This is a genomic window from Vibrio sp. Y10_XG_PY6 (genome assembly GCF_024181795.1).
GTDB lineage: Bacteria > Pseudomonadota > Gammaproteobacteria > Enterobacterales > Vibrionaceae > Vibrio > Vibrio diabolicus.
On record NZ_JAMZAQ010000004.1, the window covers coordinates 346,030 to 403,700 of the forward strand.

Genomic DNA, 57,671 nt, shown 5'->3' on the forward strand with positions numbered 1-57,671 from the left:
GTGTTCGAAACCGATGCGGGCAAAGTCGGCATACTGATTTGTTATGACAGCGAATTCCCTGAATTGGGAAGAATGTTAGCAGAACAAGGCGCACAAATTGTATTCGTTCCTTTCTGGACGGACACAAAAAATGGCTATCAACGAGTACGAATTTGTTCCCAATCTCGTGCCATTGAAAACGAATGCTATGTTGCAATTGGTGGCAGTGTTGGTAACTTACCTCGTGTTGATAACGTGGACATCCAGTACGCGCAATCTGCCGTATTCTCACCGTCGGATATCTACTTCCCTCACGATGCAACCTTGACAGAAGCAAGCGCCAACACCGAAATGATGATCTTCGCCGATGTTGATTTGACTAAGTTGAAGCAACTTAATACCGAGGGTTCAGTAACCAACTTACGTCACCGACGTCTTGATTTGTATGGCGCATTTACTCAAGCTAAAGAGTCATAATGGTGTGCCTTATTCGCCGCCACACGGGAGCGTGGCGGCGAATAAAACAAGCAGCAGATTGATTCCGCACAATAATCAGAGGCATGTCAGTTTTTCTCAGCGGTGAGAAACAAGAATTGACCCAGTAGGACATTCGGAGTATCACTCCAACTTCGTTCCGCTTTTATTAGGGGAAAGCTTTTGGAACACATTAACGAACTTCTCATGTCAATGAAGCCTTTGCTCGAGCAATACGGCTACTTGGCGCTGATTGTCAGTATATTTCTAGAAGGGATAGGTGTACCGATGCCTGGTCAATCGCTGATGATCGCGGCATCTTTGCTCTCTTCAGAACAAGTCATGAACCTAAGTATGGTTATGATGGTATCGTGGCTAAGCTGCTTTTTTGGGAATACCTGTGGTTACCTAATCGGTTATTACTTTGAAGGCTGGTTGGATAAAAAAGGCTATATCTCTGGCCCGAAGATGCAAACACTTCAACTGACTATCCAGAAATACGGCCCTACGTGCTTGGTCGTCAGTCGCTTTATTGAAGGGATGAAGCAATTTATGCCTCTGGCGTGTGGGATAGCAAAAATGCCACGCAGAGAGTTTTTACTCGGCAACGCACTCGCGGCGACGGTTTGGGTATTGGTATTCAGCTTGTTAACTCACTTTGCATTTGAACATTTAAGCGTGTTGAGCAACCTGTACACCGAATACAAATACCTGGTATGGGCATTTGCTGCTGTCTTATTTACGTGGATGGTTTTAGGTATTGTTAAACGCAAAAAAGCCAAATCAATGCAATAACGACAGTCCCTTCATTAGTGCATAACTAAAGCTCGTGGTATCAGTGAGATACGTAATACGAGCTTTTATCTTTTTCTTTACGTGCAAAATTTAAACAGCCATTTAGACGTCTAGACGTTGACAATGCGTAAATGTGATATTAGTCTGCTCTTCTCTCTTATTATTAACATTGTCGTTTACATGTCCGGTTCCCAACAAACAACTAAAACAGTTGCACCTTCTGCGGTCGCACTGATCCCATTGATTGTATTCCTTGCGCTGTTTATTGGCGTAGGCACTTACTTATCTTTGCAAGGCGTTGAATTTGCCTTCTACCAGCTGCCTGCACCCATCGCGGTATTACCAGCCATCATCATTGCGTTTCTTTTAAGTAAAGAGAAACTTAACCGCTCAATCGAACACTTCATGCGTGGTGTTGGCCACCCAGACATCATCGCAATGTGTATGATCTATCTGCTTGCTGGTGCCTTTGCTGCGGTAGCAAAAGCCTCTGGCGGTGTTGATGCAACGGTGAACCTTGGTTTATCCGCAATTCCAACCAGCATGATTTTGCCGGGCATTTTTCTGATTTCTGCTTTTATCGCAACAGCGATGGGCACTTCGATGGGTACCATCGCAGCCGTTGCCCCCGTAGCGTTGGGGATTGCTGAATCAGCAGGAATGAGCTTACCGTTAACCGCAGGCGTTGTGCTGAGCGGCGCTATGTTTGGTGATAACCTTTCTATCATCTCTGACACCACCATCGCGGCGACACGCTCTCAAGGTTGTGAGATGAAAGACAAGTTTAAAGAGAACATTCGTATTGCTTTGCCTGCGGCGTTGATCGCGATTGCAGTGTTCGCTTTCAACAGTACAGCGACTCAAGTGCCTGCAACTGGCGACATCGAATGGCTAAAAGTCCTGCCGTACATCACTATTTTGATCCTAGCGGTATCAGGTGTGAATGTGTTTGTGGTTCTGTCGATTGGTATCCTTTTGGCTGGCGGCGTGAGCTTGGCATCGATTGACAATTACGGACTGACTAATCTAGCCCAAGACGTTTATAAAGGCTTTGGTAACATGCAAGAGATCTTCTTGTTATCCATGCTAATTGGAGGTTTGAGTGAACTGATGCGTCGTCAAGGCGGTCTTGCGTTCCTAACCAATTTCGTTAGCAGCCTTATCCACGCGTTTGGCTCTAGCCACTCTAAGCATGCCAACAGCCGCGCGAGCGAGCTAGGTATCGCTGGCTTGGTGTCGATGGTCAATGGCTGTACGGCGAACAACACCGTAGCCATCATTGTATCGGGCAGCGTTGCGCGCCAGTTGGCGGAAGAGAACAATGTCTCTCCTCGCCGCTCAGCAAGCTTGTTAGACATTTTCTCATGCGTGGTGCAAGGCGTGTTGCCTTACGGCGCTCAAGTGTTGCTGCTAGGTTCCGTATTCAACCTATCGCCACTTGAAGTAGTTGCTAATTCTTACTACTGCTTTGCATTAGCGATAGCGGCTGTTGTCGCAGTATTTATCAAACATCCCGCGCGTCAACCTGTAGTGCAAACCGAAAACTAACGACAAATACCGAAAAGGCTCCGATGGAGCCTTTTTACTTTCTTCTTTATTTTCCTTGCTGCGAACAGATTTACTTCAAAACTGAACGCAAACTTTGCGCACTGTGTAAAGGAATCGCGAAGCAATGCGCCACATCGCGTAGAGCTTCCACCTGAGCCGCGTTACTGATTGCTAATTCGCCTGCCACATCGAAGTGGTTATTCTCAAACCCCACTCTCACATCGAATCCAAGTAACATCGCACTCGCTAAACAGTCTTGCTCTCGCGCGCCAAAAGCACAAATGGCACATCGAATTTCTTCCTCGACAAAACGCGCCAAATTCAAACCTCGTAAATCCCATGGTGAAGACTGCTGAGCTTGGTGATAACGCCCTAACACCACTAATGCATGCTGATGCGTTTTAGGTAACACGCCCGCATCACGCAGTTGGAAATAACGTTCAATGTCGGTTGCATCGTAGAGAATAATTTGGCTCACGATGTTGTTTTCAGCCACCCAATGGAAAAAGGCATGCCCTTCTTTCTCACTTGCGCGATCGGAGATTAACTCCCTCAATGCGAAAGAAGCCGCTTCAGGTTTCACAGCTTTGACTAACGCCCTCTGTTGTGGCGGAGAATATAAACCCACCGCTTCTGTGGTGAGCTGAACCATCATGGTTTCTCCCACCGCTTCTTTCACGGCATGGTAAATTTCCATGTTGTCGTCGATGTCTAATGAATGACGTCCCTTGGCGTCCCTAGCATGCAAATGGATCATGGCAGCCCCTGCTGTTTGACAAGCGATAGCCTCTGCAACCAGTTCGTCTGTTGTCATGGGTAAGTTGACGTGATCGTGCTTGGTTTTTCTTGCGCCGTTTGGAGCCACGATAATAGCGATAGGTTCTCGCAAATATTGGTTTGCTACTTCCATGTCTCCGCCACCTCTTTTAACGTCAGTGAGAGTTTACCGACTAGTTCATCAATATGATGAGACTGAATAATGAATGGCGGTGCGAGCAAAATATGGTGCCCATTAACGCCATCAATCGTTCCGCCCATTGGATAGCACATTAAGCCATTTTCCATTGCTCGCTGTTTGATGCGTTTGTCTGCCAATGTGGCTTTACTCAGAGGCGCCTTGCTTTCTTTATCCGCCACCAACTCAATGCCCAAAAACAAACCTTTACCACGAATGTCGCCAATGTATGGTAAATGGGCCAATGCAGAAGTAAGCTCTTTACGCAGCAAAACACTTTGCTGATTCACCGCTGTTAATAAATCATCTTGGAAGATGGTTTCAATGGTTGCCACGGCGGCAGCGCACGCCACAGGGTGCGCCATAAAAGTATGACCGTGTTGGAAAAAACCGCTTCCATCAGCAATAGCTTGATAGACTCGATCATTCGCAACCACCGCGCCAATAGGTTGATAACCCGCACCAAGCCCTTTAGCCATGCAAACCAGATCGGGCTCTGCCTCTTCTTGCTCAAACGCAAAAAAACTGCCACTGCGCCCAACGCCACACATGACTTCATCCAAGATCAATAACACATCGTATTGGTCGCATATTTCGCGAATACGTTTAAAGTAACCTTGAGTCGCAGGTACAGCTCCAGCGGTGGCTCCCACAATAGGCTCGGCGACAAAAGCCATGACATTCTCAGCCCCCAACTCAAGAATTTTTGCCTCAAGTTCATTCGCCGTTCGTAATGAGTAATCCAATTCCGACTCATGAGTCTGCTGATACCGATAAGCATAGCAAGGGGCAATGTGATGGCTCGGATGCAAGATGGGTTTGAACGGTTCACGTCGCCATTCATTACCACCGACCGCCAGAGCTCCCAACGTATTGCCGTGATAACTTTGCTGACGCGCGATGAATTGCTTCTTCTCTGGCTTACCTGATTCCACAAAATGCTGCCGCGCCATTTTTAGTGCCGACTCCACCGCTTCTGACCCGCCACTGACTAAATACACATGGTTGAACTGCTCAGGCATGTACTGACAAATCAATTCCGCTAGTCGCTCACCGCTGTCACTAGTAAAAAATCCAGTATGAGCAAACGGCACTCGCTCGAGCTGTTCCAACATGGCTTTTTTAACGGCTTGATGACTGTGGCCAAGGTTTGATACCGCAGCGCCGCCACAAGCATCGAGATACTGTTTCCCTTGTTTATCGAATAGATAAACACCCTCACCTTTATCGATGATTGGCAGCGTGGCATGGCAATGACGGTGAAATACGTAAGACATTTGAGTCCCTTCCAATGTATAAGATTTGCACACATCATCAGGAACAAACCCAAACGTGACAAGGGAATAAATTTCACCCTCTATGAGCTTTTGGAATACCACAAACCAAAAGAACCAAAGCCTTTGATATTTAAATAATAAAATAAAAACAGGCCAGCTTTTTTAAAGGCTGGCCTATGGGTAACCAAAAGCTAAAAACAGAATCGTTTACGCGTTTAGTGCCTGTTCTAAATCGGCTAGAATATCGTCAATATGCTCAATACCTACAGATAAACGAATCATCTCTGGTGACACACCTGCTTGTTTTTGTTCTGCTTCGCTCAACTGACGATGAGTCGTCGATGCTGGATGGCAAGCCAATGATTTTGCATCGCCAATGTTCACCAAACGCTTAAAGATTTTCAGAGCGTCATAAAAGCGCACACCTGCGTCATAGCCGTCTTTTAAACCAAACGACAAAATCGCAGAAGGCTTACCTTTCATGTATTTTTCGGCGAGATGGAAGTGTTCAGAACTTGGCAATCCGGCATAACTCACCCAACTGACTTTGTCATTCTGTTCCAAGAACTCAGCCACTTTGAGAGTGTTCTCGGTATGGCGCTCCATACGCAGCGGTAACGTTTCTAGCCCTTGCATAAGCATAAATGCATTCATCGGTGATAATGCCGATCCGGTATTACGCAATGGTACGGTACGCGCGCGCCCGATAAATGCCGCCTCACCAAACGCTTCGGTATACACCACGCCGTGGTAAGAAGGTTCTGGTTGGTTGAAAACGGGAAAGCGGTCTTTGTGCTGCGCCCAAGGGAATTTACCGGAATCCACAATCACGCCACCCAATGTGGTGCCATGCCCACCAACGTATTTAGTGAGAGAGTGAACGACGATATCCGCACCGAACTCGATGGGTTTGCACAGCACTGGCGTCGCGACGGTGTTATCCACAATCACAGGTACGCCTTGTGCGTGAGCAAGCTCCGCTACGCGTTCTAAATCAATGATATTACCGGCTGGGTTACCAATGCTCTCGCAGTACACCGCTTTGGTATTTTCATCAATTAACTCAGCCAAACTTTCTGGTTTGTCATCTTTGGCAAACTTCACCTGAATCCCCTGATTTGGCAACATGTGCGCAAACAAGGTGTAAGTACCGCCATAAAGTTGCGGCGTAGAGACGATGTTATCGCCCGCTTGTGCTAACGTCAGAATCGCATAGTTAATCGCTGCACTCCCCGCACTCACGACCAACCCGGCAATGCCACCTTCTAACGCCGCCATGCGCTTTTCCAGAACGTCGTTAGTCGGATTCATGATGCGAGTGTAGATATTCCCCGGTACTTCCAAGTTAAACAGATCAGCGCCGTGCTGCGCGTTATCAAACTCGTACGCGACCGTTTGATAAATCGGTGTCGCGACAGATTTAGTGGTAGGGTCAGTTTCGTAACCAAAATGGATGGATAGCGTTTCGTCTTTCATGTTCTTCCTTGAGCGTCATCGAGATAAATCGTGGACTTATCATGCCGACTTTTTAACCACAGAACCTCGTTATGGGTCACATTGCCCAAGTCCTGAAACGTTTATGAAATGGGAAAAGGTAACATTTTTGATATTCATCGATAGGTATAACTTGCGCTTGATTGAAAGTCTTTAATCTTGTTGATAATCCTCCTTCAATATGAACTAAAGTGAATGTGACCTATTGAGTTCTCAAACTCATTGAGATGGGGGCAATAGGCAAAAACCTTACTCTGTATGGAGATGACCGATGAACAAAAACTGGATCCCTATTGCCCTCTCTGGGCTTGCTTTAACGGGGTGTTTTTCTGAAGAAGCGAAAGAAGTAGAAGCCGTCGCCGAGCCGCTAAAAGTAACCGCCGCAGACAAAATTTATTATGGTGGCGACATCCTAACCATGGCAGGCGATAAGCCAGAGTACGCCGAAGCCGTCGCCACATTAGGCGAGAAAATCATTTATGTCGGCAGCAAAGATGGAGCGATGGAACACAAGTTCGGTAAAACACAGTTGATCGACTTAAAAGGCAGAACTATGTTGCCTGGCTTTGTTGATCCGCACAGTCATGTGTATGGTGTTGGTCTGCAAGCCATGGTCGCAAACGTGCTGCCATCTCCTGATGGCGAAGCCGATACCGTGGCGAGAATCATCGAAACTCTGAAAAATGCCGCGAACAATGATACGCAACGCCTATTCATTGAGAAAACGGGTTGGATTTTAGGTTTTGGTTACGACGACGCCCAACTGGATTACTACCCTACCAAAGCGGATCTCGATAAAGTCAGCACAGATAAGCCTGTATTAATCATCCATACTTCGGGGCATTTGAGTGTCGCGAACAGTAAAGCGTTAGAGCTAGCAGGTATCACATCAGAATCGGAAGATCCAAAAGGTGGCATTATCCGCCGAATGGAAAACAGCCAAGAACCAAATGGTGTTCTAGAAGAAAACGCGCACTTTGCAATGCTGTTCAACCTCAATAAGTTGATTGATTCTGAACTTCAAGATCGCATGTTAGAAGCCTCGCAAGGTATGTACGCGAAATATGGCTATACCACGGCTCAAGAAGGACGAGCAACATCAGAAGGTTATGAAGCGATGAAACGCGCGTCGAAAAACGACAAACTGATGATCGACTTGGTTGCGTACGCCGATATGGTATCGAGCAGTGATTTTATGGACTCGGAATACAACACGCCAGAGTACACCAACCATTTCCGCATCGGTGGCGTAAAGCTGAACTTTGATGGCTCTCCACAAGGTAAAACGGCATGGCTAAGTCAGCCTTACTTCCACCCACCACATGGACAAGATAAAGACTACGCTGGCTACCCAACTTTCGAAGATCAACAAGCTTACGATTACGTAGAAACAGCCTTTAAAAATGAATGGCAAGTGCTGACGCATGCCAATGGTGACGCGGCGATCGAGCAATTTATCAACGCAGTGACCAAAGCAAATGAAAAGCTAGGAAAGCAAGACCGCCGACCTGTACTCATTCACGGCCAAACCATGCGCCAAGACCAAGTGGATCGCTTAGCGGCGCAAGGCATCTTCCCTTCCTTGTTCCCAATGCATACTTTCTATTGGGGTGACTGGCATGTGGACTCGGTACTCGGCCATCCTCGTGCCGATTTCATTTCACCAACCCAAGCGGTGAGAAAGGCGGGGTTAAAATTCAGTACACACCATGACGCACCTGTGGCGCTGCCAAGTTCATTCCGAGTATTGGATGCGACCGTCAATCGCACCACCAGAACCGATAAAGTACTGGGGCCAGATCAGCGCGTTGACACGTACACCGCGCTGCAAGCCATGACCATTTGGCCGGCTTACCAACACTTTGAGGAGTCGTATAAAGGTTCTATCGAGGTGGGTAAGAATGCGGATTTAATCATCCTCGATAACAACCCGATGAAGATTGAACCTAAGGCGCTAAAAGACCTAAACGTGGAAGAAACTATCAGCCGAGGCGAGTCGGTTTATCAACGACAGTAATCCAAAATAAAACACCGCCGTCATCGAGGCGGTGTTTTCTATCTGACTCACCAAGCACTATATCTATTTACTCTCCACCTGCTGTAATAACCAAGTACGAAACTTGTTTGTGGACTGGCTTCGTGTGTTCATGATCAAGTAGTACCCTGCATTGGCTGGAACCGGCTGAAAGGGAGAAACTAAACGCTCTGTCGTCAATTCATCCTCAATCAGTGCCATTCGTGCCATCGCAATCCCAACTCCTGCTTCCGCCGCAGACATCGCCATATCCGTTCTATTGAAAAAGTGTCCAACATCGGTTTTAAAGTCTAATCCCATTGCTGACGCCCAATATAGCCACTCATAGTCACGCGTCGCTTTTTCCCATGGCATCGCATCGTGTAGTAGCGTCGCCTCCTGCCATTTCTTCACTGACATTGAGGATTCTTGTTCATCAAAAGGCACTTTTAGCCAACCATGATCCTCAAGGTACTTCGGACTCATTACGGGCAGCAGTTGCTCATCCAAAATCAACTCCGCGTTAGCATTTCGGTAAGGATGAAGACCATAGTCTATCGCGACGTCATAATCTTTTATCTCACTATTCACTAACGCCCCTTCCGCGAAGATTTGCACTTGGATATCCGGGTTCTCGTGATGAAAACTTTCCAGCTTTGGGACTAACCATTTAAAAGCAAAAGAAGGCGTTAATTTTAAGCGAATCTCATTGGTGTGCTTTTCTACTTTGAGCTCATCAAGCAGTTTGCTCAGCTCAGAAAAGTGAAACTGCGTCGCTTGGTGTAACTGAGTGCCTTTAGCGGTTAAACGAATACCGCGGGAATGGCGTTCAAATAAAGTAAAACCTAATAACGCTTCCAAATGAATAATTTGTTGGCTCACGGCTCCCGTAGTGAGGTGCAAAAACTTAGCCGCGCCAGTAAAGCTGCTGTGCTCCGCGACTTGGCTAAACAGACACAAGCCACTTATTAAATTACTTCTCATCCTTGAGCCTATAGTTTTTCTAAACGCTGTATGTAATTTATATCGATTGTTAACAAAAGGTAAAGAAAAGAAACTAACCACTCAGATAAATGTGTGGAGTACATCAATGGAAGTCATCGTATTAGGCAGCGGCGTCATCGGCTTAACCTCTGCTTGGTATTTATCTCAAGCAGGCTATCAAGTTACTGTTATTGACCGTCAACCAAGCAGTGCAATGGAAACAAGTTTCGCCAATGCTGGGCAGATCTCGTACGGCTATTCTTCGCCTTGGGCTGCGCCTGGTGTTCCTGTTAAAGCCATAAAGTGGTTAATGGAAGAGCATGCTCCACTCAAAATCAAACCAACCCTCAATGCCGATATGATCAGTTGGGCAAGTAAGATGGTGGCCAACTGCACCCTGTCTCGCTACCAAGTCAACAAAGCTCGCATGCTTTCGATAGCTAACCACAGCCGCATGTGTCTGGAACAATTACGTCAAGAACATGCCATTGAATATCAAGGTCGCCAGTTCGGCACCTTGCAAGTATTTCGAACGCCTCAACAGCTGCAAGCCATTGAAAAGGATATGCAGCTTCTAGAGCAAAGCGGGACTCGGTTTGAGTTGATGGACGTAGAACGCTGCATTGAACAAGAACCTGGACTGGATCTGGTTAAAGATAAACTGGTTGGTGGCTTGCACCTGCCAGATGACGAAACAGGCGATTGCTATCAGTTTTGCCAACAACTAACAGAACTCGCTAAGGCCCATGGCGTGAGGTTCGAGTTCGACACCGAAGTAAGCAATTGGGTTACAGTAGGCAAAAAGATCATGGGTGTCCAAACGAATCGAGGACAGTTTAAAGCGGACCAATATGTGGTTGCCTCTGGCAGCTATTCTACAGCGCTACTCAAGCAAATCGACATTGAGATTCCTGTCTATCCAGTAAAAGGCTATTCGCTCACCATCCCAATGGAAGATGAGCACTTCTCTCCTCGCTCTACTGTGATGGATGAAACCTATAAAGTCGCCATGACTCGGTTTGATGACAGAATTCGCGTAGCGGGCACCGCAGAATTAGCAGGGTTTGATGCCTCCCTTCCGCAAAAACGAAAAAACACCATCGAAATGGTCATCCGTGATCTTTTCCCTCGCTGCGGCGACTTTAGCCAAGCCGAGTTTTGGAGTGGCTTTAGACCAATGACGCCTGATGGCACACCGATTATTGGCGCAACTAAATACGATAACCTTTTTACTAACACCGGACACGGCACTCTGGGTTGGACTATGGCTTGTGGTTCTGGCCACTTGCTAGCGAGCATTATGGTTGGTGAAAAAGCGAAAGTGATGGATGACACAGAGCTTAACCTTTGCCGTTATGCATAAGGGCATATCTGCATAAAAAACAAACAGGCCTTTACTCCACAAAATGCATAATATTTGGCATTTTCAACTCATCAAATATGCAGCACATTTTAATGACAATGTGCTGCATATTTAATCATCAGACAAATCTTCTACCTCAAAGGAGTAAATAAGTAACAAGAACTAAATTTTAACAATCACTCTCCATTCTGTGTTCACCATCACGCTACAAAGGATTTATAGCCAAAAAAGTTAACATTTGCATTACATAAAGGGTAATGTATTGTGTGAAAAACAACCACAAACACAACTAACAGGGAAAATACTCATGCAGTCATTAGTTGATTTTCTGAATGGAATTATTTGGAGCCCGGTACTGATCTATTTGTGCCTTGGTGCAGGTTTGTTCTATTCAATCATGACGCGTTTTGTACAAATTCGTCACTTCTTTGAGATGTGGCGCTTATTACTTTCAGGGAAGAGTTCAACAAAAGGGATATCATCATTTCAGGCACTTGCCGTTTCACTATCTGGCCGTGTAGGTACAGGTAACATTGCTGGTGTTGCTGCCGCTATCGGTTTCGGTGGCCCAGGCGCCGTATTCTGGATGTGGGTCGTTGCCTTCTTTGGCGCTGCAACCGCATACGCAGAGTCGACACTTGCACAAATCTATAAAGAAGAAGACGAAGGTGAATTCCGTGGTGGTCCTGCTTACTACATTGAAAAAGCAATGGGACAAAAATGGTACGCTTGGATCTTCGCTATCGCAACCATCTTTGCATGTGGTGTTCTACTTCCAGGCGTTCAATCGAACAGCATCGGTAACGCAGTAGAAGCAGCATTTGGCTCAGGTGACATGATTGAAACCGCTATTGGTACCTTCAGTTTTGCTAAAATTTTCACTGGTACGGTTGTCTGTGTCATTCTGGCCTTCATCATCTTCGGTGGCGTAAAACGTATTGCGAACTTTACCCAAATCGTTGTGCCATTTATGGCGCTGGCTTACATCATCACTGCATTTGTCATCATCCTTCTAAACATTGGTGAGGTTCCACGCATTTTCGGCATGATCATTGGTGACGCGTTCACACCAATGGCAGGTGTTGGTGCGGCAATCGGTTGGGGTGTAAAACGTGGCGTTTACTCCAACGAAGCAGGTCAAGGTACTGGTCCTCACGCTGCAGCTGCAGCGAGTGTTGATCACCCAGCTCAGCAAGGTCTTGTTCAATCTTTCTCTATTTACATCGATACACTACTTGTGTGTTCAGCAACCGCGTTTATGATTCTTATCACTGGCGCGTACAACGTAAATGGTGCAGTTGAAGGCACGTTCCTAATTCAAAACCTCCCAGCTGATATTGGTGCTAATGGTCCTGTATTTACGCAAATGGCGATCGAAAGTGCACTACCTGGCGTGGGTAAACCATTCATCGCAATCGCACTTTTCTTCTTTGCGTTTACAACCATTCTGGCTTACTACTACATTGCAGAAACGAACATTGCTTACATTCGTCGTACATTCAAAGTAAATGGGCTGATGTTTATTCTGAAAGTCATCATTATTTCATCCGTGTTCTACGGAACCGTGAAAACCGCCAACTTAGCCTGGGCGATGGGTGATGTAGGTGTAGGTCTAATGGCATGGCTTAACATCGTCGGTATTTTGATCATCTTCTTTATGTCAAAACCTGCTCTCAAAGCATTGAACGATTACGAAGAGCAACAAAAACGTGGTGTGACCGACTTTACATTCAACCCTGTAGCGCTAGGTATTAAAGGCGCAGATTACTGGGAAGATAAGTACAAGCGTAAAACGGGTAAGGCACCAACGGCAGACAACAGTACTACAGAAACTGTTGAACAACCATCAACATAGCCTTAACGCATAAACAAGAAAAAGCAGTGGTCCATTTAAGGGCATAAAAAAGGGGATTAACCATTGGTTAATCCCCTTTTCTGCATTATGTGTAAAGGATTAAGCAGCGACAGCTTCAACTTTACGAGCGATTTTTGCTTTACCTACAGGTAGAACTTCACGACCAAATTCGTTGTTTAGTACTTGCGCCATTGCGAAGTAAATTGCACTTGCGCCACAGAAGATACCTTCGAAGCCAGCGATAGCACCGATCACTTCGCTACCAGTGAAATCACGAGCAGCAAGCAAGAAGAACAAGATAGTTAGAGAACCAAATACCACTTGCTTCGCTGTTGGGTAGCATAGAGAACCAATGAACATGAAACCAGTGAAGATACCCCATAACGCTAGGTACCAACCCATAAAGCTTGCTGGGCTTGCAGGAAGACCCATGTGAGGCATTACGATCAAGCCTACTAGTGTTAGCCAAAATAGACCGTAAGAAGTAAACGCAGTTGTGCCGAACGTGTCGCCGCGTTTAAAGCACATGATGCCAACGATTACTTGGCTAAGGCCACCGTAAAAGATGCCCATCGCTAGAATCATAGAGTCAATTGGGAAAAATCCTGCGTTATGAATATTAAGCAGAATAGTGGTCATACCGAAACCCATTAGACCTAGCGGTGCTGGGTTAGCCAGTTTTGTCGACATGTACAAATACCTTTTTTCAAAAATGTTGATAAAAAATGCGCGCGAATTTTAATGGGCCCCAGAACAAAAGAGAAAAGCTGTTATTGAAAACTTAGATTCCATAAATAAACCACTACATATATAAAAAAAGACCCTGCGAAAAAGCAGAGTCTTTATATATGGTTAGGTTATTTTTCACTCGATTACTGGCAAGAAATCTCGTCCCAGAACCAGTTGCTCTGCGTTGGGCTTTCCCACACTCCAGGGCCGTTTTTTGCGACAAAGCATTTGTTTTGGTACGTCACTTTATCGCCGTTAGCGACTTGCGTTACACCCGGCTCCCACTGAATAAAATTGCCTGTCACTGGTGGTTCTGGCTCGGTTACTGGCGGCTCAGGTTCTGTGACGGGCGGCTCTGGCTCAGTCACCGGTGGTTCAGGTTCTGTTGTAGGCGGCTCAGTAGGTGTGCCTGAAACCAGCTTCCACGGGTCGCCTTTCGTTGGCTCATTACCTTGTGACCACCATTTCGCTTCATAAACAGCACCTTGGTAAGAGACTTGATCACCAGTGTTGTACACTTTGCCTGCATCCCAAGCTGCCACGCCTCCTACAGGCGGATCGACCGGATCAACAGGGTCTAGTTTTTCAACCACACGAACTTCAGGCCACCCCGCATGAGATTGGTAGAAGTTAGTTACGCACTTCTCGTAATCACCCGCAACTAGCGCAGAGTAAGCCGTTTGGAAACCAACCAACTCACATTCAAACGAATGGCCTCCAGGGCGATCTGAGTAGTATTTCCAGTTACCATCCCAGTTGGTGTAAAGCACGTCTGTCGCACCATTTAGGTTCAGACTGCCGTAAGGCGTCTGCTGCCAACAAGTGTTTGTTTCATCAGCTTCAATTGGAATTTGATAATGGGCGGCAAGACCTTCCCAATAACGAATACGGTTAACAGGTTGACCTTTATCCTTGTTTTGCTCACCACACTCAATACCACCATTGATCACGTTGATGGTGGTACCAAAGCCGTAACCAATACCAGCATCAAGCTCACGCTGTGAAGGCACCCAAGTACGGTCAATCACATGTAGCATTGCAGGTTTCGGTGCTTGTGGAGTTAGGAAGAACCAGATAGCCGATGCTAAGTTCAACCATGAATCCGCAACCAAGCCTGGATTTTTTAGCAATACAGATGCATCACCATCAAACATCACTTCAGAGAACGCGCCATAGTTAAAATGGTAAGAAAGCTGTTTAGCACCACGTCCAAAGTAACCTTGTCCTAGTTCACATGGCCAACGCTTGTTTTGCCAGTCATTCTGACCACAACCTGTCGTGTAACCTTCTTGACCTTCTGACCAGCCCATTTCACGCACATGAACCAAAGCTTGCTGCCACTCTTCCAATCCAAGAGGGTTATCCGATACGTTATCAATCGAAATATGACCACCAGTTTCCTGCGCAAAGTGAGCAAAGGCTGTCACGATCGATTTTTTACAAATCGCATCCGAATCTCGACCATCCGTGTACTCACCACAGAATGCAGGGAACTTACCAATTGCACGTAGGAAACGCGTGTAAGTGTATTCAGGTGCAGCCATTTGAGTCAGGAAGTCCCACTCACTTTCAGGGAACACACGCTCTACACGCTTCACGTTTTCTGGATTGGTTGCCGCTCCTGGAACAATCGCCTCCACCACTGAGTTCGGGCGCGTCTCTAATGCTTGTGACCAAATGGCATACATAGGGTCAGAGGTTTTGCTTTGCTCTACGGCTTGAACGTCACCACGAGCAATGACATAACCGTTTGGATTCTGCGGATCGGGCTGGATATTCATACTCGCATTCGCTTGTGCAGCTAGGACACAACTCAATGCAAGAGGAAGATGTTTGAGTGCAAACATGTCTAGTCTCCGGATTTTAACAATACAATATACAAGGAATAACTAGACATATAGTGGATCATATATACAAAACGCCGAGCTAAGTGCGTTGATTCTGCGAGACAAAATGAATAAATAAGTCCTCGCACACATTTTGTCACAAGAAAAATGTTACCTTGACTCAAAAGAAAAGCGGAGACCCAATGAGCCTCCGCTTTATGATATTTCTATCTTTATTGTTCTGCCGAAACCACGTCTAGCTGCGCGGTTGATTTTTGTTTAGACAACACAAAATAAACCACACACTGGGCAACAATGGCGGCAAGCACAATCACTGGCGAGGCGTTGATTCCAGCTAAAAGGAAACACCCTAATGCAATCATTCCATTGAGTAATGCGTAAGGTAACTGAGTTCGGAAGTGCTCATACTGCTCACACCCAGCTCCTGTTGACGACAAAATCGTAGTTTCAGAGATTGGCGAGCAGTGATCGCCAAACAGGCCACCAGATAACACTGCACCAATACAAACTAACAAAGGAGCATCAATCGCGACGGCCGTTGGGATCACCAATGGCATCATGATGGCAAATGTCCCCCAAGATGATCCCGTAGCGAACGAAATAATACCAGCAAGCAAAAAGGCGACTGCTGGCAATAGCCAATACGGGAAACCGGCTTGAGCTTGTTCAGCAATGTATGCAGCTGCACCTAATTCTTTCCCAACCGAGCTAAGTGCCCAAGCCAATACCAAAATCACGGCTACAGACATCATGTTCGACATCCCTTTTAGGTAAACCTGAATGCCATCAGAGAGTTTTCTTACGCCATAAAACGCCATCAGCGCAATCAAAGTAAAAGCTGCGAAGAAATATGCCGAAGAAAGTGCAGCCCTGAACGTTGAGCCTGCTACTTTTTGAAATGGAAAACCGTGTGGTACGAGGATGGTACATAAAACCACCAGCATAACGAGCAAAGGTGCCCATACAAAACTAGATTTTGCATTTTTATGCGTAAACACATTCATGGACTCCTGCACTTTCCCAAAGTCGGAACCCTGCTCTGCTAGTTGTTCAGCCTTCGCCATCGGTCCGAAATCTAATTTGAAGAAAGAGACAATCGGCACAATCGCGATCGCAAGAAAGGCGTAAAACTGATACGGAATCGCACCAATGAAAGCATCCCAGTCACTCATAGTGACATTCAGGGCAGTAAACTCTTTTTGAATCACCCCCATGATGTAAACGCCCCATCCGATAAAAGGAATCAAGATTGCGACCGGAGAGGAAGTCGAATCGATAATAAAAGCTAATTTTTGGCGTGATACTTTTAACTTATCAAATAAAGGGCGAAAAACAGGACCAACAATCAACGGTGTACCAAGGTCTGAGAAGAAAATAACCACACCACCAAACCATGCGGACAGTTGAGCTTGGCATTTACTCGCCACCCATTGAGTAACCTTTTTAGCAAAAGCAACACCACCACCAGACTTTTCCATCAGCGCAACGAAACCACCAATGAACACTAATAACAAAATCACACCAGCGTTGTAGCTATCGGTAAGTTGCGGCAGTAGATAGCTTTTCATCAACGCACTAAACGAGTCTAGTGGTCCTTTTTCGACAAATGTCCCTTCAAGCATAGCGACGCCACTGACCACACCAGCGAATAAACCAACGACGACATTTCTCATCGTCAGAGCGAGGAAAAGAGTAATAAGGATGGGAATGAGAGAGGTAACTTCAGCCTGTTCCATAGCAATACCATTTATAATATTTAAACAATCAAAATGAATATATATTTAATTTTATCGCATGTATATATCTCCTATAAAAAAGTTGAGTCCCCTCTTCACAAATTTGAAGCACAAAAAAACCAGCCCGGAGGCTGGTTCTTATAAACTCAACAGTCTAGAGGAAAATTATTCCCACTCGATAGTCGCTGGTGGCTTACCTGAAATGTCATAAACAACACGAGAAATGCCATCAACTTCGTTGATAATACGGTTAGATACCTTACCTAGGAAGTCGTATGGTAGATGCGCCCAGTGTGCCGTCATAAAGTCGATGGTTTCTACTGCACGCAGTGATACAACCCAGTCGTATTTACGGCCATCGCCCATTACACCTACAGAGCGAACAGGTAGGAATACCGTGAACGCTTGAGATACTTTGTCATAAAGGTCTGCAGCGTGAAGCTCTTCAATGAATATAGCATCAGCACGACGTAGCAAGTCACAGTATTCTTTCTTGATTTCACCAAGAACACGAACACCTAGACCTGGACCTGGGAATGGGTGGCGGTAAAGCATGTTATAAGGCAGGCCTAGCTCTAGACCAATCTTACGTACTTCATCTTTGAACAGCTCACGTAGTGGCTCAACAAGACCCATTTCCATTTCATCTGGTAGACCGCCCACATTGTGGTGTGATTTGATCACGTGCGCTTTACCAGTCTTAGATGCCGCAGACTCGATTACGTCTGGGTAGATGGTACCTTGCGCTAGCCATTTTGCATTTTTTAGCTTTTTCGACTCTTCATCGAATACATCTACGAATACGTGGCCGATTGTCTTACGCTTCTCTTCTGGGTCAGACTTGCCTTTCAGTGCTTCAAGGAAACGATCTTCTGCATCAACTTTGATGATGTTTAGGCCGAACTTATCGCCAAACATATCCATCACTTGTTGGCCTTCGTTTAAACGAAGTAGACCGTTATCGACAAATACACACGTTAGCTTGTCGCCAATTGCGCGGTGCACCAGCATCGCAACAACAGATGAATCCACACCACCAGATAAGCCTAGGATAACTTCGTCGTCACCCACTTGCTCTTTAATGCGAGCAACCGCGTCTTCGATGATAGATTCCGATGTCCATAGACGCTCACAGCCACATACGCCAAGAACAAAGTTCTCAAGCATTTGTAGGCCACCTTTTGTGTGTGTCACTTCTGGGTGGAACTGAACGCCGTAGTATTTCTTCTCTTCGTTCGCCATCGCAGCGTAAGGACAAGTGTCTGTCTCACCAACTTTTACGAAATCGGCTGGGATCTCTACTACTTTGTCGCCGTGGCTCATCCAAACGTCTTGAGTTGCTTCAAGATCTTTAAATAAGGCACATTCACCAGAAACTTTAACCTGAGCGTAGCCAAACTCACGTTCGTTAGAGCCTGCTACTTTGCCACCTAGTTGTTCCGCCATAGTTTGCATGCCGTAACATACACCAAGTAAAGGAACACCAGAATCAAACACATATTGAGGCGCGCGTGGAGAGTTCTCTTCCGTTACGCTTTCTGGACCACCAGATAGGATAATGCCATCTGGGTTGAATTCGCGAATATCCGCTTCTTCTACATCCCAGCTCCATAGTTCACAGTAAACGCCGATTTCACGTACGCGGCGTGCTACTAATTGAGTGTACTGAGAACCGAAGTCCAAGATCAGAATACGTTGGTCATGGATATTTTTAGTCATTTTGAGCAGTCTTTTTAAGGCTAAGTGATTAAAACCGAGGCGAGTGTACTCGCCTCTTCTTAATGCTTCAAGGAAAAAGCAAACGTTTCCGTTAGGTAATTAGTTCCCTAGACGGTAGTTCGGTGCTTCCTTAGTAATTTGAACATCGTGTACATGAGACTCTTGCATACCAGCACCAGAGATACGTACAAATTCAGCTTTCGTACGCATATCTTCGATAGTTGCAGAGCCAGTTAGACCCATGCTTGAACGTAGACCACCCATTTGTTGGTGTACGATCTCTTTTAGACGGCCTTTGTATGCGATACGACCTTCGATACCTTCTGGTACTAGCTTGTCCGCTGCGTTGTCAGACTGGAAGTAACGGTCAGAAGAACCTTGAGACATTGCACCAAGAGAACCCATGCCACGGTAAGACTTGTAAGAACGGCCGTTGTATAGAATCACTTCACCCGGCGCTTCTTCAGTACCTGCAAACATAGAACCAACCATCACACATGATGCGCCCGCTACGATTGCTTTACAGATATCACCAGAGAAACGGATACCACCGTCAGCGATAACTGGAATACCATAATCATTAGCAACTTCTGCCGCATCTGCGATTGCAGTGATTTGTGGAACCCCCACACCCGTTACAATACGAGTTGTACAGATAGAACCAGGGCCGATACCAACTTTCACTGCGCTTACGCCAGCTTCGATTAGTGCTTTAGCACCAGCACCTGTTGCTACGTTACCACCGATGATGTCTAGATCTGGGTAAGCTGCACGTGTTTCACGAATGCGGCTTAGAACACCTTCAGAATGACCGTGTGAAGAGTCGATAAGTAGAACGTCAACGCCAGCTTCAACTAGTGCAGCAACTCGCTCTTCGTTACCAGCACCAGCACCAACTGCTGCGCCAACACGTAGGCGACCACGCTCATCTTTACATGCGTTTGGTTTACGTTCTGCTTTGTGGAAGTCTTTCGCAGTAATCATACCGGTTAGTTGGAACTCATCATTCACAACCAATACTTTCTCTACGCGAGCTTCGTGCATTTTCTCTTGCACTTCTTCTCGTGTTGCACCTTCTTTAACTGCTGCCAACTTCTCTTTTGGCGTCATTACTGAAGATACTTTCTTAGAAAGGTCCGTCACAAAACGAACGTCACGACCAGTGATAATACCAACAAGCTCATTGCTCTCAGTGACAACAGGGAAACCTGCAAAACCATGCTTTTCAGTGAGTGCAACAACATCAGCGATGGTCGCGTCAGGGTTTACAGTAACCGCGTCAGTCACCATACCAGCTTCGAATTTCTTAACTTTACGAACTTCGGCTGCCTGCTGCTCAATAGACATGTTCTTGTGGATAAAGCCAATGCCACCCTCTTGCGCTAGCGCGATCGCTAGACGAGCTTCAGTAACAGTGTCCATAGACGCTGAAATCATTGGGATGTTTAGGGTGATGTTCTTAGTTAGCTGAGTGCGAAGATCAGCTGTGTTTGGGAGAACGGTGGAGTGTGCTGGCACAAGTAGTACGTCATCGAATGTCAGCGCTTCTTTGGCAATTCTTAGCATTTGCAATATCTCACAATTAGAGGAGTAAAAAGAACAATCCAATCTCATCGTTTCGCATAATGAGGGTAACCTGTGTTAGCAACAAGCTACATTTGGATTAGATATTGCGGAGGGATTATACGGTTAACGCAATCGCTTGACCACAAATTTTTTAATTTTTTTCTTGCAATTACCCCCTTGCTATGTATTATATTGCCGCTAATTTCCATACTCACGTCTAAGAGATTAGCTGTGCTCTCCAAGACCAATCAAAACATCTTTACTGTTTCTCGTCTCAACGCAGAAGTTCGTTTACTCCTTGAAAACGAAATGGGGATCGTTTGGCTCGTCGGAGAGATATCCAACTTTTCAGCTCCAGTCTCTGGTCACTGGTACCTCACTCTTAAAGACTCTCGCGCTCAAGTTAAATGTGCCATGTTTCGTGGTAACAATCGCCGCGTTACTTTCAAGCCCGCTAACGGTAATCAAGTCCTAGTAAAAGCTCGTCTTTCTCTTTATGAGCCTCGCGGTGACTACCAATTGATCATCGAAAGCATGCAACCAGAAGGTGACGGCCGTCTTCAGCAAGAGTTTGAAGAGCTGAAAATGAAGCTTGCCGCAGAAGGGTTGTTCGCTCAAACCAATAAGCAACCTTTGCCTGAACACCCAAAACGTGTTGGCGTCATCACATCGAAAACTGGTGCCGCGCTTTACGATATCTTAGACGTATTGAAACGTCGTGATCCTTCCCTACCCGTTGTGATTTATCCGACAGTGGTACAAGGTGAAGATGCAGCCATTCAAATCGCACAAGCCATTGGTCGCGCTAACAGCCGTGATGAATGTGATGTGCTAATTGTGGGCCGAGGTGGTGGTTCATTGGAAGACTTATGGTGCTTTAACAACGAGATATTAGCTCGCACGATTGCAGCAAGCCAAATTCCTATTATTAGCGCCGTTGGACATGAAGTCGACGTGACAATAGCAGATTTTGTCGCCGACGTACGCGCACCTACTCCATCAGCAGCCGCTGAGCTAGTAAGTCGTGATAACAGCCACAAAGATCAAGCTTTAGTTACCCGCCAGCATAAGTTAGCGAGCGCGATGCGTTACTACCTAGCACAGCAAAAGCAGCAATCTGCGCAATTAATACACCGTCTAGAGAGACAGCACCCAAGCTATCGCTTGCAACGCCAGACTCAACAGTTAGATGAGTTGGACATGCGCTTACAGCGAGCGATGAGTCGTTTTATTGCCTTGCGTCAACAGCGAATCGAGCGTCAACATTATCGGCTGCAATTAAATTCTCCTGTAACACGCCTTGCCGAGCAGAAGTCGAAGCTAGAACGTGTTGAGCAAAAGCTCATGGATGCAATGGATCGCAAGTTACTGACTATGCGCCATCAACTCGCGATTGCTGCAGAGAAGTTAGACACCGTCAGCCCGCTAGCGACATTGAAACGAGGTTACTCAATTACTCAAACTGAGCAAGGTAAAGTGATTACTCAATCTTCAGATGTAAAATCGGGAGATGTATTGATTACTCGATTAGCCGAAGGCGACGTTCGTTCTACCGTTAACTGAATACAAACTCTGGTTAAGTGACTTTCTGGAACTCAAATCGGACACGTGATTTTGATTTGAGTTCATTACACACATTACAAAAGTAACTCGCAGCACCGCATGCTTGCAGCTTCTCCAGCTCCGCCTCACAATCAGGGCAAAAACCTACTTTTTTAAAATCCGATTCACACTGTGCACAATGGTATTGTCCTGTCCATTCCAGTTCGACATTGCAAGTCGGGCAAATGTTCTGCTGCATATCCCGTTCCTCTCTCTAAACTAAGCAATTTCGAGTAACGCATGCTACTCAAAATAACGAACAAGTATGTTGATCTTCATCACCGCCCCAACAAGTTTCACGAGGCGCTAACCATACTTGATAAGTAGGATCTTATACTGATCGTCTGATATTTACTCCTTGATCAGCGATCACCCCTTAAAAGAATATTTATATAACCACACACCGAAAGCATAAGTTACATATTCTGCATTCCGATTTAATGCAGAATAAAAATCCTTAAGTTAATTTAATTAAACACAAAATCAGAATTTAATAAAAAGATCTTATTCAGAAAGCAGCATTTACATTGGTGTGCATTTCGATAGTTTGAGCGTCGAGCTCAACGAGTTTAACTTGGATAAAAGCAAACTCATTTAAATGGCTCGCATGCGTTCCACCACAAGGGATTACCGCTAATTGACCTTCCCCTAAATCGCACTTCCAATAGCGAGAATCCGTTAATCTGTCGCCGTGGCATTCCATGGTGATCATCGTATCTCTTTGAAGCCATTCAACCAGTTGGCCATTCACTTTTTCTGCAATCGCCTGGAGGTCATTCAGCATATCTGCACTGTTTAATCCTCTTTTACGGAGTGTTTTGCCTAAACGGTACGTATCGAGGCACTTGTCTGGAGTGACATAACTCGTAACTTGCGCATAGCTATTAAAGTCATAATAACCATGTGGGTCTTTGCGGTCTGCGTCTTTTCGCCAATAGTCTTCCGCTAGTACTTTATTCAACGCCAAATACGCTAAGTGTCCTGCAGTGTGGCCTCGGCTCAAAGCATTTTGATAGTCTTTATCTACCGCTAATGTCACCAAGTCATTAATTGCAAGTGATTCCGTACGTGATAAAACATGCACGACGACAAACACCCAACCTTCAGCATCACGCTTTACAGGAATGTCACTACCCACATACAGAGCACCACTTTCCTGCTCCACTGCTCCAACTTGGCAATCTACCACGTCATGCTCAGCCCCATTCACCTTCAACGTTCCTTTGTCTGCAGGGTGATCCGGCCATATGTGACTAACGGGATGGAACGGCGTGACATCTGTAATAACGTAAGTCACTTCTTCCGTAGATTGAACGAGCTGTATTTGTGCTTCTAATTGCCATGTTTGATGACAAAAACGAGTCTTTGTTGCTGTGATAGTCATTTTTACGATTACTTTTGATAAAAAAATACCCAAGTAGAAACTTGGGTATTCGAATTTCATTATTTATTGCGGTTTTTCACCATCGACATCATACGCTTACGTTTACGCTCTTGTGATAGCGTAAGCTTATTCGTACGGTTCTCGTATGGGTTATCACTGTTGTGGAAGTTAATGCGAATCGGTGTTCCCATAATTTCCAGAGACTTACGGAAGTAGTTCATCAGATAACGTTTATACGAATCTGGCAATTCACGAACCATGTTACCGTGGATAACAACGATCGGTGGATTGTAACCACCTGCGTGTGCGTATTTGAGTTTGATACGACGACCACGAACCATTGGCGGCTGGTGATCATCCACTGCCATCTTCATTATACGCGTCAGTACTGACGTACCCACACGCGTTGTCGCCGAGTTATATGCTTCTTGGATAGATTCAAACAAGTGACCAACGCCAGTACCGTGCAGCGCAGAGATAAAGTGGATACGCGCGAAATCGACGAATCCTAGACGGCGGTCTAGTTCTTTCTTCACGCTTTCTTTCACGTCACTGTCTAGGCCATCCCACTTGTTAACGGCGATGACAATTGAGCGGCCAGCATTCAGTGCAAAACCAAGCAAGCTTAGGTCTTGGTCTGAAATATTTTCACGTGCATCAATCACCAGTAGAACGACGTTTGCATCTTCTACCGCTTTCAGCGTCTTAACAACAGAGAACTTTTCAACCGTTTCATTGATACGACCACGACGACGAACACCTGCGGTATCAATTAGTACGTATTCGCGTCCATCACGCTCCATCGGGATGTAGATAGAATCACGCGTCGTACCAGGCATATCGTATACAACTACACGTTCTTCACCCAGAATACGGTTAGTCAGTGTCGATTTACCTACGTTAGGACGACCGATAATCGCCAACTTAATCGGCTGCTCTTGAAGGCGCTTGAATTCAGCTTCTGCGTCTTCTTCAGTGTAATCTTCAACAAGAGGCTCTTCGTCTTCGAATCCAGTCAGGTCTTCAATCTCACCTTCTTCAGATTCACTTGTTAATAGATCATCAAAGAATGGAGATAAAGCACGCTCAAGCAAAGCGGTCACACCACGGCCATGAGCGGCCGCAATCTGATACATATCATCCACGCCGAGCTGCCAAAAATCAGCACACGCTGCATCGGCATCAATACCATCTATTTTGTTTACCACCAGCATTGCTGGCTTTTCAATTTTACGCAGATGCGCAGCAATTGCTGCATCTGAAGGTGTCAGACCAGCACGACCGTCAACAAGGAACAATACAACATCAGCCTCATCAATCGCGGCTAATGACTGTTCTGCCATCTTTGTTTCCACGCCTTCTTCTGTGCCATCAATACCGCCGGTATCAATCACAATGAATTCGTGCTCTTCACCAAGTCTCGCCTGGCCATACTTACGGTCTCGCGTTAGGCCTGGAAAGTCCGCAACCAACGCGTCACGAGTGCGAGTCAATCGGTTAAATAGTGTAGATTTACCTACGTTCGGACGCCCTACTAGAGCTACAACAGGTACCATAACAACCTCTACAATAATCTTTCTTCTGTAGTTATAGGTAACGACTTGCTCGATGCCAAATCAAACCAGCTTTTTACCTATAACCACGTCAGGGTTAATAAATTCAAACAACAAAACGGCTCCTAGCTGTCACCAGCCAGGAGCCGAATGTGAATTATATCACGATATTATTCGTTAATGGTTAGTTTCTTTACATCGCCGTTGCGAGTTGTAATCACATAACCATCCGACAATAAAGTCGGGCCAACGGCCAAGCCGCTATCATCGATAAACTGCTGCGCAACAAATTCGCCTGTTGAACGATCCATCCAGTGAAGGTAACCAAGCGTGTCACCGACAACGAGATAATTGCCGACAATAACTGGCGCTGTAAGTTGTCGGTGCTCAAGCAAGCTGTTTTCCCACAACTCAGTCCCACTTCGTGAATCAACGGCAACAACATGATCTTTTTCCGTTATCACAAAGATGCGGCTACCATCTGTAGAAATGTCTGTTGCAGATGAGTAATTACGCTTCCAAATCGGGTTCGCTGAACGCAAATCAATGGCGATAAGTTGACCATTGTATCCAATGGTGAAAAGAGTACCGCCTAACACAATTGGCGATGAATCAACATCAACCAAACGATCAATTTCTGTCGCGCCTTTTGGCGTACCAACAGGCTGTTGCCAAATCAGCTGACCACGCTCAACGATAGCAGCTGCGAGTCGGCCATTTGCCGTTCCCCAAAATACACCGCCGCCAATTGCAGTCGGAGTACTGTCACCACGTAAAGTTAGGTTCGGCACTTCTGTACTCAATGCCCAGCGTTGCTCACCAGTACTCTCATTAAGGGCAATCAACATGCCTCGGCTAGTATTGATGATAATAAGGCCTGAGTCTGCAACTGGCTTCGCCAGTACCTCACCACCAACTTTTACACGCCAAACAATTTCACCTGTTTCTTGGTCAAGAGAGATGACTTCACCATTCTCAGAGCCAATGTAAAGGTTTCCGTATGCTGCTGTGATACCACCAGAGAGACGAGCAATGACATCTTCTTCTAGGTCCGTTTGCCAACGTTGTTTACCGTTTTCAGGATCCAGCGCTTTTACTAAGCCATCGCGACTTGCCACGAACAATGTATCATTCGCAAATACAGGGGATAGCTTTGAAAAGTAATGACCAACACCATCGCCAACCGATGTACTCCACTCACTACTGGTTGTAAACTCACTGTCTACCTGAGGTAGTGGCGCCATTACAATGGTATCTTTCTCACCAGCACAACCGGCAAGAATTCCCACTGTTAACGCCCCTAACAAGGCTTTGTTAAAGACTCTTTTCATCCAATGCGGTCCTTATTTCGCCAGATCGTCCAATTTCATTTGTAGTGTCGGGCTTGCGTCTGCCGCTTGCTGAGCTTCAGTATAAGCAGCATATGCGGCATCTTTGTCACCTTGGCGAATCGCAATATCGCCACGAAGTTCAGCAATACGACCTGTCCATGCAGCATCAGTGACGTTACTTAGTTCAGCCGTTGCAGCGTCAAAGTTACCCATTTCCGTTTCAATGCGCGCAATGCGGTAACTAATCAATGGTAACAGCGCAGCATCTTGAGTGTTGCTTTGCGCCCACTTCAATTGCTCTAATGCAGCAGAAAGATCTTGAGCTTCAACTTGTGCTTTAGCAAGTTGTAGCGCAGCCAATACTGAATATTCTTTTACTTCATTTGACTCAATGAAAGCTTTCACGTCAGCTTGAGCATCAGTACCTTTATCTTGCAAAGCATTCATTGCTGTCGTGTAGCTTTGAGAAGCTGCTTCACTCGCCTGAATCACAGAATCCTGGTAGTAACGCCAGCCAAATAGACCACCTAAGCCAACAACCGCACCGATGATGACGGCTTTGCCGTTTTCCTTCCACCAGTCTTTAATGGCTTCAACTTGTTGTTCTTCAGTATCGTAAAGTTCCACTTCCTGTCCTCTTAAAACATGTAAATGGCAGCTTAGCTGCCATTGTTCCTATTTCGTTTAAAGGCTCCACATTTGGGAGCCTTAGCTTACGAACTAGGATGTAATTTTGTTAGATTACTAAAAGACTTAAATCAGTGCTGCGATCTTTTCTGCAACTTCTGCTTGGTTGTAAGTCTCTTGCTCACCACCGGCCAAATCTTTCAGTACTACGGTATTATCCGCAACTTCGTTTTCACCCAGAACTAATGCTACAACAGCACCAACTTTGTCTGCGCGTTTAAACTGTTTCTTGAAGTTACCGCCACCGAAGTGATTCATCACACGAACGCCAGGAATAGACTCACGAAGCTGCTCTGCTAGCTTCATTCCTGCCATCATGGTGCCTTCGCCTGCTGTTACTACGTAAACATCCACACTGCGACGAACGTCTGTTAGTTCTAGTGTTTCTAGCATCAGAACAAGACGCTCTAGGCCCATTGCAAAGCCAACCGCTGGTGTTGGTTTACCACCTAATTGCTCTACAAGACCATCGTAACGTCCACCGCCACAAACGGTGCCTTGAGCACCTAGGCTTTCAGTGATCCATTCAAATACCGTGCGGTTGTAGTAATCCAGACCACGAACTAGACGTTCGTTAACTGTGTATTCGATACCTGCGGCGTCTAAAAGTTCACATAGACCTGCGAAGTGTGCTTTAGATTCTTCACCTAAGTACTCCGAAAGGCGAGGTGCATCACCTAAAATAGCTTGAACGTCAGGGTTCTTCGTATCCAGAACACGCAGTGGGTTCGTGTGCATGCGACGCTTACAATCTTCGTCTAGCACATCAATATGTTGCTCAAGGAACGCAACCAGTGCAGTACGGTAGTCTGCGCGGTCTTCTTGAGAACCGATAGAGTTCAGCTCAAGACGAACATGTTCATTGATACCTAGCTCACGCCATAGACGCGCCGTCATCATGATAAGCTCTGCATCAACATCTGGACCATTTAGACCAAACACCTCAACACCACACTGGTGGAATTGACGGTAACGACCTTTCTGCGGACGTTCATGGCGGAACATAGGCCCCATGTACCACAGACGCTGTTCGTCACGGTTGATCAGGCTGTTTTGAATACATGAACGTACACAACCCGCCGTACCTTCAGGGCGAAGTGTTAGGCTGTCTCCGTTACGATCATCAAAGGTGTACATTTCTTTTGAAACGACGTCTGTCTCTTCACCAACAGCGCGGCTGAATAGGTTTGTTTCTTCAACGATTGGCATGCGCACTTCGTTATAACCGTATGCGCTAATTACATTTTTCACTGTGTTTTCTAGTTTTTGCCACAGTGGCGACTGAGTTGGGAGGCAATCGTTCATGCCTCGAATTGCTTGAATTGTTTTTGCCACAATACTTACCGTAATTCTCGTTGAGATTAATCTTGTACTTTAACTTCGATGCGGTTTTCGCCATTCATCATGGCTGCTTTCGCACGGATCTTAGCTTCTAGCTGATTCACAAGGTCATCGTTATCAAAGCGTTCTTTCTGGCGTTTACCATCTTCGTAGAATGCGCTCTTCTTGTTACTGCCTGCTAGACCTAAGTGAGAAACTTCTGCTTCACCAGGGCCGTTTACCACACAACCGATGATAGACACATCCATTGGCGTGATGATGTCTTCTAAACGCTGCTCAAGTGCGTTCACTGTGCCAATCACATCAAATTCTTGGCGCGAGCAACTTGGGCAAGCAATAAAGTTGATGCCTCGAGAGCGAATGCGCAGAGATTTAAGGATATCGAAACCGACTTTGATTTCTTCAACTGGATCGGCAGCCAAAGAGATACGCAGCGTATCACCGATCCCTTCAGATAACAGCATACCTAAGCCAACAGATGACTTAACAGCACCAGCACGAGCACCACCCGCTTCTGTAATACCCAAGTGAAGAGGCTGATCGATTTTCTTCGCTAGCAGACGGTATGAATCCACCGCAAGGAAGACGTCTGAAGCTTTCACGCTAACTTTAAATTGGTCAAAGTTAAGACGATCGAGATGATCTACGTGACGCATCGCCGATTCAACTAAAGCTTCTGGCGTTGGTTCGCCGTATTTCATCTGTAAATCTTTTTCCAAAGATCCACCGTTGACACCAATACGGATTGGGATGTTTTTATCGCGAGCACAGTCAACAACAGCGCGAATGCGCTCTTCATTGCCAATGTTACCTGGGTTGATGCGTAAACAGTCAACACCGTACTCCGCCACTTTCAGCGCGATACGATAGTCGAAATGAATATCAGCCACTAATGGTACAGAAACTTGCTGTTTAATTAGTTTGAAAGCTTCTGCTGCGTCCATGGTAGGTACAGAAACTCGAACGATATCTGCACCGACTTTTTCTAGTGCTCGGATTTGAGCGACTGTCGCTTCTACGTCAGTCGTGCGAGTGTTAGTCATTGACTGTACGGCAATTGGCGCACCATCACCAATTGGCACATCACCCACATAAATACGCGTCGATTTACGACGAATAATTGGAGATTCGTGTTGCATAATTTTTTATAACGGTAGAGTGAATCTAGCTACTTTGCCTGAAGTATACCCAGAAAGGTCGACAGGTTCACTTGCAAATGTCATTGTAACCCCTTCCGGTGCGCCTAATATCACTTTAAACGGCGCTTTTCCGGTAAGTTCTACATCTTGTCCTGGTTTATGAGTACCACTTACCAGCGTTTTACCATTGGTGTCTTTTACTTGAATCCAACAGTCCGCTTTAAACTTCATAGTAAGAAGTGTCATGCCTTCAGGTACGACTGGCGCAGGCTGTTCCTCTTCCGCAGTTTCAATCACGGCAACAGGTTCTTCAGAATCTACGCTTGTTGTATTTTCAGTTTCAGCAAGCAGAGGATCGCTACCCTGCTCGACTGGTACTTCACTCGTTTCAACAACATCATTACTTGTTGAAACAACTTCTTCAGGAGTACTTGCGATTAACTCCTCAGCCGTCATTAAATCGATATCCGCTAACTCTTGCGCTGTGGGCTTCGGCGCTTCAACACTTGAATCCGTAACTTCCTTCGTTAGGCTATTCTCTTGCTGGTTTTGCCACCACCAAGCTGCAGAAATACCAATAATGACCAACCCGATAACCCAAGTCAGGAGCATGATACGGCTATTGTGCTTCTCATCTTTTGTTTTGCGAGAGAAGCTCTGCATTTCAATTTCTTGCTCTTGCGGCTGTACATCTGCTGTCTGCTCTAACGCAGTCAAAACCATCTTCTCATCAAGGCCCACGAACTTCGCGTAAGAACGCAAGTAACCACGCGTAAATGTCGCAACTTGTTGAGACTCAAATCGGTTATTTTCAATATCTTCAATAACAGAAACGCGAAGCCTCAGGCGATCAGCAACTTGCTTTTGACTCATCCCAAGAGATTCGCGTTTGTTTTTCAGTAATGTGCCAGCTTCAATAGAAAGTGGCACTTCATTCGTATTTTCGTGTTCTGTCATAATGGTGGTATTTAATCTGTTTTAGTGGCTAACGTGGTTATGTATTTTCGTTATTGTTCTTAAGCCTCTTTAAAAGATAGCTAGCCTAAACGCGTTAACCAAAATAATAATTTTAAGAAACTCTCAGCGATTTGAGTGTGAATACCCGTTTTGCAAAAATCAGCAAAGCGTATGTGAGAAAATGCTGAGAATTATCGGTGTCATCGTTAATGTCACATATCATGATAAGCGAATGTGTAACGAAGACAAAAACTCTTTACACTCAAACTAACAGATAGCTCAAGCTTTTGTCCAAACTTTGACAAAGGAATTCGAAATTATACCCAAATAACCTCGAGTTGGAGAGTTGTCGTCATAAATCTTGGCAGAAATGCTCTTATCGATAAACAAAATAGCCAGAGCAAATGGCTCTGGCTATTTTTGAATTCCGGTCGTTTATACCGCTTTTACTTCAATGGTATCAGCACCGCGCGACGCTTTTAACATTGCAGTACGTTTAGTTCGGTCAATCACATCACCGACTAACTGACCACACGCTGCATCAATGTCATCGCCACGAGTCTTACGAACCGTTACTGTATGCTCATATTGCATCAATGTTTTTTGGAAGCGATCAATACGTGAGTTACTTGGTTTCTTGTAAGGTGAACCTGGATACGGGTTAAACGGAATCAAGTTAATCTTACATGGTGTGTCTTTCATCAGCTCAGCCAGTTCACGAGCATGGTCCATGTCATCATTCACATGATCAAGAAGTACGTACTCAACCGTTACCTTACCGCGGTTTGCATTCGATGAAGCGATGTAACGACGAACTGATGCTAGGAAATCTTGAATATCCCAACGATCGTTAATTGGCATGATTTCACTACGCAGCTTATCGTTTGGCGCATGAAGGGAAATTGCCAACGCTACATCGATTTTGCCTGTCATCTGATCAAGACCAGAAACCACACCTGATGTAGATACAGTCACACGACGTTTTGACAAACCAAAGCCAAGATCGTCCAGCATTAGTTCTAATGCAGGGATCAAGTTCTTCATGTTTAGAAGCGGTTCACCCATCCCCATCATCACGACGTTAGTAATTGGGCGGCGACCTGTTTCTTTCTCAAGACCAATTTCACGTGCAGCGCGCCACACCTGACCGATGATCTCTGAAACTTTCAAGTTACGGTTAAAGCCCTGCTGTGCGGTTGAGCAGAACTTACATTCCAACGCACAACCTACTTGAGAAGACACACAAAGCGTTGCACGATCATCTTCTGGAATGTAAACCGTCTCCACATCCTGATCACCAACGTTCATCGCCCACTTGATTGTACCATCAGAAGAGTGCTGAGCTTCTGCGACTGTTGGTGCCTTGATTTCGCACTTGTGTAAAAGCTTTTCGCGCAGCTTCTTGTTAATGTTTGTCATTTTTTCGAAGTCATCTACACCGAAATGGTAGATCCACTTCATAACCTGATCGGCACGAAACGCTTTCTCGCCGAGTTCTTCTGCGAAAAACTGACGCATGCCTTTGCGATCAAAGTCGAGTAGATTGATTTTTTCAGTGGTCATGTTGCCTCTCAATGACTGAAACAAGAATAAGGGCGCGAATTGTACAGCCTTTATGCAGCTACAACAAGGGGTGTAAAACCCTGAGTTTGCTAAGGCATTAAAATAAAAATGATTAAATTTTAAGCACCTCTTGCGCTATAAGTAGCTATTACACTATCAAAAGTAAAAGCGTAGAAATCGTAAAGGGAAAAGACTAAAAATAACTCACGTTACTGGGCTTTAAAGCCCATTATATAGTCAGACTAGTTAGCGTGTAAGAGATCACTTATGCAGTCAACATTGCCACTCAACTTAGGTATATGAAATGAAAAAGCCTCGGAAAGTTCCGAGGCTTTTCTGTATCAGAGCATCACTAACAAGTGAAGTATCACGCCTAATTTAGCGAGAGAAAACCTCTGACTCCGGGAAGAAAAACTCAATTTCACGCGCTGCAGATTCAGGGCTATCGGAACCATGAACTGAATTGTGACGCATGCTAAGTGCGTAATCGGCACGAAGCGTACCGCATGTCGCTTCCTCTGGGTTAGTTTTACCCATCAGTTCACGGTAACGTGCAATCGCATTTTCACCTTCCAGTACCTGAACCATAATAGGACCAGATGTCATGAACTCTTTTAGTGGAGGGAAAAACTCTTTGCCTTCATGCTCTGCATAAAAACCGCTTGCCTGATCTTCAGTCAGGTGAACCATTTTAGCAGCGACAATACGTAGGCCAGCCTTTTCAATACGGTTATAGATTTCACCAATTAGGTTTCGCTCTACCGCATCCGGCTTAATGATCGAAAATGTTCTTTCTAGAGCCATAAAATTTCCTTTCTGTACTTGTAATAATAGTTGTGTTTTTAAAGTGACTTACTGGGTAAGAGCAGCACTCAAACAAGGAGTGCTGCAATCAATCTTATTTACCAGCTTGCTCATTGAGGAAACGAGCAAGTGTGCGAACGCCCATACCCGTAGCTCCCGCAGCCCATTTATCAGACGCGGCTTTACGGTATGTACCCGCACAGTCGAAGTGCAACCAGCCTTTTTTGTAGTCTTCTACGAAGTAAGACAAGAATGCTGCTGCTGTGCTTGCACCCGGAGAGTAGTCGCCAGAACTGATATTCGATAGGTCAGCAAAGTTTGACGGCAGCATTCCACGGTGGAAGTCAGCAAGTGGTAGCGGCCATAAACCTTCTTTTTCTTGGTTTGCCGCAGTGAGCGCTTGATGCGATAGCTCGTCATCGAAACTCATTAGTGCGTGGTAATCATTACCCAAAGCATTCTTCGCCGCACCTGTTAGTGTTGCACAATCAATGATTAACTCAGGTTTTTGCTCACTGGCGTAGATAAGGCCATCAGCAAGCACTAAACGACCTTCTGCATCGGTGTTCATGATTTCAACGGTTTTACCGTTTTTGTAGGTGATGATGTCGCCAAGCTTGAGTGCGCGACCAGAAACCATGTTCTCTGCACAACAAAGGATCAGTTTTACACGCTTGTTCAAACCACGAAGAATCGCCAGTGCAAGACCACCGGTGATGGTGCCTGAGCCACCCATGTCTGCTTTCATTGCGCTCATGAAGTTAGAAGGCTTCAAGCTGTAACCACCCGAATCAAAGGTGATACCTTTACCGACAAGACACGCGAATATTGGTGCGTTCTCGTCACCTGTCGGGTTGTAGTCTAGCTGGAGCATCGCAGAAGTACGCTCCGAACCACGGCCTACTGCGTAAATGCCTTCCCAACCTTCCGCCAACAAGTCTTTGTCTTTGACGATACGAGCTGTCACTGTGCCTTTAGGCGCAACAGATTTGATGAATTCAGCGGCCATTGTCGCTAGCTGACGAGGGGCAACTTCTTCTGCGGTTTTATTGATGATATCGCGGGTAAAATCAGTCGCAGTAATACGCGCTTGAAGCTCTGCTTGATCTTCTTCAGACAATGCAGACCACTCAACTGAGCCATGTTTTTTTGGGTTACGGTAACCTTGGTGGAAAGCCCAAACGCTCTCTAAATCCCAGTTATCACCGGAAAGAAAAATAGAACGAATTCCTTGGCCATCTAGCTGACGAGCTGCACGTTGAATTGCACCAAGATCGTGACCTTCACCTAAATGAATGGTTGCGCCGTTTTCAGCGAATGAAAGCAGTGCTTTTTCACCCCAATGTGGTGCTGCCGACTCTTGACTTAAAAATACAGACATCTGTGTAGACATGGTTTCTCCTTGTCTTATAGCAGCGTTGCCTACGCTGCTTCTTTTTAATAACTCATGGATGTTAGCATTATGTAGGGCAAAAATGTCAATTGGATAAAAAAACGGACCTAAAGGTCCGCTTTTTTTAGTAAGAATTGTTAACTAGGCTGTGTTTTACAGACTTAGTCTGCTTCGTCCATCCAGCACATGATAACGGCTTCCAGAATCTTTTCGTTACAATGGTTTGGGTCATCTTCAAACTCATCTAACTCCATGATCCATTGATGAAGATCGGTAAAACGCACCGTTTGCGGATCAACATCTGGAAACTTGTCACAAAGTTCAATCGCGATATCGCGAGAATCTGTCCATTTCATTGCTCATCTTCCTTTTGCTTCTTCCCTATATTGGGAAGATAGTTTAGTGATCTTCTGAAGCGTGGTTCAGCGTGTACTTAGGAATTTCTACCACTAAGTCTTCATCAGCAATTTTCGCCTGACACCCTAGACGAGATTCAGGCTCTAGACCCCACGCTTTATCCAGCATGTCATCTTCCAGCTCTTCACTTTCTTCTAGCGAGTCAAAACCTTCACGGATGATCACGTGGCAGGTGGTACAAGCACATGATTTTTCACACGCATGTTCAATACCGATACCATTTTTTAGCGCTACGTCCAGAACGGTTTCACCAGTGTTTGCTTCCAACACTGCGCCTTCTGGGCACAAATCGTCGTGTGGTAATACAATAATCTTAGGCATAACTACTTATCTCTTATATATCGTCTACTGATTGACCTGACAGCGCAGCTCGAATCGATTTATCCATACGGCGCGATGCGAAATCTTGGCTCGCTTTATCGGTATCTTTAATGCCTTGCTCAATCGCATCTGCATCATCACCATTACGCAGCTCAATCAAGGCTTCGATGGCTTTTATCAGGTCTTGTTTCTCTTGTTCTGATAGCAGTTCGTCACCATCAGCTTGCATGGCTGCAATCAAGCCTTCTATCACACGGTCGGCCTCAACACGCTGCTCAGCTAGCGCACGAGCTTGCATGTCTTCTTTAGCGTGCGTCATTGAATCACGCAGCATATCCGCCACTTCATTATCGCTTAACCCGTAAGAAGGTTTTACTTGAATCTCTGACTGAACACCGGTGCTCTTTTCCATTGCCGTAACAGAAAGAAGGCCGTCAGCGTCAACTTGGTAAGTCACACGAATATGTGCCGCACCCGCCGCCATCGGTGGAATGCCTTTCAATGAGAAACGAGCCAGTGAACGACAATCATCAACCATTTCACGCTCACCTTGTACCACATGAACACTCATGGCCGTTTGGCCATCTTTGAATGTGGTAAATTCTTGCGCACGCGCAACAGGAATCGTGGTATTGCGAGGGATGATCTTCTCAACCAAACCACCCATGGTTTCAATACCAAGCGACAGTGGGATCACGTCAAGAAGTAACATTTCTGAATCAGGCTTGTTACCCGCTAGAATGTCGGCTTGGATACCCGCGCCGATTGCGACAACTTCATCAGGATTAATGCTTGTTAGCGGTGTGCGGCCAAAAAACTCGCCTACCATTTCACGAACCAGCAATGTGCGTGTTGAACCACCAACCATGACAACTTCGAGTACTTCGTCTGCGTTAACATCAGCATCTTTTAATGCACGACGACAAGACATTAGTGTTTTCTTCACTAATGGGCGAATCAGATCTTCGAACTGCTCACGAGTAACGGTGCCCTTCCAGCCAAACACATCAACATCAACGCTGTCTTGCTCAGAGAAAGCAATCTTAGTCGCAGTAGCAATGTTCAGTAGCGTACGGTTTTTTTCAGCAGAAAGTGGGGCTTCGAGACCCGCTTGCTCCATTAGGTAATCCGCTAACAGATGGTCAAAGTCATCACCGCCTAACGCAGAGTCACCGCCTGTTGCTAATACTTCAAATACGCCTTTCGACAAGCGTAGGATAGAGATATCAAATGTACCGCCGCCTAGGTCATAAACTGCAATCACTCCTTCTTGGCCTGAGTCTAAGCCATAAGCAATTGCCGCGGCAGTTGGTTCGTTCAGAAGACGCAGCACATGAAGGCCAGCTAATTTCGCGGCATCTTTCGTACCTGCACGCTGAGCATCATCAAAGTAAGCAGGAACAGTGATCACAACGCCCGCTAACTCCCCACCTAACGTTTCTTCAGCTCGCTTACCTAGCGCTTTTAGAATGTCCGCAGATACTTCAATCGGGTTTTTGTCACCTTGAGGCGTTTGCAGGATCGGAAGACCATTTTCACTCTCTCTAAAACGATAAGGAAGTGAAGAGTAACGGGACTGAATGTCCTTTAATGAACGACCAATCAAACGTTTTACAGAGATAATAGTGTTCTCTGGTTCAAATTCTGCTTTGGCTTTGGCTTCGTGGCCAACCGTTAACTTTTCCTCAGTGTAATTAACGACTGAAGGTAAAATAGTACGGCCCTGCTCGTCCGCAAGTGGAGTTGCATCGCCGCTACGTACAGAAGCAACCAAAGAGTTGGTAGTACCTAAGTCGATACCCGCTGCTAACTTATGCTCATGAGGTGCCGAGCTTTGGCCCGGTTCTGCGATTTGAAGTAGTGCCATGATAGGTCCTTGTCACGCTAACTAGCCGAGGAGTTTGTCTTCGACTAGTTCAATTTCGTTCTTTAGTTTGGCAATGAATTTTAGCTTACGAACTCGGTCTGCGGCTTCAGCCCAAAGACCATCATCAAGCTCTTGCTCGACGTTTGCCAGATGCTGTTTGTACATTTTGCTGACCTTAGAATCGAAGTCAAAAAGCGCCGATTCAGGATCGGTGCTGTCAGCAATTTCTTCCAGTTCTTCGCGCAGCTCCATTTGCTCCATTAAGAACATTGGATCTTGCATTGTCTGCTGTTCACCTCGGATCTCAACTCCCTGCTCTGCGAGGATGTACTCGGCACGGGAGATAGGATTTTTCAGAACTTGATAGGCATCGTTGATTTGCGCTGCCTTTTGCACCGCCATCAAACGGTCACGTTCAGATCCCGTTGCAAAGTTATCCGGGTGGAAGCGTTTTTGTAGTTCTCGGAACTGAGAAGAAAGAAGGCTACCATCCAGCTTAAACTGACTTGGTAGCCCAAATAATTCAAAGTGATTCATTAAGTTCGGGTCCTAGTAAAGCCTTCCGGACTCGCTTGCCCAGAAGGACAATCAATTAGACGTTGAAGCTTTCACCACAACCACATTCACTTTTCGCGTTAGGGTTGTTGAATTCAAAACCTTCATTCAACCCTTCTTTCACGTAATCCAATTCGGTACCGTCTAGGTACACTAAGCTTTTTTTGTCGATGATGATTTTCACTCCAGAGAGTTCAAAAACTTCATCTTCTTCGTTAAGCTCATCAACAAACTCAAGTACATATGCCATGCCTGAACAACCAGTCGTCTTCACTCCCAGACGTAAACCGATACCTTTGCCTCGGTTATCTAGGAATGCTCTTACGCGACTTGCCGCTGATTCTGTCATTGTGATGGCCATACTGCACCTTAGTCTGTCTAAATTTCGATTGGAATGGGAGCGTCAAAGCTCCCATTATATTACGGAATAATTATTCTTGGTGTTTTTTCTTGTAGTCTGCAACCGCTGCTTTGATTGCATCTTCAGCAAGAATTGAACAGTGAACTTTCACTGGTGGAAGCTCTAGCTCTTCAGCAATTTCAGAGTTTTTAATTGCTGCTGCTTCATCAACTGACTTGCCTTTTACCCACTCAGTTACTAGTGAGCTTGATGCGATTGCACTACCACAACCGTATGTTTTGAACTTCGCATCTTCGATGATACCTTCAGGTGTCACTTTGATTTGAAGCTTCATTACGTCACCACAAGCTGGAGCGCCAACCATGCCGCTACCTACTGATGGGTCTTCTTTATCGAATGAACCAACGTTACGTGGGTTCTCGTAGTGATCAATTACTTTTTCGCTGTATGCCATGATAAATTACCTCGAATCCTCTATTTCAATCCCTGAGATTAATGGTGAGCCCATTCAACAGTGCTCAAATCAATCCCTTCTTTGTACATATCCCATAGAGGAGACATGTCGCGTAGCTTAGTCACTGCAACGCGGATTTGTTCAATTGCGTAATCAATTTCTTCTTCAGTCGTGAAACGACCAAACGAGAAACGAACCGAGCTGTGAGCCAATTCATCATCCATGCCTAGGGCACGAAGAACGTAAGAAGGCTCAAGACTTGCAGACGTACAAGCACTACCAGAAGATACCGCTAGATCTTTAAGCGACATTAGTAGTGATTCACCTTCTACGAATGCGAAGCTGATGTTTAGGTTGTGTGGTACACGTTGCTCAAGGTCACCGTTTACCGTCACTGCTTCTAAGTCTTTCACGCCATCAAAAAGACGGTTACGAAGCGCTAAAGCGTGATCGTAATCTTTTTGCATGTCTTCTTTTGCAATGCGGAATGCTTCACCCATACCAACGATTTGGTGGGTAGGAAGTGTACCAGAGCGGAAACCACGCTCATGGCCGCCACCGTGCATTTGCGCTTCAAGACGAATACGAGGCTTACGACGAACGTAAAGTGCACCGATGCCTTTAGGGCCATAAACTTTGTGAGCAGAAAGCGAAATTAGGTCAACTTTCATCTCTTGAACGTCGATTGGTAATTTACCTGCAGATTGCGCTGCATCCACGTGGAAAACAATTTTACGCTCACGACACAATTCGCCGATCGCTGTAATGTCTTGAACCACACCAATCTCGTTGTTTACGTGCATAATAGACACAAGCACTGTGTCATCACGCATTGCCGCTTTAAGCTTCTCTAGATCGATCAAGCCATTTGATTCTGGCTCAAGGTAAGTCACTTCAAAGCCTTCACGCTCAAGTTGACGACATGGGTCAAGAACGGCTTTGTGCTCTGTTTTACAAGTGATTACGTGCTTGCCTTTCTTCGAGTAAAAGTGCGCTGCACCTTTAATAGCAAGGTTGTCTGATTCTGTCGCACCAGATGTAAATACGATTTCGCGAGGATCTGCATTTAGAAGGTCAGCAATTTGCTCACGAGCAGTATCGACCGCTTCTTCTGCCTGCCAGCCGTAACGGTGCGAACGCGACGCTGGGTTGCCAAATGTGCCATCCATTGTCATGTACTGAACCATTTTTTCAGCAACACGTGGATCAACTGGACATGTAGCGGAATAATCAAGATAAATCGGCAGTTTCATTCTCTACTCCAATGTAAAAAGCTGACCGCTAAGAGCGGACGTTTACACCGATGGGCGCGGCGGTTGTATTTTTGTTTGATAGCCCATGGGTTACCGCCAGATCAATGTCCTGACGATCAGAAATTTCGAGGACTTCATTGTCTGTCATCAACTCACCAAGAGTGATGTTATTCAAGAAGTCACTAATGCGAGAGCTTAAGTCGCGCCATAGCGTGTGAGTAAGGCAACGTGTTCCACCTTGGCAATCTCCTTTGCCCTGGCATTTGGTTGCATCGACTGACTCATCAACGGCTGCAATCACGGTACCAATAGCGATACTGTGTGCGTCGGCACCAAGTCGGTAACCACCACCAGGACCACGAACGCTGGCAACGAGACCTGCTTTACGCAATTTTGAAAATAGCTGCTCTAAGTAAGAGAGCGAGATCCCCTGACGCTCTGAGATGTCAGCAAGAGGCACAGGGTTTTGTTGCGAATGCAGTGCCACATCCAGCATGGCTGTCACCGCATATCTTCCTTTAGATGTAAGTTTCATACCACACCGTATCCACATGGTTTGTAATGGTTAAGATTTTTCCATACCTGAGTAAAATGGTCAAGTATTTATTTGACCATTTTACTCAGGTATTCATCCTTACACCTAAAGTGGTTATTCTTTATTCAGAACTTCTTTTCTATCGAGGTTAAAATGCCGCGTAGAATATTGAGCTCCTGGGTTTCTGGCCGAGCACGAGAGAACAAGCGACGCAATTTATTCATCACCTGTCCTGGTTGCTCTTTATTGATAAACTGGGTCTCAACCATCACCTTTTCAAGATGCTCGAAGAACATTTCGAGCTCTCTATGACGTGGGTACTCTTCCGGCTCATTTGGGGCAAACTGGCTTTGCTCTAAGTTCAAATGCGCAACTCGTACTTCGTAACTCAGAGTTTGTACGGCCATCGCTAGGTTAAGCGAGCTATATTCAGGGTTAGCAGGAATGCAAACATGGTAGTGACACCTTTGCAGCTCTTCGTTTGTTAGACCAGTTCTTTCACGACCAAACACGAGCGCGACAGGGTGTTTTCTACCCTCAACCGCAAATTTCTCACCACATTCACGAGGCTCAAGCATTGGCCATTCTAATGTACGAGAGCGAGCACTGGAGCCCACCACAAGGCTGCAATCTTCAACCGCTTCCTCTAATGTGCCGACAATCTTTGCATTTTGAGCAATATCACCAGCACCCGCAGCCAAAGCAAGAGTTTGTTCATCCACTTCACATTGTGGATCGACTAATACTAGTTGGCTTAAACCCATCACTTTCATAGCTCGAGCTGCTGAGCCAATATTGCCTGAATGAGAGGTACCTACGAGTACAATTTTTACTTGATCCAACATCTGTGTTTGCTACCTAAATTAAAACCGCAGAATGTTACCATAGTTTTTTAACACACCCTAGGGCGAAGCAGGCCTCTCTTCTCATTCTTGGTCATTGTTCTCGTTCGCCTCAAGCTAAATACAATAAAACCACTGACTTTAGAACAAAAAATAACCACTTCCCTTTTTACTGATCTCTGGTATACTCGCCGCCGCTTTCATTTGTTCTTTAACATCCGTTGGGAAATTCGTATGCATCCAATGCTAAACATTGCTATTCGCGCTGCGCGAAAGGCAGGCAATCATATTGCTAAATCATTAGAAAACACTGATAAAGTAGAATCTACTCTTAAAGGCACTAATGACTTTGTCACTAATGTAGATAAAGAAGCAGAATACATCATCATCGATACTATCAAGCAGTCTTACCCTGAGCACTGTATCGTTGCTGAAGAACAAGGTCTTATCGAAGGTAAAGATAAAGACGTACAATGGATCATCGACCCACTGGATGGCACCACTAACTTTGTAAAAGGTTACCCACACTTCGCGGTTTCTATCGCTGTTCGTATCAAAGGCAAAACTGAAGTTGCTTGTGTTTACGACCCAATGCAAAACGAGCTATTCACTGCACAACGTGGTGCAGGCGCTCAACTAAACAGTGCGCGTATCCGTGTTGCTCAACTAAAAGACCTTCAAGGTACTGTTCTAGCTACTGGTTTCCCATTCAAACAGAAACAACACGCTGAGTCTTACATCAAGATCGTTGGTGCGCTATTCACTGAATGTGCTGATTTCCGTCGTAGCGGCTCTGCTGCTCTTGACCTATGTTACGTGGCTGCTGGCCGTGTTGATGGTTACTTCGAGCTAGGTCTAAAACCTTGGGATATGGCAGCAGGTGAGCTTATTGCTCGTGAAGCTGGCGCAATCCTAACTGACTTTGCTGGCGGCACTGAGTACATGAAGTCTGGTAACATTGTTGCTTCAAGCGCTCGTGGCGTAAAATCAATCCTTAAGCACATCCGCGAAAACGGTAACAGCGCGATCCTTAAGTAATATTTGAAAGTCATATTTAGCCCGTCACGCTGATGACTTTAGAAAGCCCCGCTCAATGAGCGGGGCTTTCTTGTATCTACTGAACCGTATCTACTTAGCGGCAATGTAAGGCTCTCCATACAGTGAGGTTCTGCAAGCACACAACTCGATTCAGATACAAAAAAACCGCTGATTGCTCAGCGGTTTTTTGTTGTCGACTCTCAATCTGCCTTATGGCATTTCGTCGAACTCTGCACCTTCTTTTTCTACTTGAGGTGGCATCAAGTGCTCTTTCTGGATACCCAGTTTTAGAGCCAGTGCTGATGCTACGTAGATAGAAGAGTAAGTACCTACAGTGATACCGAGTAAAAGTGCGGTTGCAAAGCCGTGAATCATAGCACCACCCTGCATGAACAGTGCAATTACCACGAACAACGTCGTACCAGATGTAATCAGTGTACGGCTCAACGTTTGGGTGATTGAAGCGTCCATGATATCGGCTGGCTCACCTTTACGCATCTTGCGGAAGTTTTCACGGATACGGTCAAACACAACGATGGTATCGTTGAGCGAGTAACCGACTACCGTTAATAGTGCCGCGACGATGGTTAGGTCAACTTCTATTTGTAGGAATGAGAAAACACCTAACGTGATAATGATATCGTGAGCCAATGCCATAACCGCACCAGCCGCTAGACGCCATTCAAATCGCATCGAGACATAAAGCAAGATACAGATCAGCGACACGAGGATCGCTAGACCGCCAGCTTCTGTTAGCTCATCACCAACGTTAGGACCTACGAATTCAATACGACGCATTTCTACGCTTTCGCCAGTACCATCTTTGATAGCACCAATGATTTGGTTGCCTAGCGTTTCACCAGAAACGTCATCACGTGGACGAAGACGAACCATTACTTCACGAGCACTACCGAAGTTTTGTACTGTCGCATCACCAAAACCTTTCGCATCTAAAGCGGTTCGGATTTTTTCAAGGTTCGCAGGTTTTTCAAAGCCAACTTCAATTAGCGTACCGCCAGTGAAGTCTAGGCCCCAATTTAGCCACTTAGTTGACAAAGTGAAGATAGAAGCAGCAATCATAAAGATTGAAAAAACGAATGCTACTTTCGACCAACGCATAAAGCCGATCGTCTTCTCTGCTTTTAGAATTTGAAACATATTAATTCCCAGCCTTAGATCGACAATTTATCAACGCGTTTGCCACCGTAAATCAGGTTCACGATACAACGTGTACCAATAATGGCGGTGAACATTGAAGTTAAGATACCGATAGATAGAGTAACCGCGAAACCTTTCACTGCACCAGTACCGACTGCAAATAGGATAATTGCAGTAATCAGTGTCGTGATGTTCGCATCGGCAATCGTACTGAATGCATTCGCGTAACCTTGGTGAATAGCTTGTTGTGGACTACGCCCATCACGAAGCTCTTCACGGATACGCTCGAAGATCAGTACGTTCGCATCAACCGCCATACCGACCGTTAACACGATACCGGCAATCCCCGGAAGTGTCATGGTAGCGCCTGGAATCATCGACATAACACCAATGATCAACACTAAGTTAGCCATTAGAGCGATGTTGGCAATCAAGCCAAAGCCACGGTAGTAAAGCAGCGTAAACAGCATTACGGCAACCATACCCCAGATACACGCTTGGATACCCATATCGATGTTTTGCTGGCCCATTGATGGACCAATAGTACGCTCTTCAACGATAGAGATAGGTGCGATCAGTGCACCAGCACGTAATAGAAGTGCAAGGTTGTGCGCTTCAGCTGCGGAGTCTATACCCGTGATACGGAAGTTACGTCCAAGAGCCGATTGAATCGTCGCTTGGTTGATGACTTCTTCATGCTTATCTAGGATGACTTTGCCTTCTGGCGTACGACGACCACTGTCTTTGTACTCAGCAAACACGGTAGCCATTAGCTTACCGATGTTCTTCTTAGAGAACGCTGACATCTTGTTACCACCTTCGCTGTCTAGCGAGATGTTAACTTGTGGACGACCGTATTCATCGACACTTGAGCTTGCATCCGTAATGCTTTGACCACCAAGAATAACACGCTTCTTAAGCACAACCGGACGACCGTCTCGGTCCATTTTGATTTCACTGCCTGCTGGCGCACGACCATTTGCCGCCGCTGATAGGTCAGCTTTATCGTCAACTTCACGGAATTCTAGCGTTGCAGTCGCACCTAGAATCTCTTTTGCACGAGCAGTATCTTGAACACCAGGAAGCTCAACAACAATTCGACTTGCACCTTGACGTTGAACGAGAGGCTCTGCAACACCTAGCTCGTTTACACGGTTACGTAAAATCGTAATGTTTTGCTCAACAGCGTAGTTACGGATCTCTTGTAAACGTTGCTCGGTAAAGGTCGCAGTAAGAGCGTAACGGCCATTTGAATCAGATTCGACAAAGAGCATGTCCGGGTGATTCTTTTCTAGCATTGCTTTCGCTTCTGCTAATTGCTCTTCGTTACGTAGCAGAACCTCTACCGCTTCTTTGCCAGAAGGGCGGATAGCACGATAACGAATTTTTGCCTCACGAAGTTCGCTACGGAAAGCTTCTTCTTGCTGACCAACGAGCTTTTCCATCGCAGCGTCCATGTCTACTTCCATTAAGAAGTGGACACCACCACGAAGGTCAAGACCCAGCTTTAATGGTGACGCGCCAATCGCTTCTAGCCAATCGGGTGTAGAAGGAGCAAGGTTAAGTGCAACAATTGTGTCTTTGCCAAGCGCTTCGCTGATGACATCACGAGCACTGATTTGCGTGTCAGTGTCGTTAAAACGAACAAGAATTGATCCATTCTCGAGAGCAATGGATTTATGAGAGAGTTGCTCTTTATCAAGAGCAGTAGTGACAGCATCCAGCGTTGACATATCTACAGAGGCGCCACGCGCCCCTGTAACTTGAATAGCCGGATCTTCACCGTAGATATTTGGAAGTGCGTATAACGCAGCGGTGATGATGGCAAAAAATACCATCAAGTACTTCCATAATGGATAACGGTTTAGCACAGCGAGGATCCTTTAGCTGTTTTATAGAGACTTAAGCGTACCTTTTGGCAACACTGCAGTGATGAAGTCTTTCTTGATTACCACTTCATTGTTCGCGTTAAGCTCGATTGAAATGTAGTCATTGTCTTCAGCAATCTTAGTGATTTTACCCACTAGGCCACCGCTAGTTAGAACTTCGTCGCCTTTGCCCATAGAAGCCATTAGGTTCTTGTGCTCTTTTACACGTTTCGCTTGTGGGCGGTAAATCATGAAGTAAAAGATCACTGCGAACATGCCAAGCATGATTAGCATTTCAAAACCACCGCCTGCTGGCGCGCCTTCTGCTGCTGCGTGAGCCTGAGAAATAAACATTAAAACATCCTCATTATATTTTATTGATAATCCAACAAGTTGGGCTTTCGCATTTTAGATTCAAGTCTGAGAGTAACTAATAGCGATCACTCTCTCAAAAATAACGTGCGTTAGCCTACTTTATTAGCAAAAGCCTCTGGCGACATGCCAAAGGCTTTAATTCTTTTTAGTCCGTCAATGACTGTTCTTTTGCTAGTGGTGGCACTTCACGGCCACGACGCTCATAGAACTCGGTAACAAACTCATCAAAACGATCTTCATCAATCGCTTTACGAATACTTTCCATCAGACGCTGGTAGTAGCGTAGGTTGTGGATCGTATTCAGACGAGCACCCAGAATTTCATTACAACGCTCTAAGTGATGAAGGTACGATTTACTGTAGTTTTGACAAGTGTAACAGTCACAGTGCGGATCCAGCGGGGTTGTATCCGTTTTATGTTTCGCATTACGGATCTTGATCACACCACCAGTCACAAACAGGTGACCATTACGCGCGTTACGCGTTGGCATTACACAGTCAAACATGTCGATACCGCGGCGAACACCTTCAACCAAGTCTTCTGGTTTACCCACGCCCATTAGGTAGCGAGGCTTGTCTTCTGGAAGCTGCGGACAAGTGTGCTCAAGAATACGGTGCATGTCTTCTTTAGGCTCGCCTACTGCCAAGCCACCAACCGCGTAACCGTCAAAACCGATTTCCGTTAGACCTTTTACCGACACATCACGTAGATCTTCGTAAACACCACCTTGAACAATACCAAACAGGTTGTTCGGGTTTTCTAGCTTCTCGAAGTGATCACGTGAGCGCTGTGCCCAACGTAGTGACATTTCCATCGATTTCTTCGCTTCATCGTGTGTCGCTGGGTATGGCGTACACTCGTCAAAAATCATGACGATGTCAGAACCTAGGTCTTTTTGAATTTCCATCGACTTTTCTGCGTCCATGAAAATCTTGTCACCATTAACTGGGTTACGGAAGTGCACACCCTCTTCGGTAATAGTACGCATCTTGCCAAGGCTGAATACTTGGAAGCCGCCTGAATCAGTAAGAATAGGACCGTGCCAGTTCATAAAATCATGCAAGTCGCCGTGCATTTTCATGACTTCTTGACCTGGACGCAGCCAAAGGTGGAACGTGTTACCTAGTAAGATTTCTGCGCCCGTACCTTTCACTTCTTCTGGCGTCATGCCTTTAACCGTACCGTAAGTACCAACTGGCATAAACGCTGGGGTTTGAACAGTGCCACGTTCGAAAGTCAGTTGACCACGACGCGCATTGCCGTTTTTCTTCTTAAGATCGAATTTTAATTTCACGATGCCTCCGGGTGTCAGAGAAACAGTCTGACTGAGTGTTTAGGGCTCTACCCTACTTTAAGGAGCGGTCGCTTTTCCTTGCGAGAGATAAAGCAGAGGTTCTGCTCTATTTCCTAGCTTACTGCTAGCACTCGTAAATCTTATTTTTTACTAAATCGTTTTCTTCTTGATGAACATTGAATCACCATATGAGAAAAAGCGATATTTGTTTTCTACCGCATGCTTGTAAGCATTCATGGTGTTCTCATAACCTGCAAATGCACTCACCAACATGATCAGTGTGGATTCTGGCAGGTGGAAATTGGTAATCAAGCAATCCACAAGCTGATATTCGTAGCCAGGGAAAATAAAGATTTCTGTATCACCAAAGAATGGGACCAACTCAGTCCCTTTTTTCAATGCGTCTTGCGCTGCGCTTTCAAGTGAGCGTACCGATGTAGTACCAACAGCAATAATTCGTCCACCTCGCGCTTTCGTCGCTTTAATTGCTTCGACGACTTCTTGCGGTACTTCTACGTACTCAGCGTGCATATGGTGATCGTTGATGTTTTCTACTTTTACTGGCTGGAATGTACCAGCACCAACGTGCAAAGTGACGTAAGCAAACTCTGCGCCTTTCGCTTTAATTTTCTCTAGTAGAACATCATCAAAATGAAGACCCGCTGTCGGCGCCGCTACTGCGCCTGGCTTCTGGTTATATACGGTTTGGTAACGCTCTTTATCTGCATCTTCATCTGGGCGGTCAATGTAAGGAGGAAGCGGCATGTGGCCGATTTCTTCCAAAATTTCTAATACCGTCTTATCAGCGTTAAATTTCAGTTCAAATAGAGCGTCATGACGCGCCACCATTTCTGCTGAGTATTCATCATTCTCGCCAACAATGATGGTTGTACCTGGTTTTGGAGATTTAGAGCAGCGAACGTGCGCGAGGATGCTTTTCTCGTCAAGCATGCGCTCCACCAGCACCTCTAGCTTACCACCCGACTCTTTACGACCAAAAAGACGAGCAGGTATAACACGAGTATTATTAAACACCACGAGATCACCGGGTTGAACTTGGCCCAATACATCAGTAAATGTGCCATCAATTAGCTCTCCGGTATTGCCGTCCATTTGTAATAGTCGGCTAGCGGTACGCTCTGGCTGAGGGTAACGAGCGATAAGTTCATCTGGAAGGTCGAAATGGAAATCTGATACTTGCATGTTACTTGTCTTATATATTGGTCAAATCACGTCTAGGACGACGATAAAATTGCGACGAGTTTTTCGCAGCAGACTAGTATATGTTTACATGCTGCAATAGCAAGCAAATCCCCAGAATATCACTGTAAAAGCCATGATGAAGAGTGTAATAAAACGTGAAAAACCGCGATCACTTGGCATTATTTTTCAGTTTAAGTCGAAAGAAATGGAACATTAAAAAGCAAAGCAGCGCATAACGCTGCTTACTTGTTTAGTATTCAAATCGCCCTATCAAACCTCACGCCTTCGCCACCACGCCAAGGGCACGAATAGACCCAATAGCCACAGACCGAGACTGCCACCATCATCATCTGCCCCTTTGAAATCACAGTTATTAGTTGCGATACCGTCGTGACACTCTTTATCTCCGCCGACTTCGTTATTAGCCTCTTTAATAAAGTTCGGTGCAATGATGTAGCTACTTGGTGGCGCATCGGCAGTAATGTAAGACTGTACCCAGTCGTAATATTGGCTCACCTTGGTGTAGAAACTTGGAATCGTCAAAGAGCCACAAGTCGGAAGAATGAGAGGTCCACCGCTAACAATACCAATCTGTTTTCCCGTCGCCACATCGACCAGCGGCCCCCCACTGTCACCTTTACATGCAGAGTTGCCATATTGGGTGTGGCTATCCGGCTCTAATACTCGGTTTTTCGTTGGTAGCGTACAAATTTTGGTTTGGTTTTCTCTTGAGTCGATGATCCCCGGAAAACTGCTGCCAATTTCTAAACGCTCATAACATTTGTCGATGGGTAAAAATGTACTAATGGTGGTTTTGAGCGTATTGGAAGGTTCAGAAGCATCCGGCTGAGTGGTCCCCCACCCAAACACTTGCACATTTTCGACACGTTGATTGGTCAGGTAATTATCGTTCCAATCCGCTGCCAACCGCGCTTCGATACTCTCCATGTCGGCTTTGTTTGCTAAGTCAGCAAAGCTTGCGTTTGCCACTGGGCGCGTGAGATACAGCAACGCGATGTCTGAGTCTAAACCGGTTTGTATAGGTTTCACGTTACCATTACTGTCGGTCTCAGCTTTTGAAATCCGCGTGTAATCAGGGTGAACCACAACGTGAGACACCGGATAGAAGTTATCAAGCCCTGCTGAATTAAGTTCATGCACATTCGCATTCACCGACAACTCGCCCGGCGGGGTCACATAGTAGCTTGCTTCGTTCGTTCCCTGCCCCATTACCACGCAGTGTGCCGCAGTCAACACCCACTGCTCCGTCAGCATGGTGCCGCCACACAGTGGGAACTCTGCCATATTACTTGCTCGTAAAGTAACGCGGTCAACAGAGTCGGTTAGTTCATCTCCTAACACAATCGCCTGTGCTGATTGCACACTGAATGCCGCCACTGCCAGCGCAATGAGTTTGTTACACGTTGTTCTTTTCATTTAGGTTGCTGTCTTCAATTTGGTAAGCCTGAGCGTATCTTCTTCGAGAGACGAATCTTGGAAAATCCAACGAATAAAAATGTGCGATTCAATTCATTGGATTACCTTGGGTACACATTCAATATCAATCAAAAATGCCAACTGACTCGCACGCAAACCGACTTATTCAAATTAATAAAAACGTCGATAAGACACAGATTACGCAGACAAAAAGAAGCGCAAGTGTATTGTGCTATTTAATTGATGAAAAACGAGTTAGCTCCCAGATATACAGAAAAATATTCTCTATATTTAAGAGAAGGACAATGCCGCTGGAGGTCTCTATGATCAAGGTTGAAGACATGATGACTCGTAATCCTCATACCTTACTGCGCACGCACACCTTGCGTGATGCAAAAAGCATGATGGATGCGCTTGATATTCGACATATTCCGGTTGTTGATGCCAATAACCACTTACAAGGCTTGGTGACTCAACGCGACATTCTTGCTGCTCAAGAATCGAGCTTGCACCCAGATGAGGCTGAACAATCTTTTACTCTAGATACACCGCTCTACGAAATGATGCACACTAACATCATGACGGCCGAACCCATCGCGGGGCTTAAAGAGAGCGCTATCTACATGCAAAAGCACAAAGTTGGCTGTTTACCTGTTGTCACCAAGGGTCGATTGGTAGGCATCATTACTGACAGTGACTTTGTGACCATTGCGATTAACTTATTGGAACTGCAAGAAGAAGTGGAACCCGAAGAAATCGAGCCAGAAGAATAATACGCAAACGCGTTATCTTGGGTGTAAATTTCGTTTCTTAAACGTTTTAAACGAAAAAAGAGCGGCAGGGTTGCCGCTCAAAATGCCATTACTGACGCTGATTAAGGAAGTGTTTCTCTGCCAATTAGAATTGGTCTTCTTCGGTCGAACCTGTCAATGCGGTCACTGAAGAGTTACCACCTTGGATAGTATTGGTCATTCTATCGAAGTAACCTGTACCTACTTCTTGTTGGTGTGCAACAAATGTATAGCCTTTTTCTGCCGCCTGGAATTCAGGACGCTGAACTTTCTCAACATAATGACGCATACCTTCACCTTGAGCATAAGCGTGTGCCAGTTCGAACATGTTGAACCACATGTTGTGAATACCTGCTAGCGTGATGAATTGGTACTTGTAGCCCATGTCTGCCAACTCTTGTTGGAACTTAGCAATGGTTTCTGCATCTAGGTTTTTCTCCCAGTTGAATGAAGGCGAGCAGTTGTACGCCAACAATTGATCTGGGTATTCAGCGTGAATCGCTTCTGCAAACTTACGTGCTTCTTCCAAACATGGCGTAGCCGTTTCACACCAAATCAAATCTGCATATGGTGCGTAAGCCAGGCCACGAGAGATGGCTTGGTCGATACCAGCGCGAACGCGGTAGAAACCTTCTTGAGTACGCTCACCTTCAATAAAGTCTTTATCGTATGGGTCGCAATCTGACGTAATGAGATCCGCCGCATTCGCATCAGTACGAGCAATAACTAATGTTGTTGTACCCGCTACGTCAGCAGCCAAACGAGCTGCAACGAGCTTTTGTACCGCTTCTTGCGTAGGAACTAATACCTTACCACCCATATGGCCACACTTTTTCACCGATGCTAACTGGTCTTCAAAGTGAACGCCCGCTGCGCCTGCCTCGATCATCGATTTCATGAGCTCGTAAGCGTTAAGCACACCACCAAAGCCTGCTTCAGCATCCGCTACGATAGGTAGGAAGTAATCAATACCACCTTCATCTTCAGGCGATTTACCTGCTGACCATTGGATTTGGTCTGCACGACGGAACGAGTTATTGATGCGCTTTACTACTGACGGTACAGAATCTACTGGGTATAGAGACTGGTCAGGATACATCGTCGAAGCGGTGTTGTTGTCCGCCGCTACCTGCCAACCAGATAGGTAAATCGCTTCAATACCAGCCTTAGCTTGTTGAACAGCTTGGCCGCCAGTTAACGCACCAAGACAGTTTACGTAACCTTTTTTCGCGCTACCGTTGACCAGTGACCAAAGTTTGTCTGCACCACGTTGCGCAATTGTGTTAGCTGGTACCATAGAGCCACGCAGTTCCACCACTTCCTCAGCAGTGTATGTACGCTTTACATTTTTCCAGCGCGGGTTAGTTGCCCAGTCTTTTTCCAGAGCTTCAATTTGTTGGCGGCGAGTTAAGTTAGTCATTGGTCTATCCCTCTTTATAATTTGCACTTTATGCGTGTGCGTTGAGTTTCCGTTCTCAGGCAGTACTTCCCTATCTGCCTTGAAAATCCTTCACGTTATTGATGTTACAGTTATTCTTTATTAATCCAGGTAGTCATAACCAGGAACTGTTAAAAAGTTGGTCAGCTCATCGCTTGTGGTGAGTCTTGCCATCAAGTCTGCCGCTTCTTCAAATCGACCTGCTTGGTAACGCTGCTCGCCAATTTCTTGCTTCACGACTTCAATTTCTTCTTTCAGATACAGCTCGAACAGCTCTTTAGTGACCTTCAATCCGTTGTCGAGCGACTTGCCGTGTTGAATCCATTGCCAGATAGAAGCACGTGAGATTTCTGCCGTTGCTGCGTCTTCCATCAGTCCGTAAATCGGCACACAACCATTGCCAGAGATCCACGCTTCGATGTATTGCAGCGCAACGCGGATGTTATGTCGCATGCCCTCTTCTGAACGTTCACCCTTGCACGGTTCAAGTAACTCTGCAGCGGTGATTGGTGCGTCTTCTGAGCGACTCACATCCAATTGGTTGGTGCGCTGCCCCAGTGTGGCACTGAACACTTCCATTGCGGTGTCTGCCAACCCCGGGTGAGCAACCCAAGTACCGTCATGACCGTTGTTGGCTTCTAGTGATTTATCGTTGTGGATCTTATCCAGCACTTTTTGGTTTTCTTGTGGGTCTTTAGCCGGAATAAAGGCGGCCATTCCTCCCATCGCAAATGCGCCACGTTTATGACAAGTGCGCACCAACAATCTTGAGTAAGCGTTGAGGAATGGCTTATCCATGGTCACCACTTGGCGATCCGGAAGTACGCGATCTGGGTGATTTTTCAGTGTTTTGATGTAGCTAAAGATGTAATCCCAACGACCACAGTTCAAACCAACGATGTGCTCTTTCAGAGAGAACAGAATCTCATCCATTTCGAATACGGCTGGTAAAGTTTCAATCAGCACAGTCGCTTTGATGGTGCCTGTATCAAGACCGAAATAGTCTTCCGTGAAATGGAACACTTCGCTCCACCACTTCGCTTCGTGATGCGATTGCAGTTTTGGAATGTAGAAATAAGGGCCGCTGCCTTTTTGAAGTAACGCTTTGTAGTTGTTATAGAAGTACAGAGCGAAATCAAATAGCGCACCTGGAATGATCTGACCGTGCCACGTAACGTGTTTTTCTTTTAAATGAAGGCCGCGAACACGGCAGATCAACACCGCTGGGTCATCTTCCAGCTGATAATGCTTGCCATTGCCAGGGTTGGTGTAACTGATGGTGCCATTCACGGCATCGCGTAAATTCACTTGCCCATCCAGCACTTTACTCCATGCTGGAGACATTGAATCTTCGAAGTCTGCCATAAACACTTTCACATTCGCATTCAGTGCGTTAATCACCATCTTGCGATCAGTTGGTCCGGTAATCTCCACACGGCGATCTTGCAGATCTTGTGGGATTCCCAGGATCTTCCAGCTTCCTTCACGGATGTCTTGTGTCTCTGGTAAAAAGTCTGGCAGCTCACCTGCATCGATACGCGCTTGCTTCTCTTCTCGTGCTTCCAGCAACTGCTCAACACGTCCGGCAAATTTTTCACACAGTAGAGATAAAAAGGTTTGGGCTTCAACAGGGAAAATTGCTTGATGCTCTGGAGCAACGACTCCATTCACCTCAAGCATGCCTTGGGTTTGCTTTAGTTGTTGTGTTTTTTGTTCTGTCTGAGCAAGCATAATCATTCATCCTTAACGTGCTTTATCCATCTTGGGCAGTCAGCGTAAAGCTACATTTGTAAGTTATGAACAACAAATTACATCCTTTAACTTTGTGTTCAACTCGTCTAGCCATGTCGATAGATTGCGTAATGTTATGTGTATTTTCAATCTAGACATAAGTCTTATCGGCCTTTAAATAAGCTATCTCAACAAAGGATTTAACGAAACCCCCAAGATAAACAAAACAGAAAATTCGAAGTTTTATTCGGCAGGGTAAAAACCGCCTATCGAACACCTATTTTTGTAAGTTATTACGTAATTAAATTACATTAATTTTAAGGTCGATTTATCATTTCAAACGAGTGTATGAATATAGACTGGCAAACAAACACCTTGTATTCACAAGGGCTGGCAAGGTGGATTCAAACAAGGGTCAAACAAGACATACAAGGTTTTGTGTAAAATTAACATTGTGAAATTTCACTATTTTATGAAAGCTTCATCAAAGAAGAGCTGTAAAATTTTACAAGTCAAAGTTCACCAACAGAATAAAATACTAGAAAGCGCACTGTTTTTAGTGCGCTTTTAGATAAATAATGGAGATGTAGAGGCTAATACTAATAGCTAAAGCAGTTCGGAAACGACTTCTGCAAGCTGATTAAATGTTTTCGTTCTTGATGAACTCGGACGCCAAACTAAGCCAATTTCGCGATAGGCTTGCTTTCCTGGGGGATCGATCACGACTAAATTCTGGTTATGCAGTAGGCCGTGGTCGATAGCCATTTGAGGAATGAACGTTGTTCCCAAACCATTCGCAACCATTTGCACCAAAGTATGAAGGCTGGTTGCTGTAAACGGATTAATTTTTTCTTTATCTGTTAATTTACACGCAGATACCGCGTGTTCCGTTAAGCAATGCTCTTTCTCTAATAAAAAGACGGATTCGTCAGGTAAATCTGCGTAACGAATCGGCACAGGCACCGATTGGGCTTGATTCGCACTAATAACCATTCGAAACGGATCCTTACCCACCACTCGGCTTTCCATACCGTCAATTTCGACTGGCAACGCTAAAATGAGTACATCCAGCTCACCGTGTCTAAGCGCTTGAAGTAAGTTTGTTGTCGTGTCTTCTCTTAATAAAAGATTCAGTTGTGGGAAACGGTAGTTAACCTCTTGCACCAAATCACACAGTAAAAACGGAGCAATTGTTGGTATGCATCCCACTTTTAGCTGGCCTTGCATATCGTCGCCTTGGCACATACGTCCAAGCTCGACCAAATCTTGCCCTTTTGCTAACAGCTCTCGCCCCTGCTTTACTACCATTTCTCCTGTTTGGGTAAAAACCAGTGGACTTTTCTTGTCTTTCTTTTCATATAATGGACAACCAATCAATTCCTCTAAGTTTTGAATACCTTTACTTAAAGTCGACTGACTGACAAAACAACGCTCTGCAGCGTCACTAAAATGTCTTGTTTCATGCAGTGTGACTAAGTAGTGCAACTGCTTCAAACTGGGCCATTTATTCATAATTGTATTTGTATCTACCTCCGTTCCAGTGATCGAGTTAAGAGTTTTGCTATTATCGTTTTTTTCGATTAACTCAATCTATTTATTTCGCTTTTTTCAATACTACAATCTGTACTATAGTTTGTCTCGTACAAACACGGACCAAACCGACACAACTGAATTCGGTTTGGAACTAACCATACTTTTTAGGAGCAAAAAAATGGTACTAGTAGGTCGTCAAGCCCCTGATTTTACTGCAGCAGCTGTTCTAGGTAACGGTGAAATCGTTGAAAACTTCAACTTTGCAGAGTTCACTAAAGGTAAGAAAGCAGTAGTATTCTTCTACCCACTAGATTTCACTTTCGTTTGCCCATCTGAGCTAATCGCATTCGACAACCGTCTAGCTGATTTCCAAGCTAAAGGTGTTGAAGTAATCGGTGTTTCTATCGATTCTCAGTTCTCTCACAACGCATGGCGTAACACTGCTATCGAAGATGGCGGTATCGGTCAAGTTAAGTACCCACTAGTTGCTGACGTTAAGCACGAAATCTGTAAAGCTTACGACGTTGAGCACCCAGAAGCAGGCGTTGCTTTCCGTGGTTCTTTCCTAATCGACGAAGAAGGCGTTGTACGTCACCAAGTAGTTAACGACCTACCACTAGGCCGTAACATCGACGAAATGCTACGCATGGTTGACGCTCTTAACTTCCACCAGAAGCACGGCGAAGTATGCCCTGCACAATGGGAAGAAGGTAAAGCAGGTATGGACGCATCTCCAAAAGGTGTTGCAGCGTTCCTATCTGAGCACGCAGCTGACCTAGGCAAAAAATAATAGACCTTCACCCTAGCTCAACGGGTGTGATGGTTGGATGTATATAAAGCAAAAAGCTAATGCGGAAAACCGCAAACGCCAATCAGTCTAAGTAAAGTCCTATCAAAGCCCAGAGCAAATGCTCTGGGCTTTCTTTTACCTTCAGATAAACCGCCAAAATGAGGTAACGCTGCAGCGTAAACTTTACCTCTATTTCTCATGCCCTCCATACAGATTCTGCTTACTGGCCCTGTTAATATCTTAGCCACAACACTTATTTGTAACGTTAGCAGGATAAATGAACGTGGTTACTCACCTAGAAGTCTGTATCGATAATATTGAATCTCTGCACTACGCCATTGCTGGCGGCGCCACTCGGATTGAGCTTTGCTCCTCTTTGGCTTTAGGCGGACTAACACCCAGTTATGGCTTTATGCAGCAAGCGGCTAAGCTTTCTAGTGTTCCAGTTTATGCCATGATCCGCCCACGCCAAGGTGACTTCTTCTACAATGAAGAAGAGATCGAAATGATGCGGTGGGATATTGAAGCTGCTCACCAATCGGGCTTGGATGGTGTGATTTTAGGTGTACTCACCCAAGAGGGGGATATCCACATGCCCTTTGCAACAGCACTGTGCGAATTCGCACAGGAATTAGGGCTGGGCATAACGTTCCATCGTGCTTTTGATCAATGTAGAAACGCTCAATCAGCATTGGAAGAGGTCATCAGTTTGGGCTGCGAACGCATTCTCACTTCAGGGCTCGCACCTTCTGCGCCAGCAGGCCAGAAAGTACTTAAATCTCTTGTTGAACAAGCCCAAGGACGCATTGCAATCATGGCGGGTGCTGGCGTTAATGCGAGTAACGTACGTGCATTAGTAGAAGACACTCAAGTTCCTGAAATCCATCTGTCAGGCAAAACGACTCGACCTAGTAAAATGAACTTTGTTGCTGAACAAAGCAAAATGGGCGCAACTGATGTCGATGATTTCTTAATCCCCATCACAAGTACACAAGCCATTACCGATGTCGTAGCAGCTCTCAAATAGACCACCGTAACCTCACACGCATAGCTTTTGAGTGCTAACATATTGTTTATCAAGGAGTGAGGAAAGGTGTATGTCTAAATTGAAGAAAAAGGAATACGAAAAGGAGCTCAAGAACCTGCAAGTTGAGCTCGTAAAACTTCAAGAGTGGGTCAAACACAAAGGGTTAAAAGTGGTGGTTCTGTTTGAAGGCCGTGATGCTGCGGGCAAAGGCGGGGTGATTAAACGCATCACAGAAAAGCTAAACCCGCGTGTTTGTCGCGTGGTCGCTCTGCCTGCACCGACAGAAAAAGAAAAAACGCAATGGTACTTCCAACGTTACGTCGCTCATTTGCCATCTGCTGGTGAAATCGTTTTATTTGACCGAAGTTGGTATAACCGAGCGGGTGTCGAAAAAGTCATGGGGTTCTGTACTCCAGACGAATACGAAGAGTTTTTACGCTCTTGCCCTGAATTCGAGAGAATGTTGCAACGCTCTGGGATTATTCTGATTAAGTATTGGTTTTCGGTTTCAGACGAAGAGCAGGAAAAACGTTTTCTAGGTCGAATTAATACGCCGATTAAACGTTGGAAATTCAGCCCAATGGATTTGGAGTCACGTCATCGCTGGGTCGAGTATTCTGAGGCAAAAGATAAAATGTTCGCTTACACAGATACGAAGAGCTGTCCTTGGTGGGTCGTGCCCTCTGACTCGAAAAAGAAAGCGCGCTTGAACTGTATCAGCCATTTACTTAGCCAGATTGATTACAAAGCACTTGAGTACTCACCCATCGAATTACCTGAACTCAATAAAGAAGGTTACGTCAGAGCGCCCATTGATGACCAGACCTTCGTTCCTGATAAATATTGACGTGCTTTCCCCCTAATAAATAGACCAGCCTAAAAGCTGGTCTATTTGTTGAAATCAGTTACTTCAGTACGTCATCAATACTTTGATCACCTAGGTGGCGTACATCTTTCCCTCTCACGAAGTAAATAATGTATTCACAGATGTTCTGGCAACGGTCCCCCACACGTTCAATCGCGCGTGCCGACCACATCACTTGCAGAATGTTGGGGATATTTTTTGGATCTTCCATCATGTAGGTCATCAACTGCCGAATCACCGCTTCATACTCTGCGTCTAGTTTGTCATCTTGTTTGTGCACCTCTGCTGCCGCTTCTACATCCATGCGGGCAAACGCATCCAAAACCTGATGCAGCATATTAATAGCCTGACGGCAGAGAGGCTCTAACGACACTTGGAATTGTCGTTCTTTTGATGATGGGCTTTCAATGGCAACGTAAGCAATGCGTG

The 57,671-nt window shown here is 45.5% G+C and carries 51 protein-coding genes (2 of these 51 only partly in view); 12 read left to right on the top strand and 39 right to left on the bottom strand.

Annotated features, from left to right (window positions below; all coding sequences use genetic code 11):
• From NL644_RS20210 to NL644_RS20220, 3 genes are all read left to right on the top strand, one after another.
• Positions 1-456, top strand: the end of a protein-coding gene (locus NL644_RS20210) for a bifunctional GNAT family N-acetyltransferase/carbon-nitrogen hydrolase family protein (RefSeq protein WP_253658735.1). Its footprint begins 1,080 nt before the window's first position; 456 of the gene's 1,536 nt are visible here — the last part of the coding sequence; the start codon falls outside the window, past its left edge; its stop codon occupies positions 454-456.
• A gap of 204 nt (positions 457-660) precedes the next feature.
• Positions 661-1,248: a DedA family protein gene (locus NL644_RS20215; protein WP_005391489.1), complete on the top strand. Its 588-nt coding sequence runs from the start codon at positions 661-663 to the stop codon at positions 1,246-1,248.
• 180 nt (positions 1,249-1,428) lie between these two features.
• The gene (locus NL644_RS20220; RefSeq protein WP_012842103.1) at positions 1,429-2,796 is read left to right on the top strand and encodes a Na+/H+ antiporter NhaC family protein; all 1,368 of its coding nucleotides are present in this window, start codon (positions 1,429-1,431) and stop codon (positions 2,794-2,796) included.
• Between the two features lie 70 nt (positions 2,797-2,866).
• Here NL644_RS20220 and NL644_RS20225 read toward each other — a convergent pair whose 3' ends face one another.
• The 3 genes from NL644_RS20225 to NL644_RS20235 all read right to left on the bottom strand — a co-directional run bounded on the left by NL644_RS20225 (position 2,867) and on the right by NL644_RS20235 (position 6,504).
• Positions 2,867-3,706, bottom strand: coding sequence for a 3-keto-5-aminohexanoate cleavage protein (locus NL644_RS20225; protein WP_253658736.1), 840 nt, complete (start codon positions 3,704-3,706; stop codon positions 2,867-2,869).
• Complete coding sequence (locus NL644_RS20230) at positions 3,697-5,028, bottom strand: aspartate aminotransferase family protein (protein ID WP_253658737.1); 1,332 nt, start codon at positions 5,026-5,028, stop codon at positions 3,697-3,699. Before NL644_RS20230 ends, NL644_RS20225 begins: the two co-directional genes overlap by 10 nt.
• A gap of 207 nt (positions 5,029-5,235) precedes the next feature.
• Positions 5,236-6,504 carry an O-acetylhomoserine aminocarboxypropyltransferase/cysteine synthase family protein gene (locus NL644_RS20235; RefSeq protein WP_005391505.1) on the bottom strand — a complete coding sequence of 423 codons (1,269 nt, stop codon included), beginning with the start codon at positions 6,502-6,504 and terminating at the stop codon, positions 5,236-5,238.
• Between the two features lie 289 nt (positions 6,505-6,793).
• Between NL644_RS20235 and NL644_RS20240 the strand changes: the two genes are divergently transcribed.
• The gene (locus NL644_RS20240; RefSeq protein WP_253651778.1) at positions 6,794-8,539 is read left to right on the top strand and encodes an amidohydrolase; all 1,746 of its coding nucleotides are present in this window, start codon (positions 6,794-6,796) and stop codon (positions 8,537-8,539) included.
• Positions 8,540-8,602: 63 nt separating this feature from the next.
• Here the strand turns inward: NL644_RS20240 and NL644_RS20245 are convergent, their stop codons facing one another.
• Positions 8,603-9,520: a LysR substrate-binding domain-containing protein gene (locus NL644_RS20245; protein WP_085343021.1), complete on the bottom strand. Its 918-nt coding sequence runs from the start codon at positions 9,518-9,520 to the stop codon at positions 8,603-8,605.
• A gap of 106 nt (positions 9,521-9,626) precedes the next feature.
• On the opposite strand from NL644_RS20245, the gene NL644_RS20250 reads away from it, so the two are divergent.
• Positions 9,627-10,883, top strand: a complete 1,257-nt coding sequence (locus NL644_RS20250) for a D-amino acid dehydrogenase (RefSeq protein WP_124008559.1) — start codon at positions 9,627-9,629, stop codon at positions 10,881-10,883.
• Positions 10,884-11,190: 307 nt separating this feature from the next.
• Positions 11,191-12,738: a sodium:alanine symporter family protein gene (locus tag NL644_RS20255; protein WP_012842106.1), complete on the top strand. Its 1,548-nt coding sequence runs from the start codon at positions 11,191-11,193 to the stop codon at positions 12,736-12,738.
• A 99-nt stretch (positions 12,739-12,837) separates the two neighbouring features.
• Here the strand turns inward: NL644_RS20255 and NL644_RS20260 are convergent, their stop codons facing one another.
• From NL644_RS20260 to guaB, 5 genes are all read right to left on the bottom strand, one after another.
• Positions 12,838-13,428 (bottom strand): GPR1/FUN34/YaaH family transporter, encoded by a 591-nt coding sequence (locus NL644_RS20260; protein WP_005391518.1) that lies wholly within the window; start codon positions 13,426-13,428, stop codon positions 12,838-12,840.
• 182 nt (positions 13,429-13,610) lie between these two features.
• Positions 13,611-15,314: a chitinase gene (locus NL644_RS20265; protein ID WP_253658738.1), complete on the bottom strand. Its 1,704-nt coding sequence runs from the start codon at positions 15,312-15,314 to the stop codon at positions 13,611-13,613.
• A gap of 212 nt (positions 15,315-15,526) precedes the next feature.
• Positions 15,527-17,050, bottom strand: a complete 1,524-nt coding sequence (locus NL644_RS20270) for a Na+/H+ antiporter NhaC family protein (RefSeq protein ID WP_253658739.1) — start codon at positions 17,048-17,050, stop codon at positions 15,527-15,529.
• Positions 17,051-17,215: 165 nt separating this feature from the next.
• Positions 17,216-18,769 (bottom strand): glutamine-hydrolyzing GMP synthase, encoded by a 1,554-nt coding sequence (guaA, locus tag NL644_RS20275; protein ID WP_005391523.1) that lies wholly within the window; start codon positions 18,767-18,769, stop codon positions 17,216-17,218.
• A gap of 99 nt (positions 18,770-18,868) precedes the next feature.
• Positions 18,869-20,335 carry an IMP dehydrogenase gene (gene guaB, locus NL644_RS20280; protein ID WP_005391524.1) on the bottom strand — a complete coding sequence of 489 codons (1,467 nt, stop codon included), beginning with the start codon at positions 20,333-20,335 and terminating at the stop codon, positions 18,869-18,871.
• A 231-nt stretch (positions 20,336-20,566) separates the two neighbouring features.
• On the opposite strand from guaB, the gene xseA reads away from it, so the two are divergent.
• A complete protein-coding gene (gene xseA, locus NL644_RS20285; RefSeq protein WP_114323863.1) occupies positions 20,567-21,898 on the top strand; it encodes an exodeoxyribonuclease VII large subunit in 1,332 nt (443 codons plus the stop codon).
• 13 nt (positions 21,899-21,911) lie between these two features.
• On the opposite strand, the gene NL644_RS20290 is transcribed toward xseA, so the two are convergent.
• The 20 genes from NL644_RS20290 to trmJ all read right to left on the bottom strand — a co-directional run bounded on the left by NL644_RS20290 (position 21,912) and on the right by trmJ (position 40,697).
• Entirely contained in the window at positions 21,912-22,136 is a 225-nt protein-coding gene (locus NL644_RS20290) for a zinc ribbon domain-containing protein (protein WP_047010185.1), read from the bottom strand.
• 309 nt (positions 22,137-22,445) lie between these two features.
• Positions 22,446-23,321 carry an alanyl-tRNA editing protein gene (locus NL644_RS20295; RefSeq protein ID WP_114323875.1) on the bottom strand — a complete coding sequence of 292 codons (876 nt, stop codon included), beginning with the start codon at positions 23,319-23,321 and terminating at the stop codon, positions 22,446-22,448.
• Between the two features lie 59 nt (positions 23,322-23,380).
• Complete coding sequence (der, locus tag NL644_RS20300; RefSeq protein WP_005391527.1) at positions 23,381-24,877, bottom strand: ribosome biogenesis GTPase Der; 1,497 nt, start codon at positions 24,875-24,877, stop codon at positions 23,381-23,383.
• A gap of 167 nt (positions 24,878-25,044) precedes the next feature.
• Positions 25,045-26,205: an outer membrane protein assembly factor BamB gene (gene bamB, locus NL644_RS20305; protein ID WP_074190949.1), complete on the bottom strand. Its 1,161-nt coding sequence runs from the start codon at positions 26,203-26,205 to the stop codon at positions 25,045-25,047.
• A gap of 12 nt (positions 26,206-26,217) precedes the next feature.
• The gene (locus NL644_RS20310; RefSeq protein WP_005391529.1) at positions 26,218-26,832 is read right to left on the bottom strand and encodes a YfgM family protein; all 615 of its coding nucleotides are present in this window, start codon (positions 26,830-26,832) and stop codon (positions 26,218-26,220) included.
• Between the two features lie 126 nt (positions 26,833-26,958).
• Positions 26,959-28,227 (bottom strand): histidine--tRNA ligase, encoded by a 1,269-nt coding sequence (gene hisS / locus NL644_RS20315; RefSeq protein ID WP_114323864.1) that lies wholly within the window; start codon positions 28,225-28,227, stop codon positions 26,959-26,961.
• A gap of 26 nt (positions 28,228-28,253) precedes the next feature.
• Positions 28,254-29,372: a flavodoxin-dependent (E)-4-hydroxy-3-methylbut-2-enyl-diphosphate synthase gene (gene ispG, locus NL644_RS20320; protein WP_005391537.1), complete on the bottom strand. Its 1,119-nt coding sequence runs from the start codon at positions 29,370-29,372 to the stop codon at positions 28,254-28,256.
• 6 nt (positions 29,373-29,378) lie between these two features.
• Positions 29,379-30,329, bottom strand: coding sequence for a cytoskeleton protein RodZ (gene rodZ, locus NL644_RS20325; RefSeq protein WP_046874337.1), 951 nt, complete (start codon positions 30,327-30,329; stop codon positions 29,379-29,381).
• A gap of 435 nt (positions 30,330-30,764) precedes the next feature.
• Entirely contained in the window at positions 30,765-31,892 is a 1,128-nt protein-coding gene (locus NL644_RS20330) for a bifunctional tRNA (adenosine(37)-C2)-methyltransferase TrmG/ribosomal RNA large subunit methyltransferase RlmN (RefSeq protein WP_005391540.1), read from the bottom strand.
• 378 nt (positions 31,893-32,270) lie between these two features.
• The gene (gene ndk, locus NL644_RS20335) at positions 32,271-32,696 is read right to left on the bottom strand and encodes a nucleoside-diphosphate kinase (protein ID WP_253658740.1); all 426 of its coding nucleotides are present in this window, start codon (positions 32,694-32,696) and stop codon (positions 32,271-32,273) included.
• Between the two features lie 94 nt (positions 32,697-32,790).
• The gene (gene pepB, locus NL644_RS20340; RefSeq protein WP_005391544.1) at positions 32,791-34,089 is read right to left on the bottom strand and encodes an aminopeptidase PepB; all 1,299 of its coding nucleotides are present in this window, start codon (positions 34,087-34,089) and stop codon (positions 32,791-32,793) included.
• Between the two features lie 161 nt (positions 34,090-34,250).
• On the bottom strand, positions 34,251-34,445 hold the full coding sequence (gene iscX / locus NL644_RS20345; protein ID WP_005391546.1) for a Fe-S cluster assembly protein IscX: 195 nt from the start codon (positions 34,443-34,445) through the stop codon (positions 34,251-34,253).
• 43 nt (positions 34,446-34,488) lie between these two features.
• On the bottom strand, positions 34,489-34,827 hold the full coding sequence (gene fdx / locus NL644_RS20350; protein WP_005391548.1) for an ISC system 2Fe-2S type ferredoxin: 339 nt from the start codon (positions 34,825-34,827) through the stop codon (positions 34,489-34,491).
• 13 nt (positions 34,828-34,840) lie between these two features.
• Positions 34,841-36,694, bottom strand: coding sequence for a Fe-S protein assembly chaperone HscA (gene hscA / locus NL644_RS20355; RefSeq protein ID WP_114323865.1), 1,854 nt, complete (start codon positions 36,692-36,694; stop codon positions 34,841-34,843).
• A 21-nt stretch (positions 36,695-36,715) separates the two neighbouring features.
• Positions 36,716-37,231, bottom strand: coding sequence for a co-chaperone HscB (hscB, locus tag NL644_RS20360; protein WP_203343553.1), 516 nt, complete (start codon positions 37,229-37,231; stop codon positions 36,716-36,718).
• Positions 37,232-37,286: 55 nt separating this feature from the next.
• Positions 37,287-37,610 carry an iron-sulfur cluster assembly protein IscA gene (gene iscA, locus NL644_RS20365; protein WP_005391554.1) on the bottom strand — a complete coding sequence of 108 codons (324 nt, stop codon included), beginning with the start codon at positions 37,608-37,610 and terminating at the stop codon, positions 37,287-37,289.
• 70 nt (positions 37,611-37,680) lie between these two features.
• Complete coding sequence (iscU, locus tag NL644_RS20370; protein WP_005381718.1) at positions 37,681-38,064, bottom strand: Fe-S cluster assembly scaffold IscU; 384 nt, start codon at positions 38,062-38,064, stop codon at positions 37,681-37,683.
• 38 nt (positions 38,065-38,102) lie between these two features.
• On the bottom strand, positions 38,103-39,317 hold the full coding sequence (locus tag NL644_RS20375) for an IscS subfamily cysteine desulfurase (protein WP_005391556.1): 1,215 nt from the start codon (positions 39,315-39,317) through the stop codon (positions 38,103-38,105).
• Between the two features lie 28 nt (positions 39,318-39,345).
• Positions 39,346-39,852, bottom strand: a complete 507-nt coding sequence (iscR, locus tag NL644_RS20380; RefSeq protein ID WP_005381720.1) for a Fe-S cluster assembly transcriptional regulator IscR — start codon at positions 39,850-39,852, stop codon at positions 39,346-39,348.
• 125 nt (positions 39,853-39,977) lie between these two features.
• Positions 39,978-40,697, bottom strand: a complete 720-nt coding sequence (gene trmJ, locus NL644_RS20385; protein ID WP_006741887.1) for a tRNA (cytosine(32)/uridine(32)-2'-O)-methyltransferase TrmJ — start codon at positions 40,695-40,697, stop codon at positions 39,978-39,980.
• A 231-nt stretch (positions 40,698-40,928) separates the two neighbouring features.
• Between trmJ and suhB the strand changes: the two genes are divergently transcribed.
• A complete protein-coding gene (suhB, locus tag NL644_RS20390) occupies positions 40,929-41,732 on the top strand; it encodes an inositol-1-monophosphatase (protein ID WP_012842115.1) in 804 nt (267 codons plus the stop codon).
• Positions 41,733-41,942: 210 nt separating this feature from the next.
• On the opposite strand, the gene secF is transcribed toward suhB, so the two are convergent.
• The 6 genes from secF to NL644_RS20420 form a co-directional block, all read right to left on the bottom strand.
• Positions 41,943-42,890, bottom strand: coding sequence for a protein translocase subunit SecF (gene secF, locus NL644_RS20395; protein WP_005391572.1), 948 nt, complete (start codon positions 42,888-42,890; stop codon positions 41,943-41,945).
• Positions 42,891-42,904: 14 nt separating this feature from the next.
• Positions 42,905-44,761: a protein translocase subunit SecD gene (gene secD, locus NL644_RS20400; protein WP_006741889.1), complete on the bottom strand. Its 1,857-nt coding sequence runs from the start codon at positions 44,759-44,761 to the stop codon at positions 42,905-42,907.
• A 21-nt stretch (positions 44,762-44,782) separates the two neighbouring features.
• Entirely contained in the window at positions 44,783-45,112 is a 330-nt protein-coding gene (yajC, locus tag NL644_RS20405; protein WP_005381725.1) for a preprotein translocase subunit YajC, read from the bottom strand.
• 166 nt (positions 45,113-45,278) lie between these two features.
• Positions 45,279-46,427: a tRNA guanosine(34) transglycosylase Tgt gene (gene tgt, locus NL644_RS20410; protein ID WP_005391577.1), complete on the bottom strand. Its 1,149-nt coding sequence runs from the start codon at positions 46,425-46,427 to the stop codon at positions 45,279-45,281.
• 150 nt (positions 46,428-46,577) lie between these two features.
• The gene (queA, locus tag NL644_RS20415; protein ID WP_046874341.1) at positions 46,578-47,630 is read right to left on the bottom strand and encodes a tRNA preQ1(34) S-adenosylmethionine ribosyltransferase-isomerase QueA; all 1,053 of its coding nucleotides are present in this window, start codon (positions 47,628-47,630) and stop codon (positions 46,578-46,580) included.
• 270 nt (positions 47,631-47,900) lie between these two features.
• Positions 47,901-49,067: a trypsin-like serine protease gene (locus tag NL644_RS20420; protein ID WP_114323867.1), complete on the bottom strand. Its 1,167-nt coding sequence runs from the start codon at positions 49,065-49,067 to the stop codon at positions 47,901-47,903.
• A 323-nt stretch (positions 49,068-49,390) separates the two neighbouring features.
• Between NL644_RS20420 and NL644_RS20425 the strand changes: the two genes are divergently transcribed.
• Entirely contained in the window at positions 49,391-49,840 is a 450-nt protein-coding gene (locus NL644_RS20425) for a CBS domain-containing protein (protein ID WP_005391583.1), read from the top strand.
• 124 nt (positions 49,841-49,964) lie between these two features.
• Here the strand turns inward: NL644_RS20425 and aceA are convergent, their stop codons facing one another.
• From aceA to NL644_RS20440, 3 genes are all read right to left on the bottom strand, one after another.
• Entirely contained in the window at positions 49,965-51,278 is a 1,314-nt protein-coding gene (gene aceA, locus NL644_RS20430; RefSeq protein WP_005391585.1) for an isocitrate lyase, read from the bottom strand.
• A 120-nt stretch (positions 51,279-51,398) separates the two neighbouring features.
• Complete coding sequence (gene aceB, locus NL644_RS20435) at positions 51,399-53,027, bottom strand: malate synthase A (protein ID WP_181869551.1); 1,629 nt, start codon at positions 53,025-53,027, stop codon at positions 51,399-51,401.
• A 606-nt stretch (positions 53,028-53,633) separates the two neighbouring features.
• Positions 53,634-54,539, bottom strand: a complete 906-nt coding sequence (locus NL644_RS20440; protein WP_005383681.1) for a hydrogen peroxide-inducible genes activator — start codon at positions 54,537-54,539, stop codon at positions 53,634-53,636.
• Positions 54,540-54,738: 199 nt separating this feature from the next.
• Here NL644_RS20440 and NL644_RS20445 point away from each other — a divergent pair, with 199 nt between their 5' ends.
• The 3 genes from NL644_RS20445 to ppk2 all read left to right on the top strand — a co-directional run bounded on the left by NL644_RS20445 (position 54,739) and on the right by ppk2 (position 57,224).
• The gene (locus tag NL644_RS20445; RefSeq protein ID WP_005381738.1) at positions 54,739-55,350 is read left to right on the top strand and encodes a peroxiredoxin C; all 612 of its coding nucleotides are present in this window, start codon (positions 54,739-54,741) and stop codon (positions 55,348-55,350) included.
• Positions 55,351-55,627: 277 nt separating this feature from the next.
• A complete protein-coding gene (locus NL644_RS20450) occupies positions 55,628-56,377 on the top strand; it encodes a copper homeostasis protein CutC (RefSeq protein WP_181869552.1) in 750 nt (249 codons plus the stop codon).
• Positions 56,378-56,447: 70 nt separating this feature from the next.
• Positions 56,448-57,224: a polyphosphate kinase 2 gene (gene ppk2 / locus NL644_RS20455; RefSeq protein WP_047010197.1), complete on the top strand. Its 777-nt coding sequence runs from the start codon at positions 56,448-56,450 to the stop codon at positions 57,222-57,224.
• Between the two features lie 58 nt (positions 57,225-57,282).
• On the opposite strand, the gene phoU is transcribed toward ppk2, so the two are convergent.
• Positions 57,283-57,671, bottom strand: the 3' portion of a protein-coding gene (phoU, locus tag NL644_RS20460; protein ID WP_114323869.1) for a phosphate signaling complex protein PhoU. Its footprint extends 310 nt past the window's final position; only the last 389 of its 699 coding nucleotides appear in the window; its start codon lies off the right edge, out of view — the gene reads right to left on this strand; the stop codon is at positions 57,283-57,285.

Excerpts from the sequence above, each read along its gene's own strand:
- NL644_RS20215 (WP_005391489.1), top strand. The coding sequence starts at position 661 with ATGTCAATGAAGCCTTTGCTCGAGCAATACGGCTACTTGGCGCTGATT.
- NL644_RS20220 (WP_012842103.1), top strand. The coding sequence starts at position 1,429 with ATGTCCGGTTCCCAACAAACAACTAAAACAGTTGCACCTTCTGCGGTC.
- NL644_RS20225 (WP_253658736.1), bottom strand. The coding sequence starts at position 3,706 with ATGGAAGTAGCAAACCAATATTTGCGAGAACCTATCGCTATTATCGTG.
- NL644_RS20230 (WP_253658737.1), bottom strand. The coding sequence starts at position 5,028 with ATGTCTTACGTATTTCACCGTCATTGCCATGCCACGCTGCCAATCATC.
- NL644_RS20235 (WP_005391505.1), bottom strand. The coding sequence starts at position 6,504 with ATGAAAGACGAAACGCTATCCATCCATTTTGGTTACGAAACTGACCCT.
- NL644_RS20240 (WP_253651778.1), top strand. The coding sequence starts at position 6,794 with ATGAACAAAAACTGGATCCCTATTGCCCTCTCTGGGCTTGCTTTAACG.
- NL644_RS20245 (WP_085343021.1), bottom strand. The coding sequence starts at position 9,520 with ATGAGAAGTAATTTAATAAGTGGCTTGTGTCTGTTTAGCCAAGTCGCG.
- NL644_RS20250 (WP_124008559.1), top strand. The coding sequence starts at position 9,627 with ATGGAAGTCATCGTATTAGGCAGCGGCGTCATCGGCTTAACCTCTGCT.
- NL644_RS20255 (WP_012842106.1), top strand. The coding sequence starts at position 11,191 with ATGCAGTCATTAGTTGATTTTCTGAATGGAATTATTTGGAGCCCGGTA.
- NL644_RS20260 (WP_005391518.1), bottom strand. The coding sequence starts at position 13,428 with ATGTCGACAAAACTGGCTAACCCAGCACCGCTAGGTCTAATGGGTTTC.
- NL644_RS20265 (WP_253658738.1), bottom strand. The coding sequence starts at position 15,314 with ATGTTTGCACTCAAACATCTTCCTCTTGCATTGAGTTGTGTCCTAGCT.
- NL644_RS20270 (WP_253658739.1), bottom strand. The coding sequence starts at position 17,050 with ATGGAACAGGCTGAAGTTACCTCTCTCATTCCCATCCTTATTACTCTT.
- guaA (WP_005391523.1), bottom strand. The coding sequence starts at position 18,769 with ATGACTAAAAATATCCATGACCAACGTATTCTGATCTTGGACTTCGGT.
- guaB (WP_005391524.1), bottom strand. The coding sequence starts at position 20,335 with ATGCTAAGAATTGCCAAAGAAGCGCTGACATTCGATGACGTACTACTT.
- NL644_RS20290 (WP_047010185.1), bottom strand. The coding sequence starts at position 22,136 with ATGCAGCAGAACATTTGCCCGACTTGCAATGTCGAACTGGAATGGACA.
- NL644_RS20295 (WP_114323875.1), bottom strand. The coding sequence starts at position 23,321 with ATGACTATCACAGCAACAAAGACTCGTTTTTGTCATCAAACATGGCAA.
- der (WP_005391527.1), bottom strand. The coding sequence starts at position 24,877 with ATGGTACCTGTTGTAGCTCTAGTAGGGCGTCCGAACGTAGGTAAATCT.
- bamB (WP_074190949.1), bottom strand. The coding sequence starts at position 26,205 with ATGAAAAGAGTCTTTAACAAAGCCTTGTTAGGGGCGTTAACAGTGGGA.
- ispG (WP_005391537.1), bottom strand. The coding sequence starts at position 29,372 with ATGCAACACGAATCTCCAATTATTCGTCGTAAATCGACGCGTATTTAT.
- rodZ (WP_046874337.1), bottom strand. The coding sequence starts at position 30,329 with ATGACAGAACACGAAAATACGAATGAAGTGCCACTTTCTATTGAAGCT.
- NL644_RS20330 (WP_005391540.1), bottom strand. The coding sequence starts at position 31,892 with ATGACCACTGAAAAAATCAATCTACTCGACTTTGATCGCAAAGGCATG.
- ndk (WP_253658740.1), bottom strand. The coding sequence starts at position 32,696 with ATGGCTCTAGAAAGAACATTTTCGATCATTAAGCCGGATGCGGTAGAG.
- pepB (WP_005391544.1), bottom strand. The coding sequence starts at position 34,089 with ATGTCTACACAGATGTCTGTATTTTTAAGTCAAGAGTCGGCAGCACCA.
- iscX (WP_005391546.1), bottom strand. The coding sequence starts at position 34,445 with ATGAAATGGACAGATTCTCGCGATATCGCGATTGAACTTTGTGACAAG.
- fdx (WP_005391548.1), bottom strand. The coding sequence starts at position 34,827 with ATGCCTAAGATTATTGTATTACCACACGACGATTTGTGCCCAGAAGGC.
- hscA (WP_114323865.1), bottom strand. The coding sequence starts at position 36,694 with ATGGCACTACTTCAAATCGCAGAACCGGGCCAAAGCTCGGCACCTCAT.
- hscB (WP_203343553.1), bottom strand. The coding sequence starts at position 37,231 with ATGAATCACTTTGAATTATTTGGGCTACCAAGTCAGTTTAAGCTGGAT.
- iscA (WP_005391554.1), bottom strand. The coding sequence starts at position 37,610 with ATGGCCATCACAATGACAGAATCAGCGGCAAGTCGCGTAAGAGCATTC.
- iscU (WP_005381718.1), bottom strand. The coding sequence starts at position 38,064 with ATGGCATACAGCGAAAAAGTAATTGATCACTACGAGAACCCACGTAAC.
- NL644_RS20375 (WP_005391556.1), bottom strand. The coding sequence starts at position 39,317 with ATGAAACTGCCGATTTATCTTGATTATTCCGCTACATGTCCAGTTGAT.
- iscR (WP_005381720.1), bottom strand. The coding sequence starts at position 39,852 with ATGAAACTTACATCTAAAGGAAGATATGCGGTGACAGCCATGCTGGAT.
- trmJ (WP_006741887.1), bottom strand. The coding sequence starts at position 40,697 with ATGTTGGATCAAGTAAAAATTGTACTCGTAGGTACCTCTCATTCAGGC.
- suhB (WP_012842115.1), top strand. The coding sequence starts at position 40,929 with ATGCATCCAATGCTAAACATTGCTATTCGCGCTGCGCGAAAGGCAGGC.
- secF (WP_005391572.1), bottom strand. The coding sequence starts at position 42,890 with ATGTTTCAAATTCTAAAAGCAGAGAAGACGATCGGCTTTATGCGTTGG.
- yajC (WP_005381725.1), bottom strand. The coding sequence starts at position 45,112 with ATGTTTATTTCTCAGGCTCACGCAGCAGCAGAAGGCGCGCCAGCAGGC.
- queA (WP_046874341.1), bottom strand. The coding sequence starts at position 47,630 with ATGCAAGTATCAGATTTCCATTTCGACCTTCCAGATGAACTTATCGCT.
- NL644_RS20420 (WP_114323867.1), bottom strand. The coding sequence starts at position 49,067 with ATGAAAAGAACAACGTGTAACAAACTCATTGCGCTGGCAGTGGCGGCA.
- NL644_RS20425 (WP_005391583.1), top strand. The coding sequence starts at position 49,391 with ATGATCAAGGTTGAAGACATGATGACTCGTAATCCTCATACCTTACTG.
- aceA (WP_005391585.1), bottom strand. The coding sequence starts at position 51,278 with ATGACTAACTTAACTCGCCGCCAACAAATTGAAGCTCTGGAAAAAGAC.
- aceB (WP_181869551.1), bottom strand. The coding sequence starts at position 53,027 with ATGCTTGCTCAGACAGAACAAAAAACACAACAACTAAAGCAAACCCAA.
- NL644_RS20440 (WP_005383681.1), bottom strand. The coding sequence starts at position 54,539 with ATGAATAAATGGCCCAGTTTGAAGCAGTTGCACTACTTAGTCACACTG.
- NL644_RS20445 (WP_005381738.1), top strand. The coding sequence starts at position 54,739 with ATGGTACTAGTAGGTCGTCAAGCCCCTGATTTTACTGCAGCAGCTGTT.
- NL644_RS20450 (WP_181869552.1), top strand. The coding sequence starts at position 55,628 with ATGAACGTGGTTACTCACCTAGAAGTCTGTATCGATAATATTGAATCT.
- ppk2 (WP_047010197.1), top strand. The coding sequence starts at position 56,448 with ATGTCTAAATTGAAGAAAAAGGAATACGAAAAGGAGCTCAAGAACCTG.